At 28.1% G+C, this 57,671-nt stretch carries 57 protein-coding genes, 2 tRNA genes, 2 rRNA genes and 1 pseudogene (2 of these 62 cut by a window edge); 37 read left to right on the top strand and 25 right to left on the bottom strand.

Going from position 1 to position 57,671, the window contains the following annotated elements; translation table 11 throughout:
• Both PHEL85_RS00320 and PHEL85_RS00315 read right to left on the bottom strand, forming a co-directional pair.
• Positions 1–147, bottom strand: partial view of a sodium:solute symporter gene (locus PHEL85_RS00320; RefSeq protein WP_036819580.1) — the 5' end (the start) only. 1,578 nt of this gene lie to the left of the window's left edge; only the first 147 of its 1,725 coding nucleotides appear in the window; the start codon lies at positions 145–147; its stop codon lies off the left edge, out of view.
• 300 nt (positions 148–447) lie between these two features.
• Complete coding sequence (locus PHEL85_RS00315; RefSeq protein ID WP_036819578.1) at positions 448–2,973, bottom strand: PIG-L family deacetylase; 2,526 nt, start codon at positions 2,971–2,973, stop codon at positions 448–450.
• A 265-nt stretch (positions 2,974–3,238) separates the two neighbouring features.
• Between PHEL85_RS00315 and dnaN the strand changes: the two genes are divergently transcribed.
• The 6 genes from dnaN (at position 3,239) to PHEL85_RS00285 (ending at position 8,481) form a co-directional block, all read left to right on the top strand.
• Positions 3,239–4,357: a DNA polymerase III subunit beta gene (gene dnaN, locus PHEL85_RS00310; RefSeq protein ID WP_036819576.1), complete on the top strand. Its 1,119-nt coding sequence runs from the start codon at positions 3,239–3,241 to the stop codon at positions 4,355–4,357.
• 128 nt (positions 4,358–4,485) lie between these two features.
• Entirely contained in the window at positions 4,486–4,707 is a 222-nt protein-coding gene (locus PHEL85_RS00305) for a hypothetical protein (RefSeq protein WP_036819571.1), read from the top strand.
• Between the two features lie 51 nt (positions 4,708–4,758).
• Positions 4,759–5,298: an ACP phosphodiesterase gene (locus tag PHEL85_RS00300; RefSeq protein WP_036819569.1), complete on the top strand. Its 540-nt coding sequence runs from the start codon at positions 4,759–4,761 to the stop codon at positions 5,296–5,298.
• 96 nt (positions 5,299–5,394) lie between these two features.
• Positions 5,395–7,086, top strand: coding sequence for a gamma-glutamyltransferase (gene ggt / locus PHEL85_RS00295; protein WP_036819568.1), 1,692 nt, complete (start codon positions 5,395–5,397; stop codon positions 7,084–7,086).
• A 112-nt stretch (positions 7,087–7,198) separates the two neighbouring features.
• Positions 7,199–7,618: a VOC family protein gene (locus PHEL85_RS00290; protein ID WP_036819564.1), complete on the top strand. Its 420-nt coding sequence runs from the start codon at positions 7,199–7,201 to the stop codon at positions 7,616–7,618.
• Positions 7,618–8,481 (top strand): RluA family pseudouridine synthase, encoded by an 864-nt coding sequence (locus tag PHEL85_RS00285; protein WP_036819560.1) that lies wholly within the window; start codon positions 7,618–7,620, stop codon positions 8,479–8,481. Before PHEL85_RS00290 ends, PHEL85_RS00285 begins: the two co-directional genes overlap by 1 nt.
• Positions 8,482–8,634: 153 nt before the next feature.
• Here PHEL85_RS00285 and PHEL85_RS00280 read toward each other — a convergent pair whose 3' ends face one another.
• Complete coding sequence (locus PHEL85_RS00280; protein ID WP_036819558.1) at positions 8,635–10,113, bottom strand: PLP-dependent aminotransferase family protein; 1,479 nt, start codon at positions 10,111–10,113, stop codon at positions 8,635–8,637.
• Positions 10,114–10,196: 83 nt separating this feature from the next.
• Here PHEL85_RS00280 and PHEL85_RS00275 point away from each other — a divergent pair, with 83 nt between their 5' ends.
• The 11 genes and pseudogenes from PHEL85_RS00275 to PHEL85_RS00225 all read left to right on the top strand — a co-directional run bounded on the left by PHEL85_RS00275 (position 10,197) and on the right by PHEL85_RS00225 (position 21,113).
• A complete protein-coding gene (locus PHEL85_RS00275; RefSeq protein WP_036819553.1) occupies positions 10,197–10,718 on the top strand; it encodes a GNAT family N-acetyltransferase in 522 nt (173 codons plus the stop codon).
• The gene (locus PHEL85_RS00270) at positions 10,705–10,995 is read left to right on the top strand and encodes a DUF1272 domain-containing protein (RefSeq protein WP_036819550.1); all 291 of its coding nucleotides are present in this window, start codon (positions 10,705–10,707) and stop codon (positions 10,993–10,995) included. Before PHEL85_RS00275 ends, PHEL85_RS00270 begins: the two co-directional genes overlap by 14 nt.
• A 2-nt stretch (positions 10,996–10,997) precedes the next feature.
• On the top strand, positions 10,998–11,513 hold the full coding sequence (locus tag PHEL85_RS00265) for a GNAT family N-acetyltransferase (RefSeq protein ID WP_036819549.1): 516 nt from the start codon (positions 10,998–11,000) through the stop codon (positions 11,511–11,513).
• A gap of 2 nt (positions 11,514–11,515) precedes the next feature.
• Positions 11,516–12,175, top strand: a complete 660-nt coding sequence (locus PHEL85_RS00260; protein ID WP_036819546.1) for a pyridoxamine 5'-phosphate oxidase family protein — start codon at positions 11,516–11,518, stop codon at positions 12,173–12,175.
• Positions 12,176–12,228: 53 nt separating this feature from the next.
• Positions 12,229–13,506 (top strand): hypothetical protein, encoded by a 1,278-nt coding sequence (locus PHEL85_RS00255; RefSeq protein WP_036819543.1) that lies wholly within the window; start codon positions 12,229–12,231, stop codon positions 13,504–13,506.
• On the top strand, positions 13,506–14,588 hold the full coding sequence (locus PHEL85_RS00250) for an AI-2E family transporter (RefSeq protein WP_036819541.1): 1,083 nt from the start codon (positions 13,506–13,508) through the stop codon (positions 14,586–14,588). Before PHEL85_RS00255 ends, PHEL85_RS00250 begins: the two co-directional genes overlap by 1 nt.
• An 8-nt stretch (positions 14,589–14,596) precedes the next feature.
• Positions 14,597–15,778, top strand: a complete 1,182-nt coding sequence (locus PHEL85_RS00245; RefSeq protein ID WP_036819538.1) for a class I SAM-dependent methyltransferase — start codon at positions 14,597–14,599, stop codon at positions 15,776–15,778.
• Between the two features lie 189 nt (positions 15,779–15,967).
• The gene (gene fdhD / locus PHEL85_RS00240) at positions 15,968–16,777 is read left to right on the top strand and encodes a formate dehydrogenase accessory sulfurtransferase FdhD (RefSeq protein ID WP_036819534.1); all 810 of its coding nucleotides are present in this window, start codon (positions 15,968–15,970) and stop codon (positions 16,775–16,777) included.
• A pseudogene (locus PHEL85_RS00235) lies at positions 16,770–19,060 on the top strand (FdhF/YdeP family oxidoreductase). The gene fdhD and the pseudogene PHEL85_RS00235 overlap by 8 nt, the downstream one beginning before the upstream one ends.
• Before the next feature lie 10 nt (positions 19,061–19,070).
• The gene (locus PHEL85_RS00230; protein ID WP_036819531.1) at positions 19,071–20,609 is read left to right on the top strand and encodes a hypothetical protein; all 1,539 of its coding nucleotides are present in this window, start codon (positions 19,071–19,073) and stop codon (positions 20,607–20,609) included.
• Between the two features lie 240 nt (positions 20,610–20,849).
• Positions 20,850–21,113 carry a hypothetical protein gene (locus PHEL85_RS00225; protein WP_036819529.1) on the top strand — a complete coding sequence of 88 codons (264 nt, stop codon included), beginning with the start codon at positions 20,850–20,852 and terminating at the stop codon, positions 21,111–21,113.
• Between the two features lie 83 nt (positions 21,114–21,196).
• On the opposite strand, the gene PHEL85_RS00220 is transcribed toward PHEL85_RS00225, so the two are convergent.
• A complete protein-coding gene (locus PHEL85_RS00220; protein ID WP_036819526.1) occupies positions 21,197–22,330 on the bottom strand; it encodes a cysteine desulfurase family protein in 1,134 nt (377 codons plus the stop codon).
• Positions 22,331–22,345: 15 nt separating this feature from the next.
• Complete coding sequence (locus PHEL85_RS00215; protein ID WP_036819522.1) at positions 22,346–22,891, bottom strand: Smr/MutS family protein; 546 nt, start codon at positions 22,889–22,891, stop codon at positions 22,346–22,348.
• A gap of 70 nt (positions 22,892–22,961) precedes the next feature.
• On the opposite strand from PHEL85_RS00215, the gene PHEL85_RS00210 reads away from it, so the two are divergent.
• On the top strand, positions 22,962–23,588 hold the full coding sequence (locus tag PHEL85_RS00210) for a hypothetical protein (protein WP_235318212.1): 627 nt from the start codon (positions 22,962–22,964) through the stop codon (positions 23,586–23,588).
• On the opposite strand, the gene ppk2 (PHEL85_RS00205) is transcribed toward PHEL85_RS00210, so the two are convergent.
• Positions 23,585–24,364, bottom strand: a complete 780-nt coding sequence (gene ppk2, locus PHEL85_RS00205) for a polyphosphate kinase 2 (protein ID WP_036819504.1) — start codon at positions 24,362–24,364, stop codon at positions 23,585–23,587. The genes PHEL85_RS00210 and ppk2 (PHEL85_RS00205) overlap by 4 nt on opposite strands.
• Before the next feature lie 7 nt (positions 24,365–24,371).
• Entirely contained in the window at positions 24,372–25,229 is an 858-nt protein-coding gene (gene ppk2 / locus PHEL85_RS00200; RefSeq protein ID WP_036819501.1) for a polyphosphate kinase 2, read from the bottom strand.
• A gap of 93 nt (positions 25,230–25,322) precedes the next feature.
• Here ppk2 (PHEL85_RS00200) and PHEL85_RS18300 point away from each other — a divergent pair, with 93 nt between their 5' ends.
• Together PHEL85_RS18300 and PHEL85_RS00195 are read left to right on the top strand one after the other, a co-directional pair.
• A complete protein-coding gene (locus tag PHEL85_RS18300) occupies positions 25,323–25,505 on the top strand; it encodes a lipid A-modifier LpxR family protein (RefSeq protein ID WP_410477238.1) in 183 nt (60 codons plus the stop codon).
• Between the two features lie 43 nt (positions 25,506–25,548).
• Entirely contained in the window at positions 25,549–26,274 is a 726-nt protein-coding gene (locus tag PHEL85_RS00195) for a lipid A deacylase LpxR family protein (protein ID WP_235318211.1), read from the top strand.
• Here PHEL85_RS00195 and PHEL85_RS00190 read toward each other — a convergent pair.
• The gene (locus tag PHEL85_RS00190) at positions 26,271–27,695 is read right to left on the bottom strand and encodes an ATP-dependent RecD-like DNA helicase (protein ID WP_036819500.1); all 1,425 of its coding nucleotides are present in this window, start codon (positions 27,693–27,695) and stop codon (positions 26,271–26,273) included. The genes PHEL85_RS00195 and PHEL85_RS00190 overlap by 4 nt on opposite strands.
• Positions 27,696–27,799: 104 nt before the next feature.
• Here PHEL85_RS00190 and PHEL85_RS00185 point away from each other — a divergent pair, with 104 nt between their 5' ends.
• From PHEL85_RS00185 to PHEL85_RS00175, 3 genes are read left to right on the top strand one after another with little or no spacing between them, the layout of a single operon-like run.
• Entirely contained in the window at positions 27,800–28,534 is a 735-nt protein-coding gene (locus PHEL85_RS00185) for a hypothetical protein (RefSeq protein WP_036819498.1), read from the top strand.
• Entirely contained in the window at positions 28,512–29,339 is an 828-nt protein-coding gene (locus PHEL85_RS00180) for a DUF3822 family protein (RefSeq protein WP_235318210.1), read from the top strand. The genes PHEL85_RS00185 and PHEL85_RS00180 overlap by 23 nt, the downstream gene beginning before the upstream one ends.
• Positions 29,336–29,875, top strand: coding sequence for an RsmD family RNA methyltransferase (locus PHEL85_RS00175; protein ID WP_036819495.1), 540 nt, complete (start codon positions 29,336–29,338; stop codon positions 29,873–29,875). Before PHEL85_RS00180 ends, PHEL85_RS00175 begins: the two co-directional genes overlap by 4 nt.
• A gap of 74 nt (positions 29,876–29,949) precedes the next feature.
• Here the strand turns inward: PHEL85_RS00175 and PHEL85_RS00170 are convergent, their stop codons facing one another.
• From PHEL85_RS00170 to PHEL85_RS00150, 5 genes are read right to left on the bottom strand one after another with little or no spacing between them, the layout of a single operon-like run.
• Positions 29,950–30,903, bottom strand: coding sequence for an AAA family ATPase (locus tag PHEL85_RS00170; RefSeq protein WP_036819492.1), 954 nt, complete (start codon positions 30,901–30,903; stop codon positions 29,950–29,952).
• On the bottom strand, positions 30,903–32,285 hold the full coding sequence (locus PHEL85_RS00165) for a peptidylprolyl isomerase (protein ID WP_036819489.1): 1,383 nt from the start codon (positions 32,283–32,285) through the stop codon (positions 30,903–30,905). The genes PHEL85_RS00170 and PHEL85_RS00165 overlap by 1 nt, the downstream gene beginning before the upstream one ends.
• Entirely contained in the window at positions 32,251–33,096 is an 846-nt protein-coding gene (locus tag PHEL85_RS00160) for a hypothetical protein (RefSeq protein ID WP_036819487.1), read from the bottom strand. The genes PHEL85_RS00165 and PHEL85_RS00160 overlap by 35 nt, the downstream gene beginning before the upstream one ends.
• Complete coding sequence (locus PHEL85_RS00155) at positions 33,096–34,730, bottom strand: peptidylprolyl isomerase (protein ID WP_036819483.1); 1,635 nt, start codon at positions 34,728–34,730, stop codon at positions 33,096–33,098. The genes PHEL85_RS00160 and PHEL85_RS00155 overlap by 1 nt, the downstream gene beginning before the upstream one ends.
• A gap of 9 nt (positions 34,731–34,739) precedes the next feature.
• The gene (locus PHEL85_RS00150; protein WP_036819481.1) at positions 34,740–35,021 is read right to left on the bottom strand and encodes a DUF493 family protein; all 282 of its coding nucleotides are present in this window, start codon (positions 35,019–35,021) and stop codon (positions 34,740–34,742) included.
• A 96-nt stretch (positions 35,022–35,117) separates the two neighbouring features.
• Between PHEL85_RS00150 and PHEL85_RS00145 the strand changes: the two genes are divergently transcribed.
• From PHEL85_RS00145 to PHEL85_RS00125, 5 genes are all read left to right on the top strand, one after another.
• On the top strand, positions 35,118–35,660 hold the full coding sequence (locus PHEL85_RS00145) for an AAA family ATPase (RefSeq protein ID WP_036819478.1): 543 nt from the start codon (positions 35,118–35,120) through the stop codon (positions 35,658–35,660).
• Entirely contained in the window at positions 35,657–37,549 is a 1,893-nt protein-coding gene (locus PHEL85_RS00140) for an ATP-dependent DNA helicase RecQ (RefSeq protein WP_036819471.1), read from the top strand. The genes PHEL85_RS00145 and PHEL85_RS00140 overlap by 4 nt, the downstream gene beginning before the upstream one ends.
• Positions 37,550–37,551: 2 nt before the next feature.
• Positions 37,552–38,496, top strand: a complete 945-nt coding sequence (gene fmt, locus PHEL85_RS00135) for a methionyl-tRNA formyltransferase (protein WP_200882302.1) — start codon at positions 37,552–37,554, stop codon at positions 38,494–38,496.
• A gap of 187 nt (positions 38,497–38,683) precedes the next feature.
• The gene (locus PHEL85_RS00130) at positions 38,684–38,959 is read left to right on the top strand and encodes an HU family DNA-binding protein (RefSeq protein ID WP_036819467.1); all 276 of its coding nucleotides are present in this window, start codon (positions 38,684–38,686) and stop codon (positions 38,957–38,959) included.
• Between the two features lie 98 nt (positions 38,960–39,057).
• Positions 39,058–39,606, top strand: coding sequence for a YqgE/AlgH family protein (locus PHEL85_RS00125; protein ID WP_081965045.1), 549 nt, complete (start codon positions 39,058–39,060; stop codon positions 39,604–39,606).
• Here the strand turns inward: PHEL85_RS00125 and PHEL85_RS00120 are convergent.
• Both PHEL85_RS00120 and PHEL85_RS00115 read right to left on the bottom strand, forming a co-directional pair.
• On the bottom strand, positions 39,603–40,436 hold the full coding sequence (locus PHEL85_RS00120; protein ID WP_036819461.1) for an aminotransferase class IV: 834 nt from the start codon (positions 40,434–40,436) through the stop codon (positions 39,603–39,605). The genes PHEL85_RS00125 and PHEL85_RS00120 overlap by 4 nt on opposite strands.
• Positions 40,437–40,539: 103 nt before the next feature.
• Positions 40,540–40,923: an START-like domain-containing protein gene (locus PHEL85_RS00115; RefSeq protein ID WP_036819458.1), complete on the bottom strand. Its 384-nt coding sequence runs from the start codon at positions 40,921–40,923 to the stop codon at positions 40,540–40,542.
• A gap of 110 nt (positions 40,924–41,033) precedes the next feature.
• On the opposite strand from PHEL85_RS00115, the gene PHEL85_RS00110 reads away from it, so the two are divergent.
• The 3 genes from PHEL85_RS00110 to PHEL85_RS00100 all read left to right on the top strand — a co-directional run bounded on the left by PHEL85_RS00110 (position 41,034) and on the right by PHEL85_RS00100 (position 41,816).
• Positions 41,034–41,107: transfer RNA gene (locus PHEL85_RS00110), tRNA-Met, on the top strand.
• Positions 41,108–41,234: 127 nt separating this feature from the next.
• Positions 41,235–41,681: a GNAT family N-acetyltransferase gene (locus tag PHEL85_RS00105; protein ID WP_036819455.1), complete on the top strand. Its 447-nt coding sequence runs from the start codon at positions 41,235–41,237 to the stop codon at positions 41,679–41,681.
• Positions 41,682–41,743: 62 nt separating this feature from the next.
• Positions 41,744–41,816: transfer RNA gene (locus PHEL85_RS00100), tRNA-Gly, on the top strand.
• A gap of 155 nt (positions 41,817–41,971) precedes the next feature.
• Here the strand turns inward: PHEL85_RS00100 and PHEL85_RS00095 are convergent.
• Complete coding sequence (locus tag PHEL85_RS00095; protein WP_036819453.1) at positions 41,972–42,628, bottom strand: rhomboid family intramembrane serine protease; 657 nt, start codon at positions 42,626–42,628, stop codon at positions 41,972–41,974.
• Positions 42,629–42,711: 83 nt separating this feature from the next.
• Between PHEL85_RS00095 and PHEL85_RS00090 the strand changes: the two genes are divergently transcribed.
• Complete coding sequence (locus PHEL85_RS00090; RefSeq protein ID WP_036819451.1) at positions 42,712–43,602, top strand: lysophospholipid acyltransferase family protein; 891 nt, start codon at positions 42,712–42,714, stop codon at positions 43,600–43,602.
• On the opposite strand, the gene PHEL85_RS00085 is transcribed toward PHEL85_RS00090, so the two are convergent.
• From PHEL85_RS00085 to PHEL85_RS00075, 3 genes are all read right to left on the bottom strand, one after another.
• Positions 43,597–44,421, bottom strand: coding sequence for a hypothetical protein (locus tag PHEL85_RS00085; RefSeq protein ID WP_036819448.1), 825 nt, complete (start codon positions 44,419–44,421; stop codon positions 43,597–43,599). The genes PHEL85_RS00090 and PHEL85_RS00085 overlap by 6 nt on opposite strands.
• A gap of 40 nt (positions 44,422–44,461) precedes the next feature.
• Complete coding sequence (gene glmM / locus PHEL85_RS00080) at positions 44,462–45,853, bottom strand: phosphoglucosamine mutase (RefSeq protein WP_036819445.1); 1,392 nt, start codon at positions 45,851–45,853, stop codon at positions 44,462–44,464.
• A 91-nt stretch (positions 45,854–45,944) separates the two neighbouring features.
• Entirely contained in the window at positions 45,945–46,895 is a 951-nt protein-coding gene (locus PHEL85_RS00075) for a helix-turn-helix transcriptional regulator (RefSeq protein ID WP_162179425.1), read from the bottom strand.
• 117 nt (positions 46,896–47,012) lie between these two features.
• Here PHEL85_RS00075 and PHEL85_RS00070 point away from each other — a divergent pair, with 117 nt between their 5' ends.
• On the top strand, positions 47,013–49,358 hold the full coding sequence (locus PHEL85_RS00070; protein ID WP_036819442.1) for a TonB-dependent receptor: 2,346 nt from the start codon (positions 47,013–47,015) through the stop codon (positions 49,356–49,358).
• 20 nt (positions 49,359–49,378) lie between these two features.
• Positions 49,379–50,095 carry a DUF4198 domain-containing protein gene (locus PHEL85_RS00065; RefSeq protein ID WP_036822868.1) on the top strand — a complete coding sequence of 239 codons (717 nt, stop codon included), beginning with the start codon at positions 49,379–49,381 and terminating at the stop codon, positions 50,093–50,095.
• A 186-nt stretch (positions 50,096–50,281) separates the two neighbouring features.
• Here the strand turns inward: PHEL85_RS00065 and PHEL85_RS17715 are convergent, their stop codons facing one another.
• Complete coding sequence (locus PHEL85_RS17715; RefSeq protein ID WP_156109049.1) at positions 50,282–50,491, bottom strand: hypothetical protein; 210 nt, start codon at positions 50,489–50,491, stop codon at positions 50,282–50,284.
• 10 nt (positions 50,492–50,501) lie between these two features.
• Here PHEL85_RS17715 and PHEL85_RS00055 point away from each other — a divergent pair, with 10 nt between their 5' ends.
• Both PHEL85_RS00055 and PHEL85_RS00050 read left to right on the top strand, forming a co-directional pair.
• Positions 50,502–50,801, top strand: a complete 300-nt coding sequence (locus PHEL85_RS00055) for a hypothetical protein (protein WP_036819439.1) — start codon at positions 50,502–50,504, stop codon at positions 50,799–50,801.
• A 2-nt stretch (positions 50,802–50,803) separates the two neighbouring features.
• Entirely contained in the window at positions 50,804–52,348 is a 1,545-nt protein-coding gene (locus PHEL85_RS00050; protein WP_036819436.1) for a PepSY-associated TM helix domain-containing protein, read from the top strand.
• A 233-nt stretch (positions 52,349–52,581) separates the two neighbouring features.
• Here the strand turns inward: PHEL85_RS00050 and rpsA are convergent, their stop codons facing one another.
• Positions 52,582–54,402 carry a 30S ribosomal protein S1 gene (rpsA, locus tag PHEL85_RS00045; RefSeq protein WP_036819434.1) on the bottom strand — a complete coding sequence of 607 codons (1,821 nt, stop codon included), beginning with the start codon at positions 54,400–54,402 and terminating at the stop codon, positions 52,582–52,584.
• Between the two features lie 244 nt (positions 54,403–54,646).
• Here rpsA and PHEL85_RS00040 point away from each other — a divergent pair, with 244 nt between their 5' ends.
• Entirely contained in the window at positions 54,647–55,276 is a 630-nt protein-coding gene (locus PHEL85_RS00040) for a 7-carboxy-7-deazaguanine synthase QueE (RefSeq protein ID WP_036819433.1), read from the top strand.
• 209 nt (positions 55,277–55,485) lie between these two features.
• On the opposite strand, the gene cmk is transcribed toward PHEL85_RS00040, so the two are convergent.
• The 4 genes from cmk to PHEL85_RS00020 all read right to left on the bottom strand — a co-directional run.
• The gene (gene cmk, locus PHEL85_RS00035) at positions 55,486–56,175 is read right to left on the bottom strand and encodes a (d)CMP kinase (protein ID WP_036819431.1); all 690 of its coding nucleotides are present in this window, start codon (positions 56,173–56,175) and stop codon (positions 55,486–55,488) included.
• Positions 56,176–57,237 carry a type IX secretion system protein PorQ gene (porQ, locus tag PHEL85_RS00030; RefSeq protein ID WP_235318209.1) on the bottom strand — a complete coding sequence of 354 codons (1,062 nt, stop codon included), beginning with the start codon at positions 57,235–57,237 and terminating at the stop codon, positions 56,176–56,178.
• Positions 57,238–57,409: 172 nt separating this feature from the next.
• A 5S ribosomal RNA gene (gene rrf / locus PHEL85_RS00025) occupies positions 57,410–57,519 on the bottom strand.
• Between the two features lie 135 nt (positions 57,520–57,654).
• Positions 57,655–57,671, bottom strand: a 23S ribosomal RNA gene (locus PHEL85_RS00020); it runs 2,867 nt beyond the window's last position.

The following is a 57,671-nucleotide window of genomic DNA, read 5'->3' as shown; positions in this document are numbered from 1 at the left end:
CCACCATTTAGAATCGCTACCACCTTTTATATAATCTGTTACGTTGGCATTTTTACGAGTTACATAAGTTCCGTAAGCAACAATAAAAACAAGCGTTACAGAAAGAATAATCCAATCAATATAATGTAATTTACTTGCAATTTCCATAGACTAAATTGTAAAATAATTAGTGATAAAATAAAACGCAATAATGTAAATTACATTGGCAATTAAAACCAACGAGTACTCTTTTTTCCAATTGTATTTTTGTTCTTTCATCTTATTATTTTTTTGAAGCTATTTCCTGCTTTCGCTACTCGCTTTTTTTAGTTTGTTCTCGATACAAATTTGCTCATTCTTCACAAATTCACTCGAACTGACACTAAAAAAGAGCTCAAACAAACCGCTCAATCAGGGCTAAACTTGTTTGCTAACTTTATTTTCTTTTCGAGAATAATAGAAAATTAATTATTTTTTAATTTCTTGTTTTATTTCAACATTACTTTTACCAACAGACAACATATTTGCAAACAATTTGTATGCTCCAGAAACTCCTGCAGGTAATTCTCTAAAGAAACTTAAACCTGTATAAATGTAATTTCCTTTACCATATTTAGCAATTAGTAAACTTCCATTTTTAGCAGTTTCACCTTTATCATTCATAGACAAAATTGGTGTGTATTCTTTACTCCAAGAATTAGGAAAATACAAACCGCGTTCTTGTACCCAACCTTTAAAATCGTTATTTGTAATTTGATTAGGAAAATTTAAAAGCGAATTATTTTTATCTAAAATTCGCACTTCTGCAAACTCATCTGTAACTCTATCTCTAGATAACTTTAATGAAAAAGGAGCTGCAACATCAACATTTCTATTGGTATTATATTGTACAATCATGTTTCCTCCTTTTTCAACATATTCTAACAAGAATTTTTGTTTGAATTTCAATTCTTTAACCACATTATAAGCTCTAATTCCTAATACAATTGCATCGTATTTTTTAAGATTTTCAGAATTAATTTCTTCAGGATTAATTTCTACAACAGTATATCCTATCTGGCGTAAACTTTCAGGAACAACATCTCCTGCTCCTTTTATATAACCAATATAATTTCCTGCTTTTTTAATATTTAATCGTACAATTTTAGCTTCAGAATTTGATAAAACAGATTGTTTCGGAATGTGATTGTAATTAATTTCAATCAATTCTTTTTTGTATGTTTTTCCTTCAGAAGTTGCTACAACTGCTAACTTTCCTTCAGATTGATTTTTTGGTGGAGTTACCAAAAAGGCAATAGTTTGTTTATCATCTTTTTGATCGATATTAAAACTAATTTCTTTAGGAGAAACATCCCAACTTGTTGGAATATTTAATTTTACATTTCCTTTTACATTATTTGCTCCTGCTCTAACTTCTACCAAAACTTCTTGTGGTGTATTATCAGAAAAAATAATCACTTTATCTTTTAACTTTGTAGTCACTTTTGGTAAAACTTCAAAAGGCTCATAAATTTCACCTTTATCTCTTTGAGAATATCTGTAAATTACATTTTTAGTAAAAGAAATATCATGTTCCCAAATATTTAAATTAAAAGTAATCTGCAAAGGTCTTTGGGTTTCTGGGTTACCAATTAATTGTTGATTATCTACCGTATACATTCCCAAACTAGCTTCTTTTTCTAACCAATAAGGTGCAGAAAAATTGGTGTTTGTAATAGGATATTTCCCTTTTAAAGTAATTTTTTTATTATTCTCTAATGGCTTTTCTACTTCTTCAATTGTTCTATGTTTTCCTTGAGAAAAACTGTAAGAATACAAGTATGATGTAATATTGCTTCTATTTAAAACTTCTAAATTAATGTCTATTTCAGAATTCGGAATTCCGCTAGAACTTGTTGCAGAAACCTCTAAATACAAACCTGCACAAGCTTCTATAATTTCTTTTATTTGCTTTAACTTTAAATCTCGCCAATGAGCATCAGACAAAAGATTAATTTTATCATAAGCTTCTAACAGTTTTGGCAAATGTTTAGACGGATTTACAAAATCGAAATTATTTTCAACTTCATATAAAATATCACCAATTTCTCCACCATTTTTTAAACGATTCCAAGTTGTATTAATTCCAGAAAAAATATCATTTTTATCTTTTAAAGGACTACCTTTTAACAATTCTACATATTCAAATTGTTCTCCTCTTGTTGTTAATCTCCCAAAACCTTGACATAAATGTTGGCTGCTTGCAATAGATGCCAACTCGTTATTAGACAAACCCTTTAACGGATAATACACGCCAATATCAAACTTAGTAAAACCTTTAGTAGCCTTTTTAAATTCTGCTTCTCTACCTCTATAAAACCAAGAAGAAGTATTTTGAAACAAACGTTTTGGTTGCCAAGTATCTGTATATTTTAATTGTTCTTTAAATTGATTTTTGTCTTTAGCCAAATCAAAAGCTGCTACACTTAACATAGCAGAACTTGTATGATGTCCGTGAGTTGTTCCTGGAGTTCTATGATCGAATCTATTGATAATTACATCTGGTTTAAAAGTTCTAATTGCCCAAACAACATCACTCAACACTTTTTCTTTGTCCCAAATTTTTAAAGTTTCATCTGGATGTTTAGAGTATCCAAAATCATTTGCTCTAGAAAACAATTGTTCTCCACCATCAACATTTCTTGCTGCTAATAATTCTTGAGTTCTAATAACACCTAACAATTCTCTAATTTCTGGACCAATTAAATTCTGACCTCCATCTCCTCTAGTTAACGATAAATAACCAGTTCTTGCTTTTACATTATTTGCTAAAAATGCAATTAAACGCGTGTTTTCATCATCTGGATGCGCAGCAACATATAAAGCTGTTCCTAAAAAATTCAGTTTCTGAATTTTCTCATAAATTTGATTCGAAGTTAGTTTTTTAGGTTTTTGAGCAAACAAACTCAATGATATCAATAGAAAGGAACAAATAAATAACAATAATTTCTTCATAAAACTTGGTTAGTTTCTGTCAGGTCGAGCGCAGTCGAGACCTAAATACAACCTCTCGACTGCGCTCGAGGAGACAACTATTTTCTTAGAAAAAAGATATCAATGAAAACAAAAATAGCTTTTTTATGTGCGAAACACCTTCAATTAACATAATTATAACGTTTAAAATATTCATCAACAAAATGCTCATAACCTGTTAATAAATTAATTTTTAAAATCACTTAATAAGGTTATATTTGTAAGAATAATCAAGAAAAGAAAATCAATGAAATTTATTGTATCAAGTTCGCAATTATTAAAACAATTACAAGTTTTAGGCGGCGTTATAAATAGCAACAACACTTTACCAATTTTAGATAACTTCTTATTTGAATTGTCTGAAAATGAATTAAAAGTTTCTGCATCAGATTTAGAAACAACTATGAGTTCTGTAGTTGAAGTAGAAAGCGAAAGTTCTGGTTCTATTGCTGTTTCTGCACGTTTATTATTAGATACTTTAAAAACGTTTCCAAACCAACCTTTAACGTTTAAAACAGAAGGTGATAATACGATTGAAATTAGTTCTGATCAAGGTAAATATGACATGGCTTATTTTGGTGGCGATGAGTTTCCAAAAGCGGTTTCATTAGCATCACCAAGTACAACTGTGGTACCCGCAAATATTTTAGGAACTGCAATTTCTAAAACAATTTTTGCAGCAGGAAATGACGATTTAAGACCTGTAATGAGTGGAGTATTCTTTCAATTTAGTTCGCAAAGTTTAACTTTTGTTGCTACTGATGCTCATAAATTGGTAAAATATTCTAGAACAGATGTAACTGCAGATCAAACTGCAGAATTCATTATGCCAAAGAAACCTTTAAATTTATTAAAAGGAATTTTAAGTGGTTCTGATAGTGATGTAACTATTGAATATAATGATGCAAATGCAAAATTTACGTTTGATAACGTAGTTTTAGTTTGTCGTTTAATTGATGGAAAATATCCAAATTACGAAGCGGTAATTCCTAAGGAAAATCCAAATAAATTAACGGTAGATAGAGCTTCTTTCTTAAACTCTGTAAGACGTGTTTCTATTTTCTCTAGTAAAACAACACATCAGATTCGTTTAAAAATGGCAGGAACAGAATTAAACATTTCTGCTGAAGATTTAGATTTTTCTAATAAAGCAGATGAACGTTTAAGTTGCGATTATCAAGGTGATGATATGCAAATTGGTTTTAACTCTCGTTTTTTAAGCGAAATGTTAAACAACTTAAGTTCTAGCGAAGTATTAATTGAAATGTCTTTACCAAACAGAGCAGGAATTTTAACACCTATTGATGGTACAGATGAAGGTGAGCAAGTTACAATGCTTGTAATGCCTGTTATGTTGAATAATTAAAGAGTCTGTCATTCCGACTAAAATGGAGGAATCTCTTAATAAAGATTTCTCGACAAGCTCGAAATGACAAATAACATAAAACAAAACCACAATCAAATTGATTGTGGTTTTTTGTTTACTTTTAACCAATGAAAAAGGAAATTGTAGATTTTATAAAATATAGCCCAATTGAATCTGGATTAATATTTCTTATACTTGAATCTACAATGTTAATTTTTCATCTCAATAAAAAGAAAAATATAAAGTTTTGGGATTCTAATGTAATGGAATGGAAATTTCATGGAAATTATCTAGCAATTATGGCTATGTCATTTATTTTTGGGTTAATTTTAATTATTAAAAACATTTAAAAATTGAATTTTCTAGCACACCTCTACTTATCTCAAAACAATACCAATATTATGATTGGTAATTTTATTGCAGATCATATTCGTGGTAATAATTTTGAAGGTTTTTCTAAAGAAATTCAACAAGGTATTTTCTTACACAGAGAAATAGATACGTATACAGATGCTCATGAAGTTGTCAGAAAAAGCAAACGCAGATTACACAAACGTTACAGACATTATGATGGTGTAATTATTGACATTTTTTATGATTATTTTTTAGCAAAAAATTGGTCTAACTATTCTGCAATTCCTTTAGATATTTATACAAATTCTATTAATAATTTATTTGGAGAAATATCAGAAGTTTTACCTGTAAAGTCGCAAAAATTCATCAAGTATATGATTGAATATGATATTCTTTTCAATTATAATAATAAAGAAGGTATTGCAAAGGTTTTAAATGGGATGAATGCTAGGACAAAAGGAAAATCTCAAATGAATTTAGCTATTGAAGATTTAACGAATTTAGAAAAAGAATTCGAAGAAGATTTTACCCTGTTTTTTAAAGATTTAATTACACATACAAATCAAAAATTTAAAGAATTAATGTAAACTCATTACATGTTTTTAATTTTGTTTCTTTTTAACAATGGAAAAGAAAAAATGATTGAATAAAAAAGAATTCACATTCTCAAATTAATAAAATAAATGAAAAAAATAATTCTACTTTTTATACTTTCCTTATTATTAGTAAACTGCAAAACAGTACCTAAAAAAGAAAGAGTTACTGGCTTAGTAACTCAAAAAGCAATGGTTGTTACTGCAAGAGAAGAAGCTTCTAAAATTGGTGCTGCAGTATTAAAAAAAGGTGGAAATGCTTTTGATGCAATGGTTGCAACAGAAATGGCTTTAGCAGTAGCTTATCCTTTTGCAGGCAATCTTGGAGGTGGTGGTTTTATGGTCTATAGAAAAAATGACGGTGAAATAGGAGCTTTAGATTACAGAGAAAAAGCACCTTTAGCAGCAACAAAAGATATGTACTTAGATAAAGATGGAAATATCATTAAAGGAAAAAGTATTCTTGGAGCAATGGGTGTTGGAATTCCTGGAACAATTGCTGGAGTTTTTGCAACTCATAAAAAATTTGGTACACTTCCTATAGAAGAAATTTTAGAACCTGTTATTAAATTAGCAAAACGAGGTGTTATTGTTACCGAAAAACAAGAAAAAAGAATTCAGAATTATAGACCATTATTTTTAGAAGCCAATAAAGATTCTATCGTTTTTACTAATAAATGGAAAGAAAATGACACCATTAAATATCCTGCTTTAGCAGAAACTTTAACTCAGATTAAAGAAAATGGTAGAGATGAATTTTATAAAGGAAAAACTGCAAAACGTTTGGTAGAATTCATTCAAAATAATGGAGGAATTATAACTTTAGAAGATTTAGCAAAATATGAGGCTAAATGGAGAACTCCTGTTACTTTTAATTATGATGATTTAAAAATTATCTCAATGTCTCCTCCTTCTAGTGGAGGAATTTGTTTAGCACAAATTATGAAAGCTATTGAGCCTTTTGATTTGCATGAATTTGGTCATAATAGCACAAAATCAATTCAAGTTATTACAGAAGCAGAAAGACGTGCTTATGCAGATAGAAGTTACTTTTTAGGAGATCCTGATTTTGTTACTATTCCACAAAAAGAACTAATTAGTACAGAGTATAATAATAAAAGAATGCAAGATTTCAGCTTTGATAAAGCCACTTCTTCTACTGATGTTTCTCATGGAAATATAGAAATTATAGAAAGTGATGAAACTACTCATTATTCTATTATAGATCAATTTGGAAACGCGGTTTCTGTTACCACAACTTTAAATGGAGCTTATGGTTCTAAATTATATTCGTCTGAATTAGGTTTTTTCTTAAACAACGAAATGGATGATTTTTCTAGCAAACCTGGTGTACCAAATATGTTTGGTTTAATTGGCGCAAAAGCTAATGAGATTCAACCAGAAAAAAGAATGTTAAGTTCTATGACACCAACGATTGTAGAAAAAGATGGCAAACTTTTTATGGTAGTAGGAACACCGGGAGGATCTACAATTATTACATCGGTTTTACAAACAATTTTAAATGTACACGAATATAAAATGGGCATGCAAGAAGCTGTAAACGCTGCAAGATTTCACCACCAATGGTTGCCAGATGTTGTAAAAATGGAACCTAATAGTTTTGATAAAACAACAATCTCTGAACTAGAAAAATTAGGTTATAATATTGATGAAGGAACTTCTAGAATTATTGGAAAAGTATCGGCTATTTTAGTTTTACCAAACAATTCTTTAGAAGGTGGAGCAGATAAACGTGGAGATGATACAGCTGTTGGTTTTTAATTTAGCTGGTAGCAAAAAATAGAATAAATTGAAACCTAAAAAGTTCTCGATACAATTTTCTCTTAAAATCGAAAATCACTCGAACTGACAAACTTTGAAACTTTAAAAAAATATGCAAATACAACCTTTTCATTTAGCAATTCCGGTTAAAAATTTAGAAAAATGTAGAACGTTTTACAGAGATATTTTAAATTGTGAAGAAGGTCGAAGTACAGAAAATTGGGTAGATTTTAATTTCTTCGGACATCAATTAGTGATACATCAAAAAGATGGATTTAATCCTGAAAGAATCACTAATCCTGTAGATGGTCATGATGTTCCTGTACCACATTTTGGGGTTGTTTTAACTTGGGATGATTGGCATATATTATCAGAAAGATTAAAAGCTGCAAATACTAAATTTGAAATTGAGCCTTGTATTCGTTTTAAAGGAAAAGTGGGAGAACAAGCTACCATGTTTTTTAAAGATCCAGAAAATAATGCTTTAGAATTTAAAGCTTTTCAAGACATGAGTCAGTTATTCGCTAAATAATGCAATTAACAGAAACTCATATTGTAGAACAATTAGAAAAACCAATTCGTTTTCAAGAATATAGCGTTGGAATTTTTAATACAATCCCAACAAAATCTGGCATTAAAAAAGCCATCAAAAAAGAGCTTATTTATATTGATGGTATTTTAGCAACAACTTCTAAATTTATTTCTGGAGGAGAAAAAATTGAGCTTTATCAATCAGAAAAATCATCAACTTTCGAAAGATTAAAATTAGATATTGAAGTCTTATTTGAAGATGATTATTTAGCTGTTATTAATAAACCAGCAGGAATTTTAGTCAGCGGAAATAAATTTGTAACCATTGCAAATGGATTAACGCAAAACTTAAAAAAAAATAATTTATCTGATGCTGTAAAACCTCAACCTGTACATAGATTAGATTATCCAACAAGTGGACTTTTATTGATTGGAAAAACGAGTAATTCTATTACAGAATTGGGAAAATTATTTGAAAACAAAGAAATTCAGAAAACATATTTTGCTGTTACTATTGGAAAAATGAATCCTAAAGGAAATATCAATTTACCTGTTGATGACAAAAAAGCTGAAACAGAATTTGAAGTATTAAAATCTGTAAAGTCTGAACGTTTTGACTTTTTAAACTTAGTAAAACTACAACCAAAAACAGGAAGAAAACATCAACTTAGAAAACATTTATTAGCAATAGAAAATCCTATTTTAGGAGATAAAGAATACTTTTTAGAAGATAAAATTTTAAACGGAAAAGGATTGTTTTTACACGCTGCTACTTTAGATTTTACACATCCGTTTACGAAAGAAAACATTTCTATTTCAAAAGAATTGCCAAAGAAATTTACGAAGATTTTTCCTAATTTTTAATTCAAATAAAAATATTATAAAAACATCTCGATACGATTTTGTAAAAAAACAAAATCACTCGATGTGACATTATGTATATTAAACTAGTTGTACGTAATGTCAGTTCGAGTGAAATTTCTTTTTCAGAAATTTAGTATCGAGAACATATACGCATTAATATCCTTTAACCTCTTTCATCATTTTAAAAAGTCTGCTTATCAATTCGTGCACTTCTTCTTCATTATAAGTTGCAAAACCCATTCTTATAGAATTATGTTCTAATTTTGCTAAATCATAACGTTGCCACTCTCCTATTTCTAATTGGTGCTTTTTTGCAATTTCGGCAACCGATTTCCAAGAATACTTTTTATTTAATGTAACCCAAACTGCCATTCCTCCTTTAGGAGTTTCAAAAGAAAAAACATCAGAGAAATATTCCTTTAAAAGTTGACAAAATAAATCTCTTCTTGTTTTGTAAACTTTCATCACTTTCTTAATATGTCTGTCTAAATCTCCAGATTTTATAAAATCTTCGAACGCTAATTCTAACAAAGCATCTCCTTGTCGATCAATAAATCTACGTTGATTTGCAGCTTCATTTACAAATTCTTTTGAAGCAACAACATAACCAATTCTAAAAACTGGAGCAACCGTTTTACAAACAGATCCAATATAAATTACGTTTCCATTTATATCATGACTCGCTAAAGGTAAAATTGGAGAATGATTGTAATTAAAGTCGTAATCATAATCATCTTCTATAATTGCAAAACTATATTTCTTCGCTAAATTCAATAAATGAATTCTTCTTTCTGCAGATAAAGTTACAGTTGTTGGGTGATGATGATGAGAAGTTACATACACTGCTTTTATTGACTTTTTCTTACAAATCTGTTCAATTTCATCGGTAACCAAACCATTCTCATCAACAGAAACTCGAACTAAATTTGTTGTTCTTTGTAAAAAATTAGTATCAGCTGAACCGTAATTTGTTTGTCCAACTACAATAACATCACCTTCTTTTAATAGCAATTTTGAAGACAAATAAATGCCCATTTGACTTCCTCTCGTTATTAAAACATTGTCTTTATTAATATGTAACCCACGTGTTTTATTCAAATAATCTGCTAAAGTAATTCGCAATTTTTCATTTCCAAAAAGCGAACCATAAGACATTTCTTTATAAATCTCTTTTTTACCACAAATTCTTCTATATGTTCTTGCAATATCTTCTGTAGGTGTTAATCTTGCATCAGAAACGCCATCATTTAAATACATAAAACCACCTTCTTTTTTAGTAGTTTTTCTTTCAAGGGCTTTGTCTTTATAAAATTGAAAACCGATATTTTTAGATGAAACTTTGGTTTTGGGCAAAAATTCTTGTTGATGTAACTCTGGTAAATTTGCATTGATAAACGTCCCTTTTTTAGGAATACTTTCTACCCAACCTTGCAATAATAATTCTTCATAACAAGCCACAACAGTTTTTCTATGAACATTTAATAATTCAGATAAAGTTCTACTTCCTGGCAACTTGGTTTCTGGCATTAATTTTCGATCTTTAATCAATACTATAAACTGATTAGACAATTGCAAGTACAATGCTTGTTTGCTTTTTCTATCTAATTGAAAACTTGTTGTAAATGGAAACATAAACTGGACTATTATTTATTTTAATTCTGGACGACTAAAATAGTCCATAAAAATAGTAATTTTGAATTAATAAAATATAAAAGATGATTAAATTAGAAAAATTTAATGTTTCAGATTATGATTGTTTAATTAATTGGGTAGATACAGAAGAATTAATGGTTCAGTTTGGAGGCTCTCTTTTTGATTTTCCGATTACACATCAACAATTAGACACATATACAAAAAATGAAAATAGGTTAATTTATAAAGTAATTAATCTTGATACAAATAATACAATTGGTCACGTAGAATTAGACAAAATCGATTATAAAAACAAAAATGCTCGAATTAGCAGAGTGCTAGTAGGTGATCAATCTAATAGAAATAATGGCTTTGGAAAAAAGATTATAAATGCAATTGTTAACATTGGTTTTAAAGAATTAAAATTGCACAGATTAGATTTAGGGGTTTACGATTTTAATAAACAAGCAATAAATTGTTATGAAAATTGCGGTTTTGAAATTGAAGGATTGTTTAAAGAAAATATGAAAGTTGGAAATGATTATTGGTCTACTTATAATATGAGTATCCTAAATACCAAAAAGAATAATTATGTTAGAAATTAGACCAAATTGCGAACATTGTAATAAAGAGTTACCAAACATATCTACAGAAGCAATGATTTGCACTTTTGAATGCACGTATTGCAAAACGTGTGCTTTAGAGGTATTCGAGAATGTTTGTCCTAATTGTACTGGTAATTTTGTTGAACGCCCTATTCGTCCATCAAAATTTCTAGAAAAATATCCTGCTTCTACAAAGAGAATTTTTAAACCTAAAAATTTAGTGATTGAAAAACAAAATACTGAAAAGTATAAAAACATCAACCAAAAAGAAAGATAAAAATGATAGAAATTAGAAGAGCAACCGTTGCTGATGCAATTCATATCGCTTTATTAGGAAGAATTACATACACCGAATCTCATGGAGATTATGTAGAAAACAAAAAAGATTTACTCAATTTTTATGATAAAAATTACGCTGTGTCTAATATTAGGAAAGAATTAAATGACTCTGAAAATTTGTTTTGGATTGTTTTTTCTGATGAATTACCAATCGGTTTTGCGAAACTTTGTTTGAATGAAAATCAATCAAATTTAAAAGACAATAATTTTTGTAAGCTTCAAAGATTATACATCTTAAACGATTTTATCGCATTAAAAATAGGTTCTCAATTACAAGATATTATTTTACAAGAAGCAATTGATTTAAACTACAAAACAATTTGGCTTACTGCTTATTACAAAAACACAAAAGGAATTAAATTTTATAAAAAATACGGTTTCGAAAAAGTGGGAGAAATAGATTTTATTGTTGGAGACACCAATTACCCTAATTTAATATTTGTTAAAAATTTATAGAAATGGAAGAATATCAACAATCAAAATTAAATAGAGTAAAAAGAGGTCAAAACAGGGCAACTTATGATGTTGATAAAATCAACACGATTTTAGATGCAGGTTTTTTATGTTATGTCGGTTATATTTATGATGGAAAACCGATTACTATTCCTATGGCATATGCTAGAAGAGAAGATAAAATTTACATACATGGTTCTACTGGAAACAGAATGTTATTATCTATTTTAGAAAGTGAGAAAACATCAATAACTGTAATGCACTTAGATGGTTTGGTTTTAGCACGTTCTGGTTTACATCATTCTGTAAATTACAGATCTGTTACACTTTTTGGAAATTTAAAAAAATTGGAAAAAGATACTGATAAAAAAGATGTTTTAAAATGGATTGTTAATCAAATGGTACCAAATCAATGGGAATCTTTAAGACCTATGTATCAAAAAGAATTAGACAGAACTTTAGTGGTAGAATTCACAATTGAAACCGCTTCAGCAAAAGTTAGAGATGTTGGTGTTGCTGATGAACCTGAAGATTATGAATTAGATGTTTGGGCAGGAATTGTACCCATTAAACAAGTAGCTGAATACCCAATTGCCGATAAAGGGAAACCAGAAAACATGAAAATTCCAAAACACATTTTAGATTATTATGAAGCCAACAAATAGTTTCTTCTTTTAAAATTTAATATTTTAGCTTCTAAATTTTTAACTCACTAAAAATGATGAAGCTTTTTAAATTTATAGGAATTCTTTTACTGCTTTTAATGGTTGCTGCAGGTGTCTATTATTTTGTAAATAACGAGTCGTTACCAGAAGGAAAAAAAGGAAAAGAAGCCGATGCTTTGGCAATAAAAATGTTTAATGCCATAAATAGTGAGGCTTATGAAAATACAGAAATTTTAAAATGGAGTTTTAGAAAAAAACATTATTATACTTGGCATAAAAATAAAAACATTGTTCATATTTCTTGGGCAAATTACAAAGTAACGCTTCATCCTGATAATCCAGATAAATCTGAAGTTTATATTGATGGAAGAATTTCTGATCATAGAGAACTTGTAAAACAAGCACATGATCACTTTAACAATGATTCTTTTTGGTTAGTTGCTCCTTTTAAAATTTTTGATCCAGGCACAGAAAGAAGCATTGTAAAACATGATGGTAAAGATGCCCTTTTGATAACCTATACTTCTGGAGGAACAACTCCTGGAGATTCTTATCTCTGGATTTTAGATGAAAATTACATGCCAACTTCTTTTAAAATGTGGACAAGTATTATTCCTATTGGAGGCGTTTCTGCAACTTGGTCTGATTGGAAAAAAACAAGTTCAGGGATAAAATTACCTACAAAACACAAACTTTCATTATTTGGGATGATTTTACCAATGGGAGAAGTAAAAGCGTATAATGAAAAAGCAGATGAATTGGCTGAAAAAGTTTTGAAAGCAATAAAGCATAAAGCTTATAAAAACACACGTTATATAGAATGGAGTTTTGGCGGAAAAAGGCATTTTAAATGGGATAAAGAAAAACATATTGCAACTGTTTCTTGGGATACAATTCGTGTAAATTTACATCCACAAGAAAAAGAAAAAAGCACCGTTTTCTATCACGATAAATTACAAAAAAATGCAGATTCAAAAATTGTAAAAAGAGCTTGGGATATTTTTAACAACGATTCTTTTTGGTTAGTTGCTCCTCATAAATTATTCGATAACGGAACAATTAGAAGTATAAAAAAAGTGGATGACAAAGAGGCTCTTTTAATAAAATACACAACAGGAGGAACAACTCCAGGAGATTCTTATCTTTGGCTTTTAGATTCTAATTATGTACCTATAAGTTACAAAATGTTTGTTCCAAGTATGAAAATAAATGGAGTTGATGCAACTTGGCAAGATTGGATTACAACAGAAAGCGGAACATTATTACCAACAAATCATACTTTTGGTAATAATAGAAATTTAAGTATGGGCACAGTAAAAGGATATAATTAATGAATTCAAAAATAATTTCAAACGGAATTTTAAGGGCTTTAGGTATTTTAGTAGGAATTTTCCTTTTAGGTTATTTTTTATATGCCATTCAATCAGTAATCATCTATATTATTATTGCAGGAATTTTATCCTTAATTGCAAGACCAATTATCATCTTTCTAAGAAGAAAATTAAAGTTTCCAAATACGCTGGCAGTTATTTTTACAATGCTCTTGTTATTAGGCTTTCTAACAGGTTTAATTGTAATGTTTATCCCTTTAGTTGCAGAACAAGGAAAAAGTTTATCATTATTAGAAGTTGATAAACTACAAGAGAATGTTCAAGAAATATTCAATGAAACAACTGCCTATTTTTCATCAAAAGGAATTGATGTTTTAGGCGAATTAAAAAATGTTGATTTTCTTTCTCAATTTAAAGAAATTCCAAATTTATTAAATTCGGTTTTAGGAGCAGTTGGTTCTTTAAGTGTTGGTTTATTTTCTGTACTTTTTATTTCTTTCTTTTTTATGAAAGACAGCCAATTATTAAAAAAAGGTGTGATGACAATTATTCCTCGTGGCAAAGAAGGAAGATTCTCTAATTCTTTAGAAACTATTAATGATTTATTGTCTAGATATTTTATTGGATTACTTTTTCAAATTACCATTTTATTTATTTTATACACCATTATTTTATTAGTTTTTGGCATTGACAATGCAGTTGTAATTGCATTTTTATGTGCTTTACTAAACCTTATTCCTTATGTTGGACCAATGATTGGTGCAGTAATTATGTTTGTTTTATCAATGACAAGTAACATTGGTTTAGACTTTCAAACAGAAATATTATCTACTTCTTTATGGATTATGTTCTGTTATTTAATTGCTCAATTAATAGACAATTTTGCAAGTCAGCCACTTATTTTTTCTAAAACAACAAAGTCTCATCCGTTAGAAATTTTCTTAATCATTATTATTGGTGGATTGCTTTTTGGAGTTGTTGGTATGATAACAGCTGTTCCATTATACACTGCTTTAAAAGTGATTTTAAAAGAGTTTTTATCTGATAATAAAATAGTAAAATCAATTACAAAAGATCTTTAATATAATCTTTGAATACTGCAATATTACATCCAGAAGTTCAGCAATTTATTACTGATAATTTAAAATCTAACATCACAAAACTGGTTTTAAAAGGAAGTCCTTTTGATGCTATTTCCATACAAGAAATCGCAAATCAAATTGTTGCAAAACAAAAATCTGAACACAAACTATCTTCATGGTTTAACACAAAAAACATTTATTATCCTGCTAAAATTAGCATTGAACAAACCTCATCAGAGATAACTGCAAAGTATAAATCTAATTTAATAAAAGGCGATTCTATAATAGATATTACTGGAGGTTTTGGTGTAGATTGTTTTTATTTTTCGAAACATTTTAAAAAAGTAATTCATTGTGAAATTAACGATGAATTATCAACAATTGTAAAGCATAATTATCAACAATTAAAAGTAAATAATGTTGTTACTTTTTCTGGTGATGGAATTGAGTTTCTTAAAAATTCTAATACCAATTTCGATTGTATTTACATAGATCCATCTAGAAGAAATGATTTAAAAGGAAAGGTTTTTTTGTTAGATGATTGCCTGCCTAATGTTCCAGAAAATATTGATTTTTTATTTTCTAAAACCAATCAAATCCTCATTAAAAACTCACCTATTTTAGATATTACAAGTACTATAAATGAGTTAAAATTTGTAAAGGAAATTCATATTATTGCTATCAATAATGAGGTTAAAGAATTGTTGTTTTTATTAGAAAAAGATTATAAAAAATCAATCGAAATAAAAACGGTAAATATTGGTAAGAACGGTATTCAATCTTTTATCTTTGATTATAAAGAGCAAGTAATTTCAGAATATTCAGAACCTCTATCCTATTTATACGAACCCAATGCTGCTATTTTAAAATCTGGTGGTTTTCATCAAATTTCAAAACAATTAAATGTTTTCAAATTACATCAGCATTCACATTTATATACTTTAGATGTATTAATTGACTTTCCTGGAAGAGTTTTTAAAATTGAAAATATAATTCCATATAACAAAAAGAAAATTAAAAATTTTCTGCCCGAAAACAAAGCAAACATCACAATTAGAAACTTTCCAAAAACAGTAGCTCAAATAAGAACAGAAACTAAAATAAAAGATGGTGGAAATTGGTTTTTATTTTTTACCACACTGAATATCAATGACTTTATTGTTATTCTCTGCAAAAAAATAACTGAATAATTTTAATAAAAAATTCTTCCTTTTTATTTAATATTACCTTTTTTTTCGTTATATTTACATAAGCTTAAGTGTTTTTTGATTAGGGGCTTAAAACACTTAAATAAAAAGTCTCGAATTCAGTTTCGAGACTTTTGTTTTTTTAAACTACTTTTTTCATTAAGTTTGTATTGAAAGCCTAACTTTCCATTCATGCAAACAACCACATATCAAGCAATAAAAATTTATAACAACTCTCAAAACACCATTCAAGATGTTTTAGTTGTAGAAGCTCCTCTGCAAATAAATATTAATGATGAGCCTTATACTGTTGTTATGAGAACTCCAGATAATGACAAGGAATTGATAAGAGGATTGCTTTTTGCTGAAGATATTTATAAAAGTGAAAAAACATTAATTTTTCAGATAAATAAAGAAGATAATGGAGTTCCTTCAATTATTAACGTTACTATTTCAAAAGAATTATTAGGAAAAGGATATCTCAATAAAAGAACATTATTATCTGTTTCTTCTTGCGGTATTTGTGGAAAAAAAGAATTGAAAGATATAAAAGTTGAAGGAGAAAAATTTACGCAAATAAATAATTTTACAGTAGATAACTTACATAAAATGTTATTAAACATGAGTAGTTTTCAGCACACATTTAAAAGCTCTGGAGGAAGTCATGCAGCTGCAATTTATAATAATAAAAATGAATTTTTAACTTTAAAAGAAGACATTGGAAGACATAATGCTGTAGATAAAGTTATTGGAGACTTAATAATAAAAGACTACTTACACCATGCCAATTATTTATTTGTAAGCGGTAGAGTTTCTTATGAAATTATTTCAAAAGCATTTTTAGCAAAAATACCGGTTATTGTTGCCATTTCTGCTTGCTCATCTTTAGCTATAGATTTTGCAAAAGAATTTGGTATTTGCTTAATTGGTTTTACAAGAGATCATAAAATGACAATATACTCTAATCCTTCATTGGTAAAAAAAGAAACTGTTTATGTCTAAAAAACTAAAAGAACAGCCACCAGAAAAATTAACTGGAATTCGTTTAACAGAAGTTCCTAAAACCTCTGCAGGTGTTAAGGCAATTGTTTCTGCTTTAACTCATATTAAAGATGAAGTTGGTGTTGCTAAAGGAATTCAATTATTATCTAAAATAAATCAAAAAGATGGTTTTGATTGCCCAGGTTGTGCGTGGCCAGATCCAGATGATAAAAGAGCTTTTTTAGCTGAATATTGCGAAAATGGCGCAAAAGCAGTTGCAGAAGAAACAACCAAAAATAAAGTTTCTCCAATGTTTTTTGAAATGAATTCTGTTCAAGAACTATCTGAATTATCAGATTATGAAATTGGAAAAAGCGGGCGAATTACACACCCAATGTATTTAGCTGAAGGTGCTACTCATTATAAAGAAATTTCTTGGGAGAACGCTTTTGAAATGATTGGAGATGAATTAAATTCATTAGAATCTCCTAACGAAGCTATTTTTTATACCTCAGGAAGAACAAGTAATGAAGCTGCTTTTTTATATCAATTATTTGTTCGTCAATTTGGTACAAATAATTTACCAGATTGCTCTAACATGTGTCATGAATCTAGTGGTGTTGCTTTATCTCAAACTTTAGGAATTGGAAAAGGATCTGTTACATTAGACGATTTTAATCATGCAGATTTGGTGATTGTAATTGGTCAAAACCCAGGAACAAATCATCCAAGAATGTTAGCCGCTTTAGGAGAAACAAAAAAAGAGGTGGAAAAATAATTACCATCAACCCTTTACCAGAAGTTGGTTTAATGAGTTTTAAAGATCCTCAAAATCCTTTAAAATGGATTGGTTCTGGTCAACAATTAACAGACGAATATCTTCAAGTAAAAATTAATGGTGATGTAGCTTTACTAAAAATCATCTTAAAGTTGATGAAAGAAAAAGAAGATGTAGCACCGAATTCTGTTTTCAATCATCAATTTATAAAAGAAAAAACAGCAGGAATTGATGAACTTTTAAAAGATTTAGACAATTATACTATTGATGAATTGTTACCTCAAACAGGTTTATCACTAGAAAAAATAAAAAAAACTACAGAACTTATTATCAACAATGAAAAAATAATTATTTGTTGGGCAATGGGTTTAACACAACATAAAAATGCAGTTGATAATATTAGAGAAGTTGTAAATATTCTTCTTTTAAAAGGTAGTATTGGTAAAAAAGGAGCAGGAACTTGTCCTGTGAGAGGACACTCTAATGTTCAAGGAGATAGAACTATGGGAATTTGGGAAAGACCAAAAGCTTCATTTTTAGATAGTTTGGAAAAAGAATTCAAATTTAAAGCGCCAAGAAAATTTGGTTTTGATGTTGTAGAAGCTATAGAAGCGATGCATAAAAAAGAGGCCAAAGTATTTTTTGGTATGGGAGGTAATTTTATTTCTGCAACTCCAGACACAACTTTTACTGCAGCAGCTTTACAAAAATGTAAATTAACTGTTCAAGTTTCTACAAAGTTAAATAGAAGCCATTTAATAACTGGGAAAAGAGCTTTGATTTTACCTTGTTTAGGTAGAACAGAAAAAGATTTTCAAAACAATAAAAAACAATTTGTTTCTGTAGAAAATTCTATGGGTGTTGTTCATCAGTCAAAAGGAACATTAAATCCAAGTTCAAAAGAATTATTAAGTGAACCTGCTATAGTTGCTGGTATTGCAAATGCTACTTTAAAAAATACTACTGTAAATTGGTCTGAGTTAATTTCTAACTATGACTTAATTCGTGATAAAATTGAAGCTACAATTCCTGGGTTTAAAGATTATAATAATCGAGTGAGAATTAAAGGTGGGTTTTATTTACCAAATAATGCGAGAGATAATAATTTTACGCCAACAAAAACAGGAAAAGCTAATTTTAGTATCAACAAACCTTCAGAAATTGTATTAGAAAAAAATCAATTTATGATGATGACTATTAGAACTCATGATCAATACAATACAACCATTTATGGATTAAATGATAGATATAGAGGTATATTAAATGAAAGAAGAGTTGTTCTAATGAATAAAGATGATATGATGTCTTTAAAGTTAAATAAAATGGATTTAGTTGATTTAACAAGCCATTTTAACAACGAAAAAAGAGAAGCTAAAGGCTTTTTGGTAGTTCCTTATGACATTCCAAAAAAATGTACTGCTACCTATTTTCCAGAAGCGAATGTATTAGTGCCATTAAAAAGCAAAGCAGATATTAGTAATACACCAGCTTCAAAAACTGTAATTATTACTATTAAAAAAAGATAAATATTACCTTATGAAAAAGTATGTTTTTTTATTCACACTTCTTATTTCAAACCAGTTTATTTTTTCACAAAGAGAAAATATTCCTGAGAAAATTACTCAAAAAGGATTTGCAAAAATAGATTTTCTTTCTATAGACATGCCTATTGCTGAAATACCCAACGAACCAAACATGGGATTTACTGGTATACATTACAATTTATTTTTTAATGATTCATTTTATACAGGTGTTGGTATTTATGGTTCTGTGAGTGGATATAGAGGTGGTTTTTTTACACTTGGTGTAAATGCAGGGATTAAAAAATATTTTTCTAAAAAACTTTATATTGATTCTGGGTTTCATTTTGGTGGTGGTGGTGGTAAAGATGCTTTAGATGGTGGTGGTGCATTTATTTTACCTCATTTTAATTTAGGATATAATTTTAAAAACTTCTCAATAAATAGTGGTTGGAGTTATGTTAACTTTTTTGATGGAGGAGAAATAAAAGGTCATCAATTAAATTTTGGTTTTGAAATTCCTCTAGATTTTGAATATGCTGATTATAAATCAGCCGAAAAAGAAATAAGTATCAATAATTTAAAAGAATCAAATTGGAATCAAAAACCAAAAAAGAATTCTTTAATGGCGCATTTTAACAATTTAAAGGTTTTAAGTGAAGCTAAAGCAACAACTGGTGAAACTTTAGAAGGAAAAACGATAAAACTTGCTGGGTTCGAACTTACTTCATATATCAATAAAAATTGGTTTACATTCTTAAAATTAGATGGTGCTTACGATGGTATTAGGGCTGGTTATATGGATGTTATTATTGGTGGAGGATATCATTTATCGATGAATAAAAATAGCACTAATATTCTAGCAAAATTTGGTATAGGAGCTGGTGGTGGTGGTGGTGTAGACACTAAAGGTGGTTTTTTATTATATCCTGATCTATCTATAGAACAACAAGTATTTAAAGATATTTATGTTTCTTTAAATAAAGGTTTTTTGTCAACTCCTAATAAAGATTTTTATACTTCTACTTTTGGACTTGGAGTAAAGTACTATTTAGAACGAAATGGAGTAAAAACAGATAACAATTCTTTTACTCAAGGAAAATTCAAAGGATTTGATGTAATTGTTATGCAAGATATGTATTTCAATGCTAAAAGAATGACTAGACCAACACAAAATCTACATCAAATTTCTTTACAAATAAATTTAGATTTAAATAAAAACATATATGTTACAGGTCAAACCTCATTTGCAAACTTTGGTGATGCAGGGGCATATGCTGAAGGTTTGGTTGGTTTGGGCTTAAAAACAAATTCATTATTAAATAATTCTACAACAATTTTCACTCAATTCTTAAGTGGTGCTGCAGGTGGTGGAAACATTAGTACAGGACAAGGATTAATTATAAAACCAAGTTTAGGTTTAGATTATAAGCTTTCAAAAACACTAAACCTTAGAACTTCTGGAGGCTATGTTAAAGCTAAGGGAGGTGAATTAAGTAGTTCTTTTATAAATTTTGGAATAAAATACAATATTTCTCTTTTAAAACTAAAATAATTTTATATCTTTGCAGCATCAATATCCCCTTATTGATGTACCCTCTTTTTAAATTTATAGTGAAGTTCATAACCTGTTAGGTTTTCTAACGTGTTATTCATTTATTAAAGCTCCCTAACTTTATAAGTATTATTTAGTTGCTATTATATTAATAGCTACAGGAAACTAATCACCCTACAAAATTAGTACCTGTTAGTTTATATAATATTAGTTGTTTTTTTAATTATAAAATATTTTATTATGAAAAAAGTGTTATTTTACTTAGCATTTGTAGGGGTATTAACAAGTTGTCAACCTGTAAAAACAGAATTAGAACATTACGAATCTAACAAAACTACTGTAGAAAAAGAATATCCAAATTACCACATTACATCTTTTAGACAATTTAGCTATGTGTTTCAGGTATCTAATCCTGAGCGTGTAATTAAGGTAACTTTAGACAGTGATTCTAACATTATTAAGAGAGATACTTTAAAAGTATTTACTTCTCTAGCAAAAAGATAATATAACTACTCCCAAAGTATGTTTATAAAAATATAACACCCCCACTTGTTGTATTTAAAAAGTAACCTTTTAGGTTACTTTTTTTATATATTATTTTTAATGTAATTTAATACGAAATCTATTTCTTGCTTTGTAGTATATTTAGAAAAAGAAAATCTAATAGAAGTTTTTTCTGCTTCATTATCATTTAAAATCTCAGATAAAACGTGAGAGCCTTTATTGCTTCCACTTTGGCATGCACTTCCTCCAGAAACAGCAATACCTGCCATATCTAGACTAAACAGAAGCATATCATTTGCAATAGGAAAACGTACATTTAAAATATTATAACTACTTTTATTTAAGTTATTTGAAAGTCCATTAAATTCAATATTAACCGATATTTTTTGTAACTCAGAAATAAAATACTTTTTTAAACTTCCTATTTGTTTTTTATCTTTTTCTAAATTAGAAATTGCAATATCCAATGCTTTTTCCATACCTAAAATAGAATGAACATTTTCGGTGCTAGATCTTGCTCCTTTTTCTTGTTCACCTCCATGAAGCATTGGTGAAATACCAAATCCTTTTTTAAAATACGCAAAACCAACTCCTTTTGGTCCATGAAATTTATGAGCACTTGCCACTACAAAATCAATTGGTATTTTTTGTAAATCAATTGTATAATGAGCTATAGCTTGAACAGTATCAGAATGAAACAAAGCATTATTATTCTTACAGATTGTAGAAATATTTTCTACATCTAAAAAATTACCAATTTCATTATTTATCAGCATTAAGCTTACTAATGTTTTGGTTGTTGTATTGGAAAGTAATTTTTCTAAATGCTCAATATTAACAGAACCAAACTCATCAACATCAACATAATCAACAATTATATTATATGTCTTTTCTAAATGATTACATGTGTGTAAAACTGCATGATGCTCAATTTTAGAAGTTACTATTCTTTTTACTCCTAGATTTAAAACAGCATTATGTAAAATTAAATTATCAGCTTCAGTACCTCCAGCTGTAAAAATAATTTCACTTGCAGTAACATTAAAATGCTTAGCAATATTTATTCTAGCAGTTTCTACTGCAGATTTTGCTTTTCTACCAAATTGATGAATTGATGAAGGATTACCATAATTATTCTTCATTGAAGAATGAATAACTTCTATAACCTCATCATCAATTTGTGTTGTTGCTGCGTTATCTAAATAGATTGTTTTCATAATGTAAAATTATAATTAATTAGAATTTTGAAAAACATAAACTTCTGTAGCTCCTAATCCATACTTTTTATAGGAAGCATCGTAAAATTTAATAGGATATTTACTTAACAATCTATGTAATTCAGATTTTAAAACCCCTTCTCCTACTCCATGAATAAAGACAATTTTTGAAATTCGCTTAGAAAGAGCAAACTCAACTTTATTTTTTGCTGTGTCTAATTGAAGATTCAACATATCATAATTATCCATATTTCTAGTCGATTTTGTTAACTTATTAATATGTAAATCAACCTCTAAAATCACTTCTTTTTTTTCTTTTTTAAATAAATTCTTCTTTGGAGGATTTTGAGAAATTTTCTCTTGAAAAAGAGAGTTATTAATATCACTAAATTTTGATAATTCGTGTTGATCAATAGCGATTTTCACTAATTCTGATGAATTGAATTTAAAAACCATCCCATCATTTGTTTCCACAGAAATATCATCATCAATAATATTAATGACTTTTCCTTTTAAAACATCATCTAAAACAGCAACTTTATTTCCAATTTCTAAACACATTCTTAACCTTATATTTATTTGTTTTCAATTTTGAAGACAGTATCTTTGTTACAAAAATAACAAGATGATTATGACTTCTACTATTTCTGCAGAAAATTTCTTTTTAAATGCTTATGATAAAATTACTTTAAGTGATGATAGAAAGAACTTATTACTAAAAATCTCTGAAGGAATATTAGAAGAATACAAAAAAGAAGGTGTAGTGAATTTAAATTTCATCTGTACTCACAACTCAAGAAGAAGTCAATTAGGTCAGGTTTGGGGATTTTTCGCCGCAAATTATTTTAATCTAAACATAAATAGTTTTTCTGGAGGAACAGAAGTAACTGCTTTTTTTAAAAATACAGTAAAAACCTTGCAAAAAGTAGGTTTTACATTTAATTTAGAAAACTTCTCTCATCAAAACCCAAAGTATGTAATATCTTTTAAAGGCACAACTAAATCTATCTTAGGTTTTTCTAAAAGATATGATAATGAAGTGAATAAAAAACCTTTTATAGCTATAACTACTTGTAATAATGCAGACGCAAATTGTCCTTTTATTCCTGAAGCAACATATAGATTTCATTTACCTTTTGTTGACCCAAAGTCTTCAGATGGAACAGAATTACAAGACGAAACGTATTTGATAACGAATGAACAGATTGCAGCAGAAATATATTTTATTTTCTCTAATGTAAAAAAAGGACTCGATTAAATTTTTAAATCTTTATCATAAGGAATACTGTCTAATATGTGATTAATCACATTTATACGAGCTTCTGTTTTTCGATTTGCTCTAATAATTTTCCAAGGAGAAATTTCTGTATTTGTTTTTGCAAACATGGCTTTCTTATATTCTGTATAATCATCCCATAGATCTTGTGCTTTCTCATCTAACTTGGTCATTTTCCATTGTTTTAATGGATCACTTTTTATATCTGCAAAACGCTTAGCTTGTTCTTTTTTAGAAATAGACATATAAATTTTAACTAAATGAATACCAGACTCTAAAATCATTCTTTCAAAATCATTTACTTGATTCATAAAAATTTGATACTCCTTTTCAGTACAAAAATCATTAACGGGCTCTACAACTGCTCTATTGTACCAACTTCTATCAAAAAAAACGATTTCACCAGCTTTTGGAAACTGCTCAACATATCTTTGAAAATACCATTGAGATTGTTCATCTTTAGTTGGTTTTGGCAAAGCAACAATACGCATATGACGTGGATTAATACGTTCTGTTAACCTTCTTATTGCACCACCTTTTCCTGCTGCATCTCTACCTTGAAAAACTACAATAATCCTTTCATCATTATTTATTGCCCAAGTTTGTAAACGAATTAATTCTACTTGAAGTTTTTCAAGTTTTCTTTGATAATCTACATATCTAATTGCTCTTTCTATGTTTAAAGGTTGTTTAGATAAAAGTGCCAATAATCCTTTTTTAGAATTGAGCTTTTTTAAATTTTTAGCTGATATTTCCATCATAAATTTAATCGATATTAGTGTTAGATCTATAGTAACGCATCACAACATTAGGGTCTGGGTTTAAAATTGTTTTTGCTTCTTCTTTACCTTCATAATCAAACTGAGATAAAACATGCCTAATAGCTTCTAATCTTGCTACTTTTTTATCGTTTGTTTTTATCATCATCCATGGACTATAAGATGTATGTGTTTTAGAAAACATTTCTTCTTTAAAGTGTGTATATCTATCCCATAGAATTTGCCCTTGTTTATCTACAGGACTAAATTTCCATCTTTTTAAAGGATTTTCTTTTCTTCCTTCAAAACGTTTTAATTGCTCATCTTTAGTTATAGAAAGCCAAAATTTAATAATAACAGCTCCATCTTCATACATCATGTGCTCAAACTCAGGAACTTGCACTAAAAATTTCTTATATTGGTTATCTGAACAAAATCCCATAACAGGTTCTACAACAGCTCTATTATACCAACTTCTATCAAAAAAAACAATTTCACCAGGGTTTGGTAATTCTTTTATATAACGTTGAAAATACCATTGTCCTTTTTCTATTTCTGTTGGCTTATTTAATGCGACTAACCTACTAGAACGTGGATTTAAATGCTCCATAAATCTACGAATATTACCACCTTTACCAGCAGCATCTCTACCTTCAAAAATAATAGCAACACGTTTATTATTTTTTGATATCCATCTTTGTAACTTAACAAGTTCTATTTGAAGTAACCTTAATTCTTCATTATATACAAGTGTTTCTTTTACTTTCTTACATGCCTTATTCTTCTCTTTAATAAGAGCGAATAATTCTGTACTATTTTTAGCATTCTGAAAGTCTTCTGAACTTAATCCTTCTTTAGTCTCCATTAATTCTTTTTACTTGGTCTAAAAATAACTTTTTTTTTCAGAAATCCATAAAAAAAAGAGCATTTTAATTAAGTTCTTTTATATTTGTTTTTAATGAAATATTTCACTTTAACTCTTCTTATATTTGTTTCAACGTATACAATATCTCAAGAAAAATTTTCTAAAGAAATAAGTCTAATTACAGACAATGATTTATATGTGTCTACTGTTAGAGATAGGTATTATTCTAGTGGTATTTTTTTAGCATATAGATATCTTTCTGAAAAAAAAAACTGAATCTTTAGAAAAACGTATTTTAGAGTTACAATTAAGACATGAAATGTATACTCCTTATAAAGCTACAGTAGATAACATTACAAAACATGATAGACCTTTTGCTGGTTATTTATATGGATGCTTTGGCATAAATAGAGTCTATAAAAATCAACAAATTTTAAATACATCTGTACAAGTTGGTGTAATAGGTTCTAATTCTTATGCAAAAGAACTGCAAGAGTTTATTCATGATATTTATGGTTTTAAGAAAGCAGTTGGTTGGGAGTATCAAATAAAAAATGCTTTTGCTTTAAATTTTAATGCTGAATATTTAAAAACAATCTTAAAAACTGAGAAAAATAATTTTGATATTACTTGGACAAGTAATTTTAATTTAGGTACAGTTTATACAAATATGTCTACAGGTTTTAATGCAAGAATAGGGCTTAAACCTTTACAAAAACTATCTAATTCAATTGCCTTTAACACTAGTTTAAATAATGAACAGAACAACTCTTTTAGAGAAGTTGAGTCCTTTTTTTATATAAAACCAATGTTACGTTATGCAGCTTATGATGCAACTCTGCAAGGAAGTTTTTTAAACAAAGCTAGCTTAGTTACAAAAGAATTAGTGCCACTAGTTTTTGATGTCGAATTAGGTTTAAGATTAACCGTTAATCGTTTTAATTTTGGATATGCTTTTAGATATAATACAAACAAATCTAATGATTTAAGATTTACTTATGGACATAAGTATGGAAGTATTACAATTAACTACTTACTTTATTAATCACTAAAGAAATCTTCTTTAAAACCAATTAAATATAGTTTTTCTTGTGCTCTTGTTAAAGCTGTATATAACCATCTATAATATTCTTTAGAAACTCCTTCTGGCAAATAAGGCTGTTCTATAAATACAGTTTTCCATTGTCCTCCTTGAGATTTATGACATGTCATAGAGTAAGAAAACTTTACTTGCAACGCATTAAAAAAAACATTCTTTTTAATTGCCATAAACTGTTTATATTTAGACTTTTCGTGCGCGTAATCCTCTTTTACTGCCTGATATAATTTATTTGATTCCTCATAAGTTAAAGAAGGAGTTTCACTAGTTAAAGTATCTAATAACAAAACAGTTTCAAAAGGTTGCATATCTGGATAGTCAATCATTCTAACTTCAACTTCGGCAAATTTAAAACCATACAATTCTTTAATCGAAAATATTTTTAACACTTCACAAATATCTCCATTTGCAATAAAACCTGCAGCAGAGCTTTCTTTTAACCAATAATAATTGTTTTTTACAACCATAATATAATCTCCTGCAGAAATTTCGTTTTCTTGACCACGAATTTTCATACGAATTTGTTGATTATATTGGTTTGCTCTTTTGTTAGAACGTACAATAAAAGCAGTGTCTTCTACTCCATCATTATCATAAGCAGTTACCAAAGCATCTTCAATATCATAACCATCATCCAACCTTATAATATCAGGAAAATTAATATCAAATTGAAAATTAGTTGTATTATTCTGAATCATTAATCTTAATAAAGTTGCATTTGCTAAAATACCAGAACTTTCATGCTGACGCATAACCTCATCCAACTCAATTTCAGTTACGTTTTTATGATAATCATACATTAAAGTATCTTCTTCTAATGCAGGACTTATATTTAGTTTTACTGGTGGAAGTTGTGCTGTATCTCCAATAAATATTAATTTACATTGATGTCCAGAATACACATATCTTATTAAATCATCTAACAAAGAACCAGATTCAAATAATTTTTGATTTTGTCTACTATCAGGGATCATAGATGCTTCATCAATAATAAAAATGGTATTTCTGTGTTTATTTGTTTGTAAAACAAAATCTACAGAACCATTAGATTGTTTTTTGGGGAAATATATTTTTTTATGAATTGTAAAAGCTGGTCTTTTTGAGTAAACAGAAATTACTTTTGCGGCTCTACCTGTTGGCGCTAATAAAACTGCTTTTTTACCAGCTGCAGACAAACTATTAACAAAAGCACTTATTGTTGTCGTTTTTCCTGTACCTGCATATCCCTTCAATAAAAACAAATCTTCTTTATCTTCACTAAATGTAAAGTCGCTAAGTAGCTTTAAAAGTTGATTTTGTTTAGAAGTTGGCGAATATTGAAACTTTTTCAATAATTCTGAGTGAAATTCGGGTGATTTTTTTATCATATAAAAATTAATTCAACAAAGATACATTGATTTGTAAATAAAAGTTTTTATCATAAAAAAAAAATTGTAGATTTGCTTAAGACTATTAAAAAAACATAATAAAAATGGGATTACTCGGAATGATATTGGCAGCAGTTTTAGTTGCAATACTTTTAGCTATTGTTATAGTTAAATATTTACCTTTAAAATTAAGATGGATAGCATCAATATTATTATTGGTTTTATCGGTGTTTTTAGTTTATAAAATTTATTACGGAATAATGCAACCAATTATTTTCAATAAAAATAAAGTGACAAAGTATGCTAAGGTTATTGAAAAGTTAAAAATAATTAGAGATGCTGAAGTAAAATATTTAGAAGTAACTGGAAATTACACGAAAGACAAATCTGGTCTAATTAAATTTATTGATACTGCAAAATTGGCTTTAACAGAAACTAAAACTATTGTAGAAAAAGAAAATAGAGGTGGTGGAATTATTATTGATGTAGAAAGAAGAAAAACAGACACTATTGGTTATGAAGCTGTTGCAAAGTATTTTGAAGGCAGAAACTATAATGATATGTTTAAAGTTCCTGGAACAGATGGAAAAGAATTTGAAATTGAAGTAGGAACCGTAGAAAAAGTACAAGGTTTAGTAGTACCAACTTTCTTAGTAAAAACTGAAAAATCAGGTATTTTAAAAGGAATGGATAAATCTTTGATTAAACAAGAATTAGAAGCTATTGCTACAGACCAAATTAAAGGAGAATATGTTTCTGTTGGTTCTTTAGAAGAAGTTTCAACTGGTGGTAACTGGCCTCCTTCTTATGACAAAAATGATAGTGATAAAAAAGAATAGTAATATTACTTTATTAAACACAAAAGATACTAAGTTATCCATCCAATTTAATTTGGATGGATTTTCTTTTTGTATAACTAATAACGTATCAAAAGAAACGTCATACTTTTCTCAATATATATTTGAAGAAAAACAAATTACACCAGAAAATCTATTAAAAAAAATTGAAGAGATTTTTAAAACTGATACTCATTTACAAAAAGATTTTTCTTCTGTATTAGTTATACATCAGAATAACTTATTTACATTAGTACCTAACCCGTATTTTTCTGAAAACAAGCTTTCTGAATATCTTAATTTTAATATTAAAACACTTGCTACAGATTTTATTGCATTTGACGATATACAAAGTATAAATGCCAAAAACGTTTACGTTCCATATGTAAATATTAATAATTACTTATTTCAAAATTTTGGCGAATTTGAATACAAACATCATCTTACTATATTTATAGAAAAATTAATTTCTTTAAATAATAATGATGAAAAAAAAGTGTATGTAAATGTTTCTAAAGAAAATTTTGATATAGTAGTACTTCAAAACAAACAATTAGAGTTTTCAAATACTTTCTATTTTGAAACTAAAGAAGACTTTATCTATTACATCTTATTTACATTTGAACAATTAAAATTAGATGTAGAGAAAGTGAAACTATATTTTACAGGAGATATTGAATTAGAATCAGAAATATATAACATTACATATCAATACATTAGAAATATTTACTTTTTAGAAAGTAATAATAGCATTTTCAAACAATTAAATTCTTCTAAACACTCAAATTACATCCTTTTAAATTCATGAGAATAATTTCTGGAAAATACAAAAGCAGACGTTTAACAGCGCCTAAAAACTTACCTGTTCGTCCTACAACAGATATGGCAAAAGAATCGTTGTTTAATATCTTAAATAACACCTATTATTTTGATAGTATTTCAGTAATAGATTTATTTTCTGGAACAGGAAATATAAGCTACGAGTTTGCTTCTAGAGGTACTAAATCAATTTATGCAATTGATGCTCATTTTGGTTGTATTAAATATATTAATAGTGTTGCAAAAGAATTAGAATTACCTATAAATACTTTTAAAAGTGATGTATACAAGTTTTTAGAAAAAACGTCTTTACAAGCAGATGTAATTTTTGCAGATCCACCTTATGATTTTGAAGCAGAGCAATTTTTAAAAATTGTAGATTTAGTTTTTTCAAGAAACCTGTTAAACGAAGAAGGAGTTTTAATTGTTGAACATTCTAAACATACAGATTTATCTAAACATGAAAACCATAGTTATGATAAACGCTATGGTGGTAATGTATTTAGCTTTTTTGAAAACAACTAAAATATCTCTATATTTTAAACATAAAAATACACGGCAAATGCCGTGTTTTTTTTATAGTATTTTTATTAAATTATCTATAGAAGGGATTTTACAATATCTGAAATAGTAATTCCTTCTGCTTCTGCTTTATAATTCTTTACAATTCTGTGAGATAAAATAGGAATCGCAACTGCTTTTACATCCTCAATATCTGGTGAAAACTTTCCATTTACAGCTGCATGAGCTTTGGCCGCTAAAATTAAATTTTGAGAAGCTCTTGGTCCTGCTCCCCAATCTAAATAAGATTTTACTAACTCTGCTGCTTCTTTAGATTTTGGCCTTGTTTTTCCTACTAAACTTACTGCATACTCTATAACATTATCTGCAACAGGAATTTTACGGATTAGTTTTTGGACTTCCACAATTTCTTCAGAAGAAAATAATGGAGTTATAGTTGGATTATTAAGACTTGTAGTACTTTTTACGACGGCAACTTCTTCTTCGAATGATGGATATTCTAAGAAAATAGAAAACATAAATCTATCTAACTGAGCTTCTGGCAAAGGGTAAGTCCCTTCTTGTTCAATAGGATTTTGAGTTGCTAAAACAAAAAATGGTAAGTCTAATTTATAATGATTGCCAGAAACAGTAACAGAACGTTCTTGCATTGCTTCTAAAAGAGCTGCTTGTGTTTTTGGAGGTGTTCTATTAATTTCATCAGCAAGTATAATGTTAGAAAAAACAGGTCCTTTTATAAATTTAAAGTGTCTGTTTTCGTCTAAAATTTCACTTCCTAGAATATCAGAAGGCATTAAATCTGGTGTAAATTGTATTCTTTTAAAATTCAAACCTAAAGCATCAGAAACAGTATTTACAAGTAACGTTTTTGCTAATCCAGGAACCCCAACTAACAGTGAGTGCCCGCCACAAAGAATAGACAATAAAGTAAAATTTACAGCTTCTTGCTGACCAATTATTACTTTTCCGATCTCAGCTTTTAATGCATTGTACTTTTTTACTAAATCTTTTACTGCTTTAACGTCAGACATTATTTACTAACTTCTTTTTTCCAATTCTTATTAAAAGTACATTTACCATGAACATTACCTATTTTAATATAAGTATCTTTTATTTTTTCTTTAGACCATTTTGTAATGGTTTCTTCCTTCTTTTTCTGAAGCGCTAATTGTTGTACCTTAACATAATCTTCAATAATATCTGCAACGTGAGTATCTGTTCTGTCTCTCATTAAAATAAACTTAAACATTTTGTCTCCAGATCTTTCTTCATCATAAAAAGGTTCTGTCATTTCACCTTTTTTAAGATCACTAACTCTTGCATAAAAAGCAGGATCCATTCTTGTTAAATCAAATTTCGATTCTCCTGTAGAAGGGTTTACAATAAGACCTCCGTTATTCTTAGTATCTTTATCATTAGAATATTTTTTAACAGCTTCATTAAAAGTGATGTTACCTCCTCTAATTTCTAAAATAATTTGTTCTGCTTTAGCTTTAATTTCTCTTAATTTACTTTCTGGTACTTCTGGTTGCATTAATATATGAGAAGCAACTCTAGTATTACCTTTTATAGCATGTAGTTGCATAATATGATAACCAAACTGAGATTTAAATGGTTTAGAAACCTGACCAATATCTAACGTAAAAGCCATTTCTTTAAATTCTTTAATAAAAGCAGATTCTTTTGTTACTGTATATTCTCCTCCATTATTAGTAACTCCTGGATCATCAGAATTAATAATTGCTTTCATTCTAAAGCTAGCACCTTCTTCTATTTGCTTTTTAAGCTCATTTAATTTAGCAATAACTCTTTCAGTTTCTTCTACTGTAGGAACAGCTTTTAAAACAATTTGAGCTAACTCTATTTCTGCAGGAAATTGAGGCAACTCTCCTTTTTCTTTTAAACCAACATAATATAAGCGAACTTCTTCTGGAGTAACATCTACTTTCTCTGTAATTTTTTGTTGCTCTTTTTCTATTAAGATGTTTTCTGTTTGAACCGTTGTTAATTCCTTTTTTAAATCATCTAAATCATTAAAACCATAAGCTTTAATCACTTTCTCTACATTACCATATTGTTGTGTAAAAAACTGAATACTTCTATCTACTCTACTTGTGACTTCAGCATCAGAAACCGTAACACTATCAACAATTGCATGATGTGCCATTAATTTTTGTTGCATTAATTCTTCTAACATTTCACAATCAGTAATTTTTACTTTTCCTTCACTTCTTAATTCAACTTCTTGCTTAAATTTAGCAATATCAGAATCTAAAACAATGTTTTTACCAATAACTACTGCTACTCCATCAATTTTTACTTTTTGAGCAGAAGTTTGTAACCCAATAAGTCCTAAGAAAAGGACAAAAATTGAGTTTTTAATATATTTTGAAATTGTTGTTCTGTGTTGCATCTTTTACTATTATTTTTTCTATCTCTCTTATTAATTCAATTTTACGTTTATGTAAAATCATTTGTTTTATTGTTGGCGTAATATAGCTTAATGGTGCTAAAGAATTTCGTTCTAAAACATCTTTTATGGTTGCCAAATATAAACCTATTGAATCTTGTTTTTGGATGAATTTTGTTTTTTTTAACAGTTTTTCTTTCGAAAAAGGAAGTTTTAACAAAATGTTATCTAATTGTGTCCAAACTGAGTCGTTAAATTGATGAAATTTAAAACTTAGCTCTTGTTTTTCTAGTTCTTCTAAGTCAATTATATCATCCGACTTAAAAAGCGCTAAAATTTCATCTTTATCATTAATATTATTATCTATATGAAGATATCTAATTTTAACTAATTCTTCGTTTAGTTTAAAATTCTCTTTATTAAGTATATAATATTCTTCTAATTCTTCATCAGAAATAATTGTATCTAATTTTTGCTTTACAAGATGTTCTTTGTAATTATTAATTAATAAACTTTCTTTATAATCTTTAACTAACTCTTCTATTTGATTAACTGTTTCTAATGAGCTATTATTTTTTGCTTTTTCAAGTAAAAGCTTTTTAATTGCCCAATTTTGAATATAACTTTTAACCAATATAAGACTATCTGTTTTGTTTATATTTTTAGGTAAAATAGTTGCTAAATCTTTTCTAAAAAGCTTTTCTGTATTTACAATAGCTACAATTTCTGATGCATTAGTTTCTTTTTCTTGAAATTTAAATAAATCGCAAGAAACAAAAAGAACAAAACAAAATAGGACAGCTACATACTTCATTAATTTTTCCCGTAGAATTTAATTAGTTTTTTTAATTGTCTTTTATCAACCTTAATTTTACTTTTTCTTCTTAAATCTGCAATCCAATTTTTTTCTAAAAAGTTTTGATAATCATTAATTACCTGTCCTTTTATTGTATTTAAATCATCCGTTTTATAATTTGTAGAATTAGTATCAAAATACTTTTTTAACCCCAAACTATCTCTAGAAGATTTATTCCAAATTTTATCTTGCATTAATTCAAAAAGTAATAAACCATCTTCATATTCTTTTAAAGTATATGCATATTCTGGTTCTGTATGAATTAAATTCTCTTTGTAGTAAGTTAAAATTTGCTCTTCTTTAAACATTTCGAAAAGTTTAAAAACTGGTAAATGTCTTCTATTTCTAATAAATTTAATAAATTCTTCTTGAGTTATATTTTTATCATTAATACTAATAATTGAATTCTGTAAAGAATCTTTAGGAATCGCTCTTAAGTTTTTTCTATCTAAAATCTTTTTAGCATCTTCATATTCTGTAATTGAATATTGAGTTTTTAATTTATTTACTACTGCTTTTTCAGACAATTGCATTCTAGAACTCTTTTTTACTTTTGCTTTTAAACCTTTTTTCATTTCATCAAAAGATTTAACAGGATGCTTCTTTGTTAATTTAACAATATGCCATCCAAAACGTGTTTTAAATGGTTTAGAGAAATCATTTACGTTCTCTAAAGCAAATGCTGCATCAGAAAATGGTTTTACCATTCTACCTGCTCCAAACTTACCTAATTTACCTCCTTTATTTTTAGAACCCGGATCTTCTGAATATTGTTTCGCTAAGTCTTCAAACTTTTCTTTAGCAATTAATTTTGTATAAATACTCTCTATCTGTTTTTTACCAATTGAAGAAGTATCTCTTATTAAAATATGAGCAGCCTCAATTTCACCTTTAGATTCCTTAAAATCATCAACTTGCATTATATGATAACCAAACTGAGTTTTAAAAGGCATAGAAATTTCACCAACTTTAGTAGAATAAGCAGCTACTTCAAAAGGATATACCATATTAAAAGCAGAAAAATATCCTAAATTACCACCATTTCCTTTTCTTCCTGTTTTAGGATCATCTTTTGCAGATCTATCATCAGAAAATTGAGCAGCAATTGCTTCAAATTTTTCACCTTTTAAAATTTTCTCTCTTAATTTAAAAATTTTATTATAAGCTATTAAAGTATCTTTTGGTGATGCTTCTTTAGGCATTCTAATTAAAATATGCTTTGCTTTAACTTGGTTTTTTGTTCTAAAATAAGCGTCTTTTACTAGTTTATCTATAAAAGTTGTGTCTTGTAAATATGGAGCTGAAAGTTGATTTTTATACGTTTCCATTTCTCTCTTATAAGAAGGTAAGGTGTCTAATTTAATACTATAAGCTTCTTTTACTTTTAATTTATAGTTAATATATAACTCTAAATTTTTAGTAACGCTTTTAGACTCTTCATTGTCTATTGCATCTAAATTCTTTTCATAAACCCTTTTAAAATCTGAAACTGTTGTTTTTTCTCCATCTATTGTAATTAACGTTTTATCTTTCTTCTGAGCGAAGATTGATACTGATAAACTTAAAACAACTAATAAAACTATTTTTCTCATAAACTTTAATTATAACGAAATTATTCCTTTAATTTTTTCTGCTTTTTTGTAATATGAAATTACTTTATCTGAACTTTCTACCTTTAATACGATAGAAACACTAACATATTTCCCTGTCTTAGACTTTTTTGTATTTATAACAGCTCCTGAGTTATTAAATAAAGCTTCTACTTCTTTAACTTGATTACCATCTGTTGGTACAATAAATTTATACATATAATCTGCAGGAAACGTAGTGGTATCATCTAATTGCACTTTCAACTTCGTATAAAATTCTTTTTTATCACTCATAAAAATAAGTTCTTTTATATATATTGATTAAAAATAACAAGACACAAAATTACATTAAAAATTAGTTTTATAAAGGGATTCATTTATTTTTGTCAAATGCAGCAAAAAATTCTATTAATTGGCGGACCAGGAACAGGAAAAACTTCGGTTTTAAATGAATTGATTAAACGAGACTATTTTTGTTTTCCAGAAATATCTAGAGAAGTAACCTTAAAAGCACAACAACAAGGTATAGAACAAATGTTCTTAACCCAACCTTTACTATTTAGTAAAATGCTATTAGAAGGCAGAGAACAACAGTTTTTAGACGCTTTAAAATCTGAATCGAAAATTGTTTTTTTTGATAGAGGAATTCCTGATGTACATGCATATATGGATTATTTTAAAACGGAATATCCATCAATTTATATTGAAAAAAGTAAACAATATAAATACGACAAAGTTTTTCATTTTTCTCCTTGGAAAGACATTCATGAAATTGATAATGAGCGCTATGAAACTTTTGAAGAAACTACAGCTATTGATGTTTTTTTAATGAAATCATATACAGATTTAGGTTACAATATTATTAATATTCCTTTTGGGGCTTTAGAAGAAAGAACCAATTTTGTTCTTAATTCGCTTTCTTGCGATTTATGATTTTGCCAAAAGAAATATTAAAAAAATATTGGGGGTTTTCAGAATTTAGACCGCTACAAGAAGAAATAATTACTGCTGCTTTAGAACAAAAAGATGTAATTGCTTTATTACCAACTGGTGGAGGAAAATCTATTTGTTTTCAAATTCCTGCAATAGCAAAAGAAGGTATTTGTTTGGTAATTTCTCCATTAATTGCATTAATGCAAGATCAAGTTGAAAGCTTAACACAAAAAGGAATTAAAGCTATAAGTATAAAATCTGGTTCTACACAAGATGAAATTATTACTTTATTCGATAATATTAAATTTGGAGGAACTAAATTCTTATATATTTCTCCAGAAAGATTACAATCTTTTTTTATTCAACAAAAAATAAAAGAATTAAATATTAATTTAATTGCGATTGATGAAGCTCATTGTATTTCTGAATGGGGACATGATTTTAGACCTTCTTATAGAAATATTAAAGTTTTAAGAGAATTAAAACCCGATGTTAATTTTATTGCTTTAACGGCAACTGCAAACGAAAAAGTTCTTAAAGATATATCTATAAATCTAGATTTAAAAAAACCTCAGCTTTTTAAAAAATCTTTTTATAGAGAAAATTTAGCCTATCAAATATTTACAATTGAAGACAAATTACAACGTTTACTTCAAATATTTACCAAAACTAAAGTACCAGCAATTATTTATGTCAACTCGAGAAAAAAAACAGAACAAATTGCTGCTTTTTTAAATGCAAACAACTTTAAAAGTTCTTTTTATCACGGAGGATTATCATCCGTAGAAAAAAATATTGCTTTTGAAAATTGGATGACAGAAAAAACGCCAATTATTGTTGCTACAAATGCTTTTGGAATGGGAATTGACAAAGCAAATGTTGGTTTGGTAATTCATTTAGACATTCCTTCTAGTATAGAAAACTATGTGCAAGAAACAGGTAGAGCAGGTAGAAATAACAAAAAATCATTTGCTGTTCTGTTATATAATAAAAGTGATGCTTTACTTTTTAAAGATCGATTAGAAAGAACATTATTAACTATAAAAGAGATTAAAGAAATACATAAAAAACTATATCAATTTTTTCAAATTTCTTTAGGAGAACTAATTGAAGAACCTTTTCCTTTTAATCTTTTAGAATTCTGTAAAAAATATAATTTTTCCGTTTTAAAAGTGGATACTGCTCTTAAAATTTTATCGAATAACGGAATTATAGAAATTAGCAGTCATTATAATAAGAAATCTACGTTACAATTTATTGTAAATAGTAAAACGGTTTTAAATTATCTTGATAACAATCCAATTATAAAGAAATTTACAAATTCCATTTTAAGAACCTATGCTGGTTTATTTGAGCAAGAAGTAAATATTGACGAATTTTTTATTGCTAAAAAAGCAGCAATTACAACCAATCTTGTTGTATCAAATTTTGAACGTTTGCAAAAAGATAATATTATTGAGTATAAAGCTGTAAAAAATGAAGCTGATCTCACTTTTCTACTTCCTAGAGAAGATGATTATACAATAAATAGGTTCTCTAGAGAAATGAAGCAATTTATTAGTCAGAAAAAACAAAAATCTGATGATTTAATTCAATTTATAAATAATGATACAATTTGCAGAAGTATACAGGTTTTAAGTTATTTTGATGAAATAAAGACTGAAAAATGTGGCATTTGTGATGTTTGTATTTCAGAAAACAGAAAGTCTACTGCAAATTTAGCATCAGAAATAATAGAACTTTTAAAAAACAAACAACCTTTATCATCTTCAGAAATTAGTGAATCTTTAGTTGCTAATGAAAAAGACATTTTAATACATTTGCGTCAATTATTGACGGATGATAAAATCAAAATAAATCATCAGAATAAATACCAATTAAATTTATAATTATGAAAGACTTACGTATTGTTTTTATGGGAACTCCAGATTTTGCTGTTACTATTTTAAAGCACTTAGTAGAAAATGATTATAATGTTGTTGGTGTTATAACAGCATCAGACAAACCAGCAGGAAGAGGAAGAAAGTTAAATGAATCTGCTGTAAAAAAATATGCAACTTCTGTAAACTTACCTATTTTACAACCTACCAACTTAAAAAACGAAGACTTTAATAAGGAGTTAGAAAATTTAAAGGCAGATTTACAAATTGTGGTTGCCTTTAGAATGTTACCAAAAGTAGTTTGGCAAATGCCTAAATATGGTACCTTTAATTTACACGCTTCATTATTACCAGAATATAGAGGTGCAGCTCCAATTCATTGGGCAATTATAAATGGAGAAACAAAAACAGGTGTTACTACATTTTTTATTGATGATAAAATTGACACAGGAGAAATTATTTTACAAGAAGAAATTGATATTCTAGATACAGAAACTGTTGGTACATTACATGACAAATTGATGCACTTAGGAGCTAGTTTAGTTGCCAAAACTGTAGATTTAATTTCTACTAAAAATGTTAAAACTACAAAACAACCAGATTTAGAAAAAAAATCTGCTTCAAAATTAAATCCAGAAAACTGTAGAATTGATTGGACAGATTCTTTAGACAATATATATAATAAAATTAGAGGTTTAAATCCTTTTCCTGCAGCTTGGACCATTATAAAAAATAATGACGAAGAAGTTTCTTCTAAGATTTATGCTATAAAAAAGGAAGAAGAAGAACATGATTTTACGGCTGGTAAAATTATTGCTACAAAAAAAGAATTGAAAGTAGCTGTTCATAAAGGATTCATTATTATTGATGAAATTAAGTTATCTGGAAAGAAAAAAATGGATGTAAAAAGCTTACTAAATGGCTATACTTTTTCATCTGAAGCAAAAATGTTGTAAGCCCTTTATTAGTAAGGATTGTAGAGTTTTTCTATTTTTCAAGCACCTTTATTAACAATTTACCATCATTTATTAACAAAAAGGCACTTTTTACACCTTCAAATTTGCGTGAGCCCTTAATCCGTCTATATTTGTTAAGCTATTAAGCAAAAATATTTATTCAATTAATTTTAAAAATCAATTTATTATGAACAAGTCAGATTTAATCGATGCAATGGCTGCTGATGCAGGAATTTCTAAAGTAGCAGCTAAAGCGGCATTAGAATCTTTTACAGGTAATGTAACTTCTGCTTTAAAAGGTGGTAACAAAGTTGCTTTAGTTGGTTTTGGTACTTTTTCTGTTTCTAACAGAGCTGCTAGAACTGGTAGAAATCCTCAAACTGGAAAAACTATTCAAATTGCTGCTAAAAATGTAGCTAAGTTTAAAGCTGGAGCTGGATTAAGCGACGCTGTAAACCAATAATTTTTAGTTTTAAGTATATTAAAAACTCTCTTTTTAAGAGAGTTTTTTTTTATTTAAAATTTTACTATATTTAAACATCATTAATTCTAAAAAATCATTTGAAACTAACAAAAGGTAAATTACTAATTGCAGAACCAGCTATTTTAAATGATAGCTCATTTAATAGAGCAATTATTTTACTAACAGAACATACCACAAATAATTCTGTTGGTTTTATTTTAAATAGACCTTTAGAATATACTGTAAATGATTTATTACCAGAAATTAATTGTAATTTCCCAATATATCAAGGTGGTCCAGTAGAACAAGATAATTTATATTTTGTACATAGAATCCCTCAATTACTTCAAGATAGTGTTGAAGTTGCTAATGGTATCTTTTGGGGAGGAGATTTTGAATCACTAAAAGACTTATTAAACAGTGGTGCCTTAAATACTTCTGATATTCGTTTTTTCTTAGGATATTCTGGTTGGGAAAAAGAACAACTTAATGAAGAAATGAATCAGAACTCATGGTTTGTAGGTGAAAATGATTTCGAAAATATTTTTTCTATGGATGATGAAAACCTCTGGAAAAATAAATTACTCCAAAAAGGAGGAAACTATAAACTTTGGGCAAATGCTCCTAGTGACTTTAACCTAAATTAATTTCCAGCTATTTGTAATATTTTTAAATTACTAGCTATCTTCTTTCCAATCTCAGTAGTAAACGTTTTTTTCTTATAGCTTGTAACGGGTTGTACACCCATAATTGCATTTGTTATAAATACTTCATCTGCTTTTTGTATTTCAAAAGGAGAAATTGAAGTTTCTTCAATAGTAAGCTCTTTATTTTTAAAAAGAATTTCAATCACCTTAATACGAGTAATCCCTTTTATACAACCTTCTGTCAAAGCGGGTGTTTTTACAACATTTCCTTTAACAATAAATATATTTCCATTAGTTACTTCTACTACTCCCTTTTTTTCGTTTAATAAAATACAATTATCTAAATCATTTTCATCAGCAAAAATACTTGCCAAAGTATTAATCATTCTGTTGTTTGTTTTTATAGTTGATAAAAGCCCTGAATAATTATAAAAATCTTTATATACATCTAAAGAATATGACTCCTTAGTTTGATATGAACTTTCTTTTACTTCGATAGAAAAATCAATTTTATTTGTTTTTGGAGTATATAAACCTCCATCTTTTCTAAAAACATTTAAACGAACTCGATAAGAATTTGTACCATCTAGAACTGCAACTGTTTTTAGAATTTCTTGCTCCAAATATTCTAGTGTAAATTCCATAGGAATTTTCATACGAAGCATTCTCATAGAAGCCATTAATCTAAAATAATGATCTTCCCAAAAAACCACTTTTTTATGCATCACTTTTACAGTTTCAAAAATGGCATCACCATATTTAAAAGCTCTATTTTCTAATGATAATTTTATATTTTCTGGATATAGTAACTCTCCATTGAAGTTAATCATAACTAAGAATTTTGAAGTTGCAAAATTAATGTATTTTAATACATTTAAGCATAAAAAAGCCCAACAAAAATGTTGAGCTTTTTAATTTTATAAAAAGATAATATTAAGCGCCTATTGTATGTTTTAATTCATCTATTTGATTTTCCCATAATTGTTTAGATTCTTCAACTTCATCTTCATCATCTGCAAAATCTGTAACAATTAAAGAAACATCTTTTGTTAATGCATCTACTTGAATTTTAATTTCAAAAAAGCTATCATCATCTTCACTTTCTAACCATTTAAAACGAATTCTGTCATCCGTTTTTTTAGTAATTAACTCTGCTTTTTCTTCTTCTCCATCCCAAACAAAACTATATTCTTTACCTCTAGAGTTAACTTTATCTGCAAACCATTCTTGTAAATTAGAAGGGGATGAAATATACTGATATAACATATGAGGCGATGCGTGAATAGGGATTTCTAATTCGAATTTTATTTTGTCCATTATTATTATTCTTAAGACGACAATATAGGTATTAATTCTATTTAAAAAAAATTAAAAACACTTCTTGCTAGTTTATAAAATTCAATTATATTTGCAGCCTCAAAACCAATGGCGAGGTAGCTCAGTTGGTTAGAGCGCAGGATTCATAACCCTGAGGTCACGGGTTCAAATCCCGTTCTCGCTACTAAAAATCTCAAACAAATTGTTTGAGATTTTTTTTTATAAAAACTTCTTTAACCCACTGTTCTTATAATATTTAGGAAGTTTAAATTACATTTACGTACCATCATTTTTATTGAAAATTATCACAAATGAAAACACATATACAAGTCATTAAAGTTGAAGAAATTTTGACTATAATCCCACTTTTAACCAAATTAAACTCAAAAACACCTTTAAGTTTATTAAAAGAAAGAATTTTAGAAATAGCAGAAATATCAAATTATGAATGCATAGGCTTGTATTTGGAAGGGAAATTAGTAGGTATTTCTGGTCTTTGGTACTCCACAAGACATTATATTGGTAAAACTGTTGAGCCAGATCATGTTATTATAGACGAATCAATAAGAAGCCAAGGTCTTGGAAAGCAATTCTTTAATTGGATAGACCATCATGTTAAAAATAAAGGTTGTGAAGCAATTGAGTTAAACGCATATGTAAACAATCCTAAATCTCATAAATTCTATTATAATGAAGGTTATAACATCTATGGATTTCACTTTTTAAAGGTATTACGTGATGATAAAAAATTTTATTAATTTTTGCTGAAAAAATTGTTGCAGAACTCAAAAAACATTTTATATTTGCAGCTCTTTACCACGCGAAAGTAGCTCAGTTGGTAGAGCGTCAGCCTTCCAAGCTGAATGTCGCCAGTTCGAACCTGGTCTTTCGCTCAAAAGACTTCATAAATATTTATGAAGTCTTTTTTTATGCTAAAAATTTTATAAAAATTAAAGATATAAATGAAAAACCTTCAATCAAAACAAATAAGATAAACCCTTGTTTATCAAAAAATAAATAACCGAAACTGTTTAGTTTCGGTTATTTATTAAATATTTTTAAATTTATCTCCAAAAAACAATAACAATATAATTGGGATTCCTAATGATATAACTAAAATCTTATTTGTTGTAAATATTGAAGGATTTATCAATAATGTTAACGCAAAACCTCCCATTGCTCCACCTAAATGTGCAGAATGACCAACATTACCCAACTGCTTTTTCATTCCATAAATAGAATATAATAAATAACCTACACCAAAAATATATCCTGGAATTGGAATTGGGATAAAAAATAAATATAATTCCATAGCTGGATATAAAAGTATTGAAGAAAACACAATACCAGAAACTGCACCAGAAGCACCTACTGCACTATAATAAGGTTCATCTTTATGATAATGAAGTGAATAAAAACTACCTGCTATTAAGCTACCAAAATAGATAATTAAAAAGTTTGGAGTTCCTAAAATATTGGCTACAATATCACCAAAAAGATATAAAGCATACATATTAAAACCAAGATGCATCCAGTCTACATGTAAAAAGCCAGACGTTAATGCTCTTATTTTTTCACCAGAAAGTACTCTACTTACTTGAAATTTATATTTATCTAAAAAAGAATAATCATTAAACCCTTTTATAGAAGCCAAAACATTGACTATTATTATTAATAAAACCGCTTGATTTATATTGTTCATCATAAAACAAACATACTAAAAACAGATTACTAATACTATTCCGTTTTAAATTTAAATACGATATTTGCACAACCAAAAAGTATTTTATGAACTTTATAGTTTTTGCTATTGCTTACCCTATTATTTGGGTGCTTTCAAGATTACCAATGAGGATTTTATATATAAAATCTGATTTCCTTTATTTATTGATGTATTATATTTTTGGTTATAGAAAAAAAGTAGTTTTAAAAAACTTAAAACTTTCTTTTCCTGAAAAGTCTGATGAAGAATTAAAAAAGATTTCTAAAAAATTTTTTAAACACTTTATAGATTTAATTATGGAAAGTATAAAAGCTTTTTCTATTTCTGAAAAAGAAGTTTTAAAACGTTACAAGTACAAAAACCCTGAGTTAGTTAATCAATTTGCTAAAAAAGGAAGAAATATTGCTTTAGTAGGTGCTCATCAAGCAAACTGGGAATGGTCTTTTAATACACCTTTAGTATTAGATATTGATGTTTATGGAGCTTATACAAAATTGAATAATAAATATTTTGAAAAATGGATTAAAGAATCTAGAGAAAAATTTGGGGTAATTGGTTATAAAACCTCAGATACGGTTAGAGGAATGCAAAAAAACTTTAATGATAAAAAACAAGGCGCTTATATTTTGCTAAGCGATCAATCTCCTCAACCGCATAAAACATATTATTGGAGAGAATTTTTCGGAATAAAAGTACCAATTCATACAGGAGCAGAGATGCTTTCTAAGAAATTTGATTTTGTAGTAATTAATTATGTGGCTAAAAAAGTTAAAAGAGGTTATTATGAAGTAGAGTTTCAATTAATAACAGATTCTCCAAAAGAATTTAAAGATTATCAGATTACAGATAAATTTACCGAATTAACAGAAGCAAATATTAAAGAACAACCTGAATTTTATTTATGGTCTCACAGACGTTTTAAACATAGAGATAAAGTACCAAAAGAGTTTTTATAATTCTTTAATTTTTTTATTTTTCCTTTTAAATAAATTAAATCTACCTCCAAAAAGAATTGTTCTTTCAAAAAAGGTAAAAGATTGTGTAGCCTTATCTTCAATATTGGCTGTAGTTCTAACATCTGGCAAATTTATATACCCTAATTTTAAATCAGATTGAATAAAAAAGTGTTTAAAAAATGTTAGATTTAAACCAACTACTGCAGAAGCTCCCCAGCCAGCAAGATGAAATTCATCGTGTCTTTCCTGATTAAATAATGTTGCATCTGTTCTTGGATACAAAATACCTGCACCAAAACCTTCTGTAAGATTTATTTGAAAATTTCTATGATTAACACCTATTAAATGACCAATTTCATCAAATCTTCTAAACTCAACATTTACATAATTTAAACCATCTGTATGTTCTAATTGTAAAAAATCCTCAGATAATACAATATCATCATTGTTATAAACTTTATCAAAAGGTGTACCTGAATTTATTTCTCCATCGATTTTTACAGTTTGGTCTGCAACCATTACATATTTCATGTGGTCTACACCTATAGAAATAGTATAATGCTCATTTAAAAAATAACCTATTCTATAGTTATTTTGAGGAATTGTAATTCTTGCTGGATTTAAATAATCATTAAAATTAAATGGAGTTTGTCTATCTTTCGCTTTTACATCATGTAAAGTAAAATCGTAATTATTTCCTGTAAAATGAATATCTGAATTAGAATAATTAGCTCTGTTCCATCCCCAATAAATAAAGAATTTTCCTTTATTAGTTATTTTTTCTATCTTTTTTTCTTGTGAAAAAGAAGAGATACTCATTAATAAAAATGAGGCGATTATTACTTTTTTGTTCAAAATATTATGCTGTTATTGCTTTAATTTCATCTATAAATCTAACTGCCAAATCATCTGCAGCTTGCTGAGATTTAGCTTCTGTATAAATTCTAATAATTGGTTCTGTATTTGATTTTCTTAAGTGAATCCACTCATCTGCAAAATCAATTTTTACACCATCAATTGTATTAACATCTTCATTTGAATATTTAGAAGCCATGGTTTCTAAAATCTTATCTACATCAATTTCTGGAGTTAATTGAATTTTATTTTTACTCATAAAATAACTTGGATAAGAATCTCTCAATTCTTTACAAGACATTTTTTTATTTGCCAAATGTGATAAAAACAAGGCAACTCCAACTAAAGAATCTCTTCCATAATGAGAGGCTGGATAAATGATTCCTCCATTTCCTTCTCCACCAATTACAGTGTTAGTTTCTTTCATTTTAATTACCACATTCACTTCTCCAACTGCTGATGCAGTATAAGTTCCTCCATGTTTTTCTGTAACATCTCTTAATGCTCTAGAAGATGATAAATTAGAAACCGTATTTCCTCCACCTAATCTTCCTAAAACATAATCTGCACAGGCAACTAATGTATATTCTTCACCAAACATAGAACCATCTTCAGAAACCAAAGCCAATCTATCTACATCAGGATCAACCACAATACCAAAATCAGCTTTTTCTTTCACTACCAATTCAGAAATATCTGTTAAATGCTCTTTTAAAGGTTCTGGATTGTGAGGAAATTCACCATTTGGTGTACAATATAATTCAACACATTTAACACCTAGTTTTTTTAGTAAAGCAGGTATAAAAATTCCTCCAGTAGAATTTACACCATCAACAACAACTTTAAATTTTGCCTTTTTGATAGCTTTTACATCAACTAAATCAAGATTTAAAACTTCTTTAATATGCTTTTTTAAGTATTTTTTATTCTTTTTGTAGGAACCTAAATCATCTACTTCTGCAAAAGAAAAATCTTCGCTTTCTGCTAATGTTAAAATTTTCTCACCTTCTGCTCCATTTAAAAATTCTCCCTTTTCATTTAGTAATTTTAAAGCATTCCATTGTTTCGGATTGTGAGATGCTGTTAAAATAATTCCTCCATCAGCTTTTTCTAAAGGAACAGCAACTTCTACAGTTGGTGTTGTAGATAAGCCTAAATCAATTACATTAATACCTAAACCAACTAATGTATTTGCTACTAAACTAGATATCATTTTACCAGAAATACGAGCATCTCTACCAATTACAACTGTAATTTTTTCTTTACCCGAATTTCTTTCTTTAATGAAAGCCCCATAAGCAGAAGCAAATTTTACGGCATCAACTGGTGTTAAATTATCTCCAGTATTTCCTCCTATTGTACCTCTAATTCCTGATATTGATTTTATTAATGTCATAGTTTATTATTGTCATTTTAAGGGTAACAAATATAATTCATTCTAAATAATAACTCTTTTTATATTAATTCTTTTTTTTGATTTTGAAGGATTACAATGCATTTCTAAATTTATTAGGAGTTTCTTTATAATAACGTTTAAAAGCTGCACTAAAGTGAGTCGCATTTTTATAACCAACTTCTTCTGCAATTTCATAAATAGGGATTTGTGTTGTTTTTAATAATTCTTTAGCTCTTTTCATTTTTTCATCTATATAAAATTGATGAATTGTTGAATTGAATAACTTTTTAAATTTAGCTTTTAACAAGTTTTCATTCAACCCAAACTCACTTGCAAGTTGATTAATAGAATAATTTTTATCCAAATTATTTTGGATCAATTGTTTTACCTGATATAAAACCTTAAGTTGTTTATCGCTTTTAATATTTAAGCTATTTGAGATTAAATCATTGTAACAACTTATTTGGATGGCTAAAATTTCAAGAACTTTTGCTTCTAATAAAATTTTACGAGGTAAACCTTTTATGGCTTTTAATTCTATATCTGATAAAATTGTAAGTAAATCATTACTTATAGGAATTATAAGGTTTTTATCTGTAATTTTTTTATAATCTAATCCCGTGTTTAATCCATGTTGATCTAAAAACTCATTTGATAGTTTTATTTTAACCTCTCTAAAAGGTTTGCTTTTTGTTATTCGATAAAAGCCTTCAAAGTTTTTGATGAATGCCATATAAGATTCTTGACTTTCATATAAAATATCTTTACTATTATTATCAAATGATATTATTTTTTCCCCTTCTAAAAGAAAAGATAATTGTAATCTATCTCCTTCACTTTTCTCATAAATAACTAAATCTGAACTTAATAAAAAATTACTAATTAATATAGAAATACAATTAAATTGAAATTCTATAATAGATCCAACCCCAAATTCTGGTAGAACTTTATACTCCATACAAAGAAGACCACACTGCTTATTCTTACATTTTTCAACAGCTACTATATTAATAAAACTTGATTTTAGGGCTTCTAAATCCAAAATTTTACAATTATCAAAATCACGTCTTTTTTTATTCGTTATGCGTCTTTTTAGATTCAATTGCTTGTTTAATTTTGCGGTAAATTTATTTAGACTAAATATAAATAACAAATAAAAATGATAAAAAAATTAATAATTTTAGCAATACTATTTTCGGCACCATTAATAAATGCCCAAAAAGGAACAATAAAAGGGGTAATAATTTCGAAAAATAATACTCCAATTTCTAATGTTAATATTTCAATTAAAGGAACAAACATAGGAACATCAACAAATACATTAGGGAAATATAGTTTCGAAAGTGTATTGTCTGGTGATTATACACTTTCAATTTCTTTTATAGGTTTTAAATCAAAAAATATAAAAATAAAAGTTGTAGAAAACCAATCTACTATTGTTCCAACAATAGTTTTACAACCATCTGAAGAAAAACTAACTGAAATTGTTATAAATGGAAACAGAAATAATTATCTAGCCAAACTACCTTCAGAAAGTTTACGGTTAAAATCTGCATTAATAAAGATACCACAAAACATTCAAATTGTAAATAAAGAATTGATTAATGATCAAGCTTCTTTTACAATGATGGATGGAATTACACGTAATGTAAGTGGTGCTCAAATGATTGAGCACTGGGGGAATTTTGCACGTATAAATATGCGTGGATTTAGAATTGCTCCAATGAGAAACGGAATGAACCTTACTACTTCTTGGGGACCATTGGCAGAAGATATGAGTATTGTAGAACGTGTAGAATTTGTAAAAGGACCTGCAGCCTATATGCTTGCTGCAGGTGAGCCAGGTGGTTTTTTTAATATTGTAACTAAAAAACAGAGTAGCCATAGAGTTGCAGAAATAAATGTTGCAGCAGGAAGTTTTAACACTTTTAGAGGGGCTTTAGATTATGGAAATACTGTTGCGGACGGTAAATTTCAATATAGAGTTAATGTAATGAAAAGTACTCAGGGCTCACATCGTGATTTTGAAACAACAGAAAGAACTTCTTTTGCACCTTCTTTTAAATATTTATTTACTGATAAAACTTCTTTATCGGCTGAATATATTTATCAAAAATTAAATATGCCTTATGGTGGTGCGTATGTTTTTGGGCCAACATCTGCTGGATTTGCAAGTGTAGATAGAAATTTTTCTGCCATTGAAGATGATTTTCCAAGTACAGAAATGAAAGAAAGAAATTATTTTACAAACTTTACTCATAAAATAAATGATAATTGGGAATTTCAAGCGCAATATTCAAGATTAGATTATGAAATGGAAGGGCTGTCTCAATGGGCTGTATGGGGTAGTGTTCAAGAAAATGGAGATTTAACTAGATATGTTAGTAGTTCTGATGCTTTAATAGAAATTAATGCAACTCAATTATTTATAAACGGAAGTTTTAATACAGGTAAAATAAGTCATAAAATTTTAGCAGGTTTTGATTATAATAGTAAAGATTCTTGGCACGATTGGAGTCAATCTGCAGAAATTGATGTAACCCCTTTTAATATTTTCAACCCTGTATATGGCAATGCTGTATTTCCTGATTTTGATAGAAGTAAAAGCGTAAAAGATAGAGATGGATTAGTAAAGTATGAAACACTTACAAAAGGCTATTATTTACAAGATGAAATTGGTTTGTTTGAAGATAGATTAAGGATTTCATTAGCTGGTAGATATACAGATGCATATATACTTTCTTATGGACCTTCAGAGAATGAAGGTTCTCAATTTACACCAAGAGTTGGTCTTAGTTTTGATATTTTATCTGACTTTACGGTGTATGGATTGTATGATCAAGCTTTTAAACCACAAACTGGTGCTAGTAAAACAAATGAGGTTTTTGATGCTGAATTAGCAACAGATATTGAAGGTGGTTTGAAGAAATCTTGGTTTGATGGAAAATTAAACACCTCTTTAACAGTATTTCAAATTACAAAAGACAACATTTTAGTTTCTGACCCAGAAGACACTAATTTCTCTATTCAAATTGGGCAAGTACAATCTAAAGGTTTAGAATTTGATTTACAAGGTCAAATTACACCAGAATTAAATATGGTACTAAACTATTCTAATACCAATGTTGAAATTACTGAAGATTCTAATCCTTTGTTAGTAGGAACTAAAGTTGCAGGTCATTCTAAACATATTACAAATGGTTGGTTGAATTATAATTTTAATCCAACTTCAAAATTAAAAGGATTTGGAGTGTCTTTAGGGTATCAATATTTAGTTGACCGTTCTTCATGGGCTTGGGCTACTGATGGAAAGGAAGCAATATTACCAGATTACTTTAGAGTAGATGGTGGAGTTTCTTGGAAAAAGAATAAAGTAAGTATAAGGTTAAATGTAAATAATATTTTGAATAAATACCTGTATTCAGGTGCTGGATATGGTGATTACCTTTACTGGCAATCAGAACCAGGAACAAATGCAAGGTTATCAATAGCATATAAATTTTAATGAAAACTAAATTATTAAACATGAAAAAATCAATATTAACAATCGTATTATTTTTATTTGCAATAACACAATCTTTTGCACATTACTTATGGATTGAAACAAATCCGTCAGGAAAAAAAGGAAAAGAACAAGAGGTAAAAGTTTATTTTGGCGAATATACTTACGGAGTTATAGAAAAAGTAAACGGTGAAGCATATCCAAAAGTAAAAGATTTTACACTTTGGGTAGTAGACACAAATGGAGTAAAAGAACAGCTAGAAGTTACTGCTAAAGAAAATTTTTATTTAGCAAAATTTACTCCTAAAAACAATGGAACTCACACACTTGTTTTAGATAATCATAAAATTGATGTAATTGATTATACAAAATATGATTTTGGTATTTTTAAAACGCATTATAATTCTAGTGCAAAAGTACAAGTTGGTAAAAAAGTTACTGAAACCATAGCAGATAACAAAAATGGAATCACAATAAAAGATGTTTCTAAAACTGTTGATGAAATAAAATTACAAGTTTTATATAAAGGAAAAGCTTTAAAAGAAAACGAAGTAAAAATTTACGTTGCAGATTTATGGTCTAAAACGTTACATACAGATGAAGATGGTTTTATATCATTTAAACTTCCTTGGGAATCTAAATATATTTTAGAAACGACTTTTAGTGAAAAAGTTCCAGGAAAATATAAAGGCAAAGAATACCAGTTTATTTGGCATTGTGCAACCTATTGTATTAAATAATATTCAACCTAATAAACTCTTCAACTCTGAATACAAAATTGTGTTCAGAGTTCTTTTAATTATAAAAAACATGGTTTCTATTACAATTTTTATTGTATTTATCTCATTTTATTTGTTTTACAAAACATCAAAAAAAACAATAAAACATAGTCCTAAAAAATTAGATAAATGGATTGTTAATAACAATCAATTAACAAAAATTATAGCTTCTATATTACTATTAAACTCAATAATAGCAAGTATATACTTATTTGGTTTTGCTTCAGGTTTTTTATTATTTTTTATCCTTTTAATGACAGTAGGAAGCTTAATAATTATAGTAGCTCCATTAAAATTAATCCAATATAAAAGTGTTTTTATTTTATTTATTTCTTCACTTTTATTTGAACTTTTCATTTTTTAAATTATGCCAGCTAATCCTAAATACTTGTCCTCAAATAGGCAACGTTTTGCTAAAATAACTGCCGGATTTTTAGGTGGCTATTTTGTTACGATTTCATTCCATTTAGCAATCTCATTTATTTTTAATCACGTTAATGTTATTATTACTTCTAGTTTTTCTGGTTTTATTCTATGGTCAGTTCTAATGATTATAGCATTTCTAGCTAAAAATGGATGGAAAATTTGGGGTATTTATTTATTAATAACTGTATTATTTTCTATCGTCGTTTATCTTGGTAAAATCTATAACCCTATTATTTCTTAAAAATGAAAAACAGAACTTATAATATAATTTTTCATACACATACTGTTAGTGGTATTGTAATAAGTGTTGTGCTATATATAATCTTTTTTGCAGGTTCATTTTCATTCTTTAGAGATGAAATTGCAAACTGGGAACGAAATGAATCTGTAGAAATTACAGATGATATTCAATTAGACTTTGATAAAGCTTTAGACTCTTTACATAAAAATTACAACTTATACGGAAGAGATGTAGCTCTTAAAAAAACGTATATAGAACAACGGATAAGTGTTTCTATGTCTGCTTCAAAAGATTCTGTAACCTCAAACAAAACAGAAGGTGCTAAGTTTTTCTATTTAGATACAAAAAACAATAGCAAACACACGTATGACCAATCATATACTTTAGGTGAATTTTTATATCGACTCCATTTTTTAACTCAGATTCCCTACCCTTTTGGTTATTATCTTTCTGGTTTTGTTGCTTTCTTTTTCTTATTTGCTATTATTACCGGTGTAGTTATACATTGGAAAAAAATTGTATCTAATTTTTATGTTTTTAGGCCTTTATCAAAATTAAAAACAATGTGGACAGATGCGCATACAACTCTTGGTCTTATTGGTTTGCCTTTTCAGTTTGTATATGCTGTAACTGGTGCTTTTTTTATGATAAAACTTGTATTAGTAGCTCCTAGTGTGCTATTTTTATATGGAGGAGATAATGCTAAATTATATGAAGATTTAGAATATAGCAAACCTCAATATCAATTTAAAAACAATGCAATTACCTCAAATTTTAATGCAAGTTATTATGTAACATCAACCAAAAAAATATGGAATGATTTTGATGTTACAGAAGTTCATCTTTTTAATTATGGAGATGAAAATATGCATATTTTAGTAAATGGTCATTTAAATTATAATACAAAGTTTAATGGAATTGGAGAAGTTATTTTTAATGTTAAAACAGGAGAAATTGTTTCTAAAAAAAGTCCGATTACTGATACCTCATATTTAGATGGTGTTAAGAATGTATTATATAAAATTCATTATGCTGATTATGGTGGTTTTCCTTTAAAAATTATTAGTTTTATTCTAGGTCTGATTACTTGTTTTGTTATTATTTCTGGAGTAATGATATGGCTAGTTGCAAGAGACAAAAAAAATATTCCTGAAAAAAAACGTCGTTTTAATGAACGTGTTGTAAGAATTTACTTAGCTATTTGCTTAAGTATGTATCCAATTACAGCTTTATCTTTTATTGCTGTAAAAGTGTTTCAGCCAACAAACTCTTCGTTTATCCATAATTTTTATTTTATGGGTTGGTTACTGTTAACTCTCTTTTTTGTATTAAAGAAAGACTTGCATTTTATAAATAAATACACGTTACTTTCTGGAAGTATTATTGGTTTTTTTATTCCTATTTCAAACGGAATAATGACAGGTAATTGGTTTTGGAAAACATTTTTAAATCAACAATTTCAACTGTTTTTTGTAGATATATTTTGGTTAATTTTAGCTTCACTTACATTATGGATTTCTTTAAAGTTAAAAAGGCTTAAAAAATAAACATTTAAAAATCTTTAATAATTTCTATAAGCTAGCAGGCAGTTTGCGTTAGGGATTGAAGAATTTGTTTGAGCTCTTTTGTGAAGAATGAACAAAAAGCGAGTGCGTAAAGCCCAACCTGAAAGGTAACGCCCAAATAAAATGTATAAAAAAAGCCGTTGCAAATTTGCAACGGCTTTTCAGATATTATAAATATCTACTAGATACTGAAACTAGTTCAGCATAAAAAAGAATTACTTCTTTTTGTTTCCAGCTTCCATTTTCTTTTTTAAATCTGCAAGACCTCCAATATCACCTAAAGTAGTTTTTTCTGCTTCTGCTGCTTTCTTAACAGCTGCTTTTACATTTCTTTTCTCTTGCTCTTTAAATAAAGATGTATGAGAAACTACAACTCTTCTGTATTCTTTAGAGAATTCTAAAACTACAAATTCGATTGTGTCTCCTTTTCCTAATTTAGAACCATCTTCTTTTTCTAAGAATCTTGTTGGTGCAAAACCTTCTACTCCATCAGCAAAAGTTACAACTGCTCCTTTATCATTCTTTTCTTTTACAGTACCTGTGTGTTTAGAACCAATTGCATACGTAGCTTCATGTGCATCCCAAGGGTTTTCTTGAGTTTGTTTATGACCTAAGTTTAACTTTCTGTTCTCTACATCTAATTCTAATACTTGTACTTCTAGTTTATCACCAACAGTTACAAAATCTGAAGGATGCTTCACTTTCTTAGTCCAAGATAAGTCTGATATATAAACTAAACCATCAATACCTTCTTCTAATTCTACAAATACACCAAAGTTAGTGTAGTTACGAACTGTACCAGTATGAGTAGAACCTACAGGATATTTAGTTGTAATATCTGTCCAAGGATCTGGGTGTAATTGTTTGATACCTAAAGACATTTTACGGTCTTCTCTATCTAAAGTTAAAATTTGAGCTTCAACTTTATCTCCAACTTTTACGAAATCTTGTGCAGAACGTAAGTGAGTTGACCAAGACATTTCAGAAACGTGAATTAACCCTTCTACTCCTTGTTCTACTTCTACAAACGCACCATAATCAGCTAAAACAACAACTTCACCATTTACTTTATCTCCAACTTTTAAGTCAGTGCTTAAAGCTTCCCAAGGGTGAGCAGATAATTGTTTTAATCCTAATTGAATTCTAGATTTGTTATCATCAAAGTCTAAAATTACAACATTTAATTTTTGATCTAATTCTACAACCTCATTTGGATGATTGATTCTAGACCAAGATAAATCAGTAATATGTACTAAACCATCTACACCACCTAAATCAACAAAGACACCATAAGAAGTAATGTTTTTAACAACACCTTCTAATACTTGTCCTTTTTCTAATTGACCAATAATTTCTTTTTTCTGTAATTCAATATCAGCTTCAATAAGCGCTTTATGAGATACAACAACGTTTTTAAATTCGTGGTTGATTTTAACAACTTTAAATTCCATTGTTTTCTCAACATATTGATCGTAATCTCTAATTGGTTTTACATCAATTTGAGAACCTGGTAAGAATGCTTCGATTCCGAAAACATCTACAATCATACCACCTCTAGTTCTACATTTAACAAAACCGTTAACTACTTCACCAGTTTCATGAGCATTGTTAACACGTTCCCATGCTTTAATTACTCTTGCTTTTTTGTGAGATAATACTAACTGACCAGAAGAATCTTCTCTTTTATCAACTAATACTTCTACTTTATCTCCTTCAGCTAATGCTTGGTTGTAACGAAATTCGTTTAAAGAGATAACTCCTTCAGATTTAGAGTTGATGTCAATAATTGCATCTCTATCTGTAATTCTAATTACAGTTCCTTCAATTACATCACGCTCATTTACAAATCCTACAGTTCCTTCTAAAGCTGTTTCAAATGCTTTTAATTTATCTTCATCAACTGCTTCAATACCTTGTTCGTATTTGTGCCAGTTAAAATCAGCTAAAAATTGTTTTGGATCTACAGCTGGAGTCGCTGTTTCTTGTACTTCAGTAGCAACTACTTGCTCTTCAGTGTTTTTTGTTTCTTCAGACATTTCCGAAAAATAATTTTGTATCTTATTGTTTACCAGATTTTTAACGATAAAAACGCAAAGAGTTGTTTTTATAAATTGTTTTATTTTGTTCCTTTTATAAATCTGTTATCGTAAAAAGGAGTGCAAATTTACAAAAATCATTTGATTTTTAACACTTTAGAATTAAATTATTATTCTTTTTATTCTTGAAAGACAAAAAACTACCTTTGCACTTTTAAAACCTTTTTGGTTGATAATAATGTAGATGGATAAAAAGACAAAAGATTTAGTAAACAAAGGTGTAATGCTTCCTTTAATGGAAGAGTTTTATACAATTCAAGGTGAAGGTTCTCATACAGGAACTGCAGCTTATTTTATTAGAGTTGGTGGTTGCGATGTGGGTTGCCATTGGTGTGATGTTAAAGAAAGTTGGAATGCAGAATTACATCCACCAACTTTGGCTGATACTATTGTAAAGAATGTAAAAAAATACGCTAATACTGTTGTTATTACTGGTGGAGAGCCTTTAATGTGGTCTATGAATTATATTACAGAACTCCTTCAAAAAAACAATATTAAAACACATATTGAAACTTCTGGAGCGTATTCTTTTTCTGGAAAATGGGATTGGTTTTGTCTTTCGCCTAAGAAAACCAAACTTCCTTTGGCAGAAGTTTATCCTGAAGCTGATGAGTTAAAAATGATTATTCATAATAAATCTGATTTTGATTTTGCTGAACAAGAAGCAGCTAAAGTTTCAGATAAATGTCAACTTTATTTACAACCAGAATGGAGTAAGAAAGAAAAAATGACAGAACTTATTGTAGATTATGTAATGAAAAATCCGAAATGGAAAATTTCTTTACAAACTCATAAGTATTTAAATATTCCTTAAAATTAAGTTTTTTTTTACTAGAAGCTATTTCCTGCTTTCTACTATATCTTTTTATAGCTGTCATTGCGAAGTTTACTTTTTTGTAAACTGTGGCAATCTCTTTATTTTAAATTACTTTCTCTATTTAAAATCTATAAAAAGGTTAAGAATATCAGCAGATATTCGAACGGTTTCAATCAGGGCTAAACTAGTCTAAAAACTTTTAGAGATTATACAATTCTTCTATCTACTAAAGCACAAATTCTATCAAACTGTTCTTTAATTCCCATATCAGAATTATCAAATTCAATAGCATCATCAGCTTTAACTAGAGGAGAATCTTCTCTTGTAGAATCAATTCTATCTCGTTCTTCAACATTAAATAAAATATCTTTAAAGTCAACTTTATCACCTCTATCAATCAATTCTTTATAACGTCTTGTTGCTCTCTTATCTGCAGAAGCTGTCATAAATAGTTTTAGTTCAGCATTAGGAAAAACTACAGTACCAATATCTCTACCATCCATAACAATACCACTATCTTCACCCATTATTTTTTGCTCAGCAACCAACTTTTTTCTAACTTCAGAAACAGCAGCAACTTTACTTACTAATTGAGAAACTTCAAGTGTTCTAATTTCTTTTTCAACATTCTTTCCATTCAAAAACATTTCAGCAAACCCCAATTCAATATTAAATTGAAAAGAAAGTGATATCTCTTTTAAACTAGAAACTAGTCCTTTTTTATCTAAAAAATCCTTACCTACAAAGTTATTTTGTTTCGCAAACAAAGTAACAGCTCTATACATTGCACCAGTATCAACATAAATATAATTGTATTTTTTTGCTAATAATTTAGCAATGGTACTTTTACCTGTTGATGAAAATCCATCAATTGCAATAATAATTTTTTCACCCATTTATCTTCTTCTATCTAAATCTATTAATAAACTAAATGTACTAGCATTGGCTGCTGTATGAAATTTAGAATATGCATAATTGAATTTTAATTTATTCATTTTTATTCCAAATCCAAAGGAAAACCCACTAAAAGTTCTAACATTTTGTAATTTTAATTCAGCTGCTCTTCTAAAATTATAACCTAATCTTAAATTTAAAGCACTTTCAGGGAATAACTCTGCACCAATTACTAAATGTCTAAAAGTATTTTCTATAAAACCAACATTTTCTTCAGAAACATTACCTTCTAAATCTGTAGTCTGATCCGATGGATTTGAAACTGAAATATTCCATTGCTGTAAATTATCAATAGTACCATACCATTTTAAAGGAACATGTTCTAATTTATAAGACCCTCCTAAAGCCAATTTAAAAGGTAGTTTTTCTTTTTCACCATTATAAGTTTGAATCTGAGTACCTAAATTTCTTGCTACTAATGTAATTACAAAAGGTTTTTGAGAATTATTATATAAAACTGCTAAATCTGTAGAAATTCCTGTTGATGAAAAATTTGATATATTAGAATTTATAATTCTAATATTAGATCCAATATAAAAGTTTGTTTCTGGAATGTTTATAGCATATCCAACAGAAACTGCAATATCACTAGCATCAAAATTACCAGTTTCATTTCCCTGTTCATCAGCACCAATTAAAGAACCATAATCAATATATTTTATACTTCCATGAATAGTTCCAAATCTTCTAGACAAAGACTTAGCATAAGACAAAGAACCTACATTTATTCCAGCCAAATAGCTCGTATAATTAACAGAAACCTTATTATCAATTTCAACATTTATAACAGATGGGTTCCATATAGGTTGATTTACATCATCCAGAAGAGTCAAAGTTTCTCCTCCCAATGCAATTTGTCTTGCAGAAGTAGATAAGTTTAAGAACTGATACACTTCTTCTCCTCCTACCTGTCCCTTAATCGAACAAAAAGAAAAAAGAAAAACATAAAAAAAGAGATTTTTATAACACATCCACACAACAAATAAACAGTTAGTTAAATTCATAACGAAAATAAGCTATATTATTACAATATTCCTCAAATATAATAGAGATTATCTTAATATTTATCTCATTAGAATCCTTTTTCAAAAAGGGTGTGATTTACAAATCATTCCATAAAAAAACCTCAATTCTTAAAGAATTGAGGTTTAGGATCTTGATTCTATCAAGATTAAAGAAAGGCGGCGACCTACTCTCCCACATAAATGCAGTACCATCGGCGCTATTGGGCTTAACTTCTCTGTTCGAGATGGGAAGAGGTGAGCCCCAATGCAATAACCACCCTAAAATTTTCAGTTAAATTGCTTTAACTGTATAAGTTAACATATGGTAAAATAATATTGCAAGTTTTTAATAGATACTGAAACTAGTTCAGTACAAGAAAAAAGAGTGTCTCTCCCGTTATTGCTAACGGGAGAAGCGTACATAAGTCTATGGG

Source organism: Polaribacter sp. Hel1_85 (assembly GCF_000766795.1).
Lineage (GTDB): Bacteria > Bacteroidota > Bacteroidia > Flavobacteriales > Flavobacteriaceae > Polaribacter.
The sequence above is the reverse complement of the archived record's forward strand: the minus strand, read 5'-3'. Positions and strand labels throughout refer to the sequence as shown.

What these genes read in the sequence shown, in the direction of transcription:
- PHEL85_RS00315 (WP_036819578.1), bottom strand. Translation starts at nt 2,973, where the DNA reads ATGAAGAAATTATTGTTATTTATTTGTTCCTTTCTATTGATATCATTG.
- dnaN (WP_036819576.1), top strand. Translation starts at nt 3,239, where the DNA reads ATGAAATTTATTGTATCAAGTTCGCAATTATTAAAACAATTACAAGTT.
- PHEL85_RS00305 (WP_036819571.1), top strand. Translation starts at nt 4,486, where the DNA reads ATGAAAAAGGAAATTGTAGATTTTATAAAATATAGCCCAATTGAATCT.
- PHEL85_RS00300 (WP_036819569.1), top strand. Translation starts at nt 4,759, where the DNA reads ATGATTGGTAATTTTATTGCAGATCATATTCGTGGTAATAATTTTGAA.
- ggt (WP_036819568.1), top strand. Translation starts at nt 5,395, where the DNA reads ATGAAAAAAATAATTCTACTTTTTATACTTTCCTTATTATTAGTAAAC.
- PHEL85_RS00290 (WP_036819564.1), top strand. Translation starts at nt 7,199, where the DNA reads ATGCAAATACAACCTTTTCATTTAGCAATTCCGGTTAAAAATTTAGAA.
- PHEL85_RS00285 (WP_036819560.1), top strand. Translation starts at nt 7,618, where the DNA reads ATGCAATTAACAGAAACTCATATTGTAGAACAATTAGAAAAACCAATT.
- PHEL85_RS00280 (WP_036819558.1), bottom strand. Translation starts at nt 10,113, where the DNA reads ATGTTTCCATTTACAACAAGTTTTCAATTAGATAGAAAAAGCAAACAA.
- PHEL85_RS00275 (WP_036819553.1), top strand. Translation starts at nt 10,197, where the DNA reads ATGATTAAATTAGAAAAATTTAATGTTTCAGATTATGATTGTTTAATT.
- PHEL85_RS00270 (WP_036819550.1), top strand. Translation starts at nt 10,705, where the DNA reads ATGTTAGAAATTAGACCAAATTGCGAACATTGTAATAAAGAGTTACCA.
- PHEL85_RS00265 (WP_036819549.1), top strand. Translation starts at nt 10,998, where the DNA reads ATGATAGAAATTAGAAGAGCAACCGTTGCTGATGCAATTCATATCGCT.
- PHEL85_RS00260 (WP_036819546.1), top strand. Translation starts at nt 11,516, where the DNA reads ATGGAAGAATATCAACAATCAAAATTAAATAGAGTAAAAAGAGGTCAA.
- PHEL85_RS00255 (WP_036819543.1), top strand. Translation starts at nt 12,229, where the DNA reads ATGATGAAGCTTTTTAAATTTATAGGAATTCTTTTACTGCTTTTAATG.
- PHEL85_RS00250 (WP_036819541.1), top strand. Translation starts at nt 13,506, where the DNA reads ATGAATTCAAAAATAATTTCAAACGGAATTTTAAGGGCTTTAGGTATT.
- fdhD (WP_036819534.1), top strand. Translation starts at nt 15,968, where the DNA reads ATGCAAACAACCACATATCAAGCAATAAAAATTTATAACAACTCTCAA.
- PHEL85_RS00230 (WP_036819531.1), top strand. Translation starts at nt 19,071, where the DNA reads ATGAAAAAGTATGTTTTTTTATTCACACTTCTTATTTCAAACCAGTTT.
- PHEL85_RS00225 (WP_036819529.1), top strand. Translation starts at nt 20,850, where the DNA reads ATGAAAAAAGTGTTATTTTACTTAGCATTTGTAGGGGTATTAACAAGT.
- PHEL85_RS00220 (WP_036819526.1), bottom strand. Translation starts at nt 22,330, where the DNA reads ATGAAAACAATCTATTTAGATAACGCAGCAACAACACAAATTGATGAT.
- PHEL85_RS00215 (WP_036819522.1), bottom strand. Translation starts at nt 22,891, where the DNA reads ATGTGTTTAGAAATTGGAAATAAAGTTGCTGTTTTAGATGATGTTTTA.
- PHEL85_RS00210 (WP_235318212.1), top strand. Translation starts at nt 22,962, where the DNA reads ATGACTTCTACTATTTCTGCAGAAAATTTCTTTTTAAATGCTTATGAT.
- ppk2 (WP_036819504.1), bottom strand. Translation starts at nt 24,364, where the DNA reads ATGGAAATATCAGCTAAAAATTTAAAAAAGCTCAATTCTAAAAAAGGA.
- ppk2 (WP_036819501.1), bottom strand. Translation starts at nt 25,229, where the DNA reads ATGGAGACTAAAGAAGGATTAAGTTCAGAAGACTTTCAGAATGCTAAA.
- PHEL85_RS18300 (WP_410477238.1), top strand. Translation starts at nt 25,323, where the DNA reads ATGAAATATTTCACTTTAACTCTTCTTATATTTGTTTCAACGTATACA.
- PHEL85_RS00195 (WP_235318211.1), top strand. Translation starts at nt 25,549, where the DNA reads ATGTATACTCCTTATAAAGCTACAGTAGATAACATTACAAAACATGAT.
- PHEL85_RS00190 (WP_036819500.1), bottom strand. Translation starts at nt 27,695, where the DNA reads ATGATAAAAAAATCACCCGAATTTCACTCAGAATTATTGAAAAAGTTT.
- PHEL85_RS00185 (WP_036819498.1), top strand. Translation starts at nt 27,800, where the DNA reads ATGGGATTACTCGGAATGATATTGGCAGCAGTTTTAGTTGCAATACTT.
- PHEL85_RS00180 (WP_235318210.1), top strand. Translation starts at nt 28,512, where the DNA reads ATGATAGTGATAAAAAAGAATAGTAATATTACTTTATTAAACACAAAA.
- PHEL85_RS00175 (WP_036819495.1), top strand. Translation starts at nt 29,336, where the DNA reads ATGAGAATAATTTCTGGAAAATACAAAAGCAGACGTTTAACAGCGCCT.
- PHEL85_RS00170 (WP_036819492.1), bottom strand. Translation starts at nt 30,903, where the DNA reads ATGTCTGACGTTAAAGCAGTAAAAGATTTAGTAAAAAAGTACAATGCA.
- PHEL85_RS00165 (WP_036819489.1), bottom strand. Translation starts at nt 32,285, where the DNA reads ATGCAACACAGAACAACAATTTCAAAATATATTAAAAACTCAATTTTT.
- PHEL85_RS00160 (WP_036819487.1), bottom strand. Translation starts at nt 33,096, where the DNA reads ATGAAGTATGTAGCTGTCCTATTTTGTTTTGTTCTTTTTGTTTCTTGC.
- PHEL85_RS00155 (WP_036819483.1), bottom strand. Translation starts at nt 34,730, where the DNA reads ATGAGAAAAATAGTTTTATTAGTTGTTTTAAGTTTATCAGTATCAATC.
- PHEL85_RS00150 (WP_036819481.1), bottom strand. Translation starts at nt 35,021, where the DNA reads ATGAGTGATAAAAAAGAATTTTATACGAAGTTGAAAGTGCAATTAGAT.
- PHEL85_RS00145 (WP_036819478.1), top strand. Translation starts at nt 35,118, where the DNA reads ATGCAGCAAAAAATTCTATTAATTGGCGGACCAGGAACAGGAAAAACT.
- PHEL85_RS00140 (WP_036819471.1), top strand. Translation starts at nt 35,657, where the DNA reads ATGATTTTGCCAAAAGAAATATTAAAAAAATATTGGGGGTTTTCAGAA.
- fmt (WP_200882302.1), top strand. Translation starts at nt 37,552, where the DNA reads ATGAAAGACTTACGTATTGTTTTTATGGGAACTCCAGATTTTGCTGTT.
- PHEL85_RS00130 (WP_036819467.1), top strand. Translation starts at nt 38,684, where the DNA reads ATGAACAAGTCAGATTTAATCGATGCAATGGCTGCTGATGCAGGAATT.
- PHEL85_RS00120 (WP_036819461.1), bottom strand. Translation starts at nt 40,436, where the DNA reads ATGATTAACTTCAATGGAGAGTTACTATATCCAGAAAATATAAAATTA.
- PHEL85_RS00115 (WP_036819458.1), bottom strand. Translation starts at nt 40,923, where the DNA reads ATGGACAAAATAAAATTCGAATTAGAAATCCCTATTCACGCATCGCCT.
- PHEL85_RS00105 (WP_036819455.1), top strand. Translation starts at nt 41,235, where the DNA reads ATGAAAACACATATACAAGTCATTAAAGTTGAAGAAATTTTGACTATA.
- PHEL85_RS00095 (WP_036819453.1), bottom strand. Translation starts at nt 42,628, where the DNA reads ATGATGAACAATATAAATCAAGCGGTTTTATTAATAATAATAGTCAAT.
- PHEL85_RS00090 (WP_036819451.1), top strand. Translation starts at nt 42,712, where the DNA reads ATGAACTTTATAGTTTTTGCTATTGCTTACCCTATTATTTGGGTGCTT.
- PHEL85_RS00085 (WP_036819448.1), bottom strand. Translation starts at nt 44,421, where the DNA reads ATGAGTATCTCTTCTTTTTCACAAGAAAAAAAGATAGAAAAAATAACT.
- glmM (WP_036819445.1), bottom strand. Translation starts at nt 45,853, where the DNA reads ATGACATTAATAAAATCAATATCAGGAATTAGAGGTACAATAGGAGGA.
- PHEL85_RS00070 (WP_036819442.1), top strand. Translation starts at nt 47,013, where the DNA reads ATGATAAAAAAATTAATAATTTTAGCAATACTATTTTCGGCACCATTA.
- PHEL85_RS00065 (WP_036822868.1), top strand. Translation starts at nt 49,379, where the DNA reads ATGAAAAAATCAATATTAACAATCGTATTATTTTTATTTGCAATAACA.
- PHEL85_RS17715 (WP_156109049.1), bottom strand. Translation starts at nt 50,491, where the DNA reads ATGAAAAGTTCAAATAAAAGTGAAGAAATAAATAAAATAAAAACACTT.
- PHEL85_RS00055 (WP_036819439.1), top strand. Translation starts at nt 50,502, where the DNA reads ATGCCAGCTAATCCTAAATACTTGTCCTCAAATAGGCAACGTTTTGCT.
- PHEL85_RS00050 (WP_036819436.1), top strand. Translation starts at nt 50,804, where the DNA reads ATGAAAAACAGAACTTATAATATAATTTTTCATACACATACTGTTAGT.
- rpsA (WP_036819434.1), bottom strand. Translation starts at nt 54,402, where the DNA reads ATGTCTGAAGAAACAAAAAACACTGAAGAGCAAGTAGTTGCTACTGAA.
- PHEL85_RS00040 (WP_036819433.1), top strand. Translation starts at nt 54,647, where the DNA reads ATGGATAAAAAGACAAAAGATTTAGTAAACAAAGGTGTAATGCTTCCT.
- cmk (WP_036819431.1), bottom strand. Translation starts at nt 56,175, where the DNA reads ATGGGTGAAAAAATTATTATTGCAATTGATGGATTTTCATCAACAGGT.
- porQ (WP_235318209.1), bottom strand. Translation starts at nt 57,237, where the DNA reads ATGAATTTAACTAACTGTTTATTTGTTGTGTGGATGTGTTATAAAAAT.